The organism is Nonomuraea sp. NPDC050404, from assembly GCF_040655495.1.
Classification (GTDB): domain Bacteria; phylum Actinomycetota; class Actinomycetes; order Streptosporangiales; family Streptosporangiaceae; genus Nonomuraea.
Window position 1 is genome coordinate 114,907 of sequence record NZ_JBFAKB010000027.1, and the last position, 57,671, is coordinate 172,577.

28 protein-coding genes (2 of these 28 only partly in view) are annotated in these 57,671 nt (G+C 73.1%); 14 read left to right on the plus strand and 14 right to left on the minus strand.

The features are described from left to right. From AB0I81_RS49400 to AB0I81_RS49435, 8 genes are all read left to right on the plus strand, one after another. A protein-coding gene (locus tag AB0I81_RS49400; RefSeq protein WP_360673699.1) for an SDR family NAD(P)-dependent oxidoreductase crosses the window boundary here: on the plus strand, window positions 1-3,203 show its end. Its footprint begins 3,547 nt before the window's first position; 3,203 of the gene's 6,750 nt are visible here — the last part of the coding sequence; the start codon falls outside the window, past its left edge; the stop codon is at window positions 3,201-3,203. Continuing rightward, window positions 3,200-5,365, plus strand: a complete 2,166-nt coding sequence (locus tag AB0I81_RS49405) for a beta-ketoacyl synthase (protein ID WP_360673702.1) — start codon at window positions 3,200-3,202, stop codon at window positions 5,363-5,365. The genes AB0I81_RS49400 and AB0I81_RS49405 overlap by 4 nt, the downstream gene beginning before the upstream one ends. Then, on the plus strand, window positions 5,362-6,921 hold the full coding sequence (locus AB0I81_RS49410) for a PfaD family polyunsaturated fatty acid/polyketide biosynthesis protein (protein ID WP_360673705.1): 1,560 nt from the start codon (window positions 5,362-5,364) through the stop codon (window positions 6,919-6,921). Before AB0I81_RS49405 ends, AB0I81_RS49410 begins: the two co-directional genes overlap by 4 nt. A gap of 2 nt (window positions 6,922-6,923) precedes the next feature. Then, complete coding sequence (gene accD, locus AB0I81_RS49415) at window positions 6,924-8,663, plus strand: acetyl-CoA carboxylase, carboxyltransferase subunit beta (RefSeq protein ID WP_360673708.1); 1,740 nt, start codon at window positions 6,924-6,926, stop codon at window positions 8,661-8,663. Further along, window positions 8,660-9,244: a biotin/lipoyl-containing protein gene (locus tag AB0I81_RS49420; RefSeq protein ID WP_360673711.1), complete on the plus strand. Its 585-nt coding sequence runs from the start codon at window positions 8,660-8,662 to the stop codon at window positions 9,242-9,244. Before accD ends, AB0I81_RS49420 begins: the two co-directional genes overlap by 4 nt. Beyond that, window positions 9,244-10,590, plus strand: coding sequence for an acetyl-CoA carboxylase biotin carboxylase subunit (locus tag AB0I81_RS49425; protein ID WP_360673714.1), 1,347 nt, complete (start codon window positions 9,244-9,246; stop codon window positions 10,588-10,590). Before AB0I81_RS49420 ends, AB0I81_RS49425 begins: the two co-directional genes overlap by 1 nt. Next, window positions 10,587-11,588, plus strand: coding sequence for a PDR/VanB family oxidoreductase (locus AB0I81_RS49430; protein WP_360673717.1), 1,002 nt, complete (start codon window positions 10,587-10,589; stop codon window positions 11,586-11,588). Before AB0I81_RS49425 ends, AB0I81_RS49430 begins: the two co-directional genes overlap by 4 nt. 198 nt (window positions 11,589-11,786) lie before the next feature. Further along, window positions 11,787-12,689 (plus strand): LysR family transcriptional regulator, encoded by a 903-nt coding sequence (locus AB0I81_RS49435; protein WP_360673720.1) that lies wholly within the window; start codon window positions 11,787-11,789, stop codon window positions 12,687-12,689. Window positions 12,690-12,697: 8 nt separating this feature from the next. Here the strand turns inward: AB0I81_RS49435 and AB0I81_RS49440 are convergent, their stop codons facing one another. The 5 genes from AB0I81_RS49440 to AB0I81_RS49460 all read right to left on the minus strand — a co-directional run bounded on the left by AB0I81_RS49440 (window position 12,698) and on the right by AB0I81_RS49460 (window position 18,958). Continuing rightward, window positions 12,698-13,702, minus strand: coding sequence for a cation transporter (locus AB0I81_RS49440; protein WP_360673723.1), 1,005 nt, complete (start codon window positions 13,700-13,702; stop codon window positions 12,698-12,700). Between the two features lie 71 nt (window positions 13,703-13,773). Beyond that, on the minus strand, window positions 13,774-15,906 hold the full coding sequence (locus AB0I81_RS49445) for an alpha-galactosidase (RefSeq protein WP_360673725.1): 2,133 nt from the start codon (window positions 15,904-15,906) through the stop codon (window positions 13,774-13,776). After that, window positions 15,903-16,727 (minus strand): carbohydrate ABC transporter permease, encoded by an 825-nt coding sequence (locus tag AB0I81_RS49450; protein ID WP_360673728.1) that lies wholly within the window; start codon window positions 16,725-16,727, stop codon window positions 15,903-15,905. The genes AB0I81_RS49445 and AB0I81_RS49450 overlap by 4 nt, the downstream gene beginning before the upstream one ends. Next, complete coding sequence (locus AB0I81_RS49455) at window positions 16,724-17,665, minus strand: sugar ABC transporter permease (protein WP_360673731.1); 942 nt, start codon at window positions 17,663-17,665, stop codon at window positions 16,724-16,726. The genes AB0I81_RS49450 and AB0I81_RS49455 overlap by 4 nt, the downstream gene beginning before the upstream one ends. Next, window positions 17,666-18,958 (minus strand): extracellular solute-binding protein, encoded by a 1,293-nt coding sequence (locus AB0I81_RS49460; protein WP_360673734.1) that lies wholly within the window; start codon window positions 18,956-18,958, stop codon window positions 17,666-17,668. It lies immediately after the preceding gene. Between the two features lie 104 nt (window positions 18,959-19,062). Here AB0I81_RS49460 and AB0I81_RS49465 point away from each other — a divergent pair, with 104 nt between their 5' ends. Both AB0I81_RS49465 and AB0I81_RS49470 read left to right on the plus strand, forming a co-directional pair. Next, a complete protein-coding gene (locus AB0I81_RS49465) occupies window positions 19,063-20,280 on the plus strand; it encodes an ROK family protein (protein ID WP_360673737.1) in 1,218 nt (405 codons plus the stop codon). A 147-nt stretch (window positions 20,281-20,427) separates the two neighbouring features. Next, the gene (locus tag AB0I81_RS49470) at window positions 20,428-23,301 is read left to right on the plus strand and encodes a CBM35 domain-containing protein (RefSeq protein WP_360673740.1); all 2,874 of its coding nucleotides are present in this window, start codon (window positions 20,428-20,430) and stop codon (window positions 23,299-23,301) included. 37 nt (window positions 23,302-23,338) lie between these two features. On the opposite strand, the gene AB0I81_RS49475 is transcribed toward AB0I81_RS49470, so the two are convergent. From AB0I81_RS49475 to AB0I81_RS49490, 4 genes are read right to left on the minus strand one after another with little or no spacing between them, the layout of a single operon-like run. Then, window positions 23,339-24,271 carry a M56 family metallopeptidase gene (locus AB0I81_RS49475; protein WP_360673743.1) on the minus strand — a complete coding sequence of 311 codons (933 nt, stop codon included), beginning with the start codon at window positions 24,269-24,271 and terminating at the stop codon, window positions 23,339-23,341. Further along, complete coding sequence (locus tag AB0I81_RS49480) at window positions 24,268-24,615, minus strand: BlaI/MecI/CopY family transcriptional regulator (protein WP_360673746.1); 348 nt, start codon at window positions 24,613-24,615, stop codon at window positions 24,268-24,270. The genes AB0I81_RS49475 and AB0I81_RS49480 overlap by 4 nt, the downstream gene beginning before the upstream one ends. Before the next feature lies 1 nt (window position 24,616). Then, a complete protein-coding gene (locus AB0I81_RS49485; RefSeq protein WP_360673749.1) occupies window positions 24,617-25,201 on the minus strand; it encodes a vitamin K epoxide reductase family protein in 585 nt (194 codons plus the stop codon). Continuing rightward, window positions 25,182-25,904, minus strand: a complete 723-nt coding sequence (locus AB0I81_RS49490; protein WP_360673752.1) for a thioredoxin domain-containing protein — start codon at window positions 25,902-25,904, stop codon at window positions 25,182-25,184. The genes AB0I81_RS49485 and AB0I81_RS49490 overlap by 20 nt, the downstream gene beginning before the upstream one ends. 146 nt (window positions 25,905-26,050) lie before the next feature. Here AB0I81_RS49490 and AB0I81_RS49495 point away from each other — a divergent pair, with 146 nt between their 5' ends. Further along, window positions 26,051-27,541: a sodium:solute symporter family protein gene (locus AB0I81_RS49495; protein WP_360673755.1), complete on the plus strand. Its 1,491-nt coding sequence runs from the start codon at window positions 26,051-26,053 to the stop codon at window positions 27,539-27,541. Window positions 27,542-27,581: 40 nt separating this feature from the next. On the opposite strand, the gene AB0I81_RS49500 is transcribed toward AB0I81_RS49495, so the two are convergent. The 5 genes from AB0I81_RS49500 to AB0I81_RS49520 form a co-directional block, all read right to left on the minus strand. Further along, complete coding sequence (locus AB0I81_RS49500; RefSeq protein ID WP_360673758.1) at window positions 27,582-27,767, minus strand: tautomerase family protein; 186 nt, start codon at window positions 27,765-27,767, stop codon at window positions 27,582-27,584. A 57-nt stretch (window positions 27,768-27,824) separates the two neighbouring features. Beyond that, window positions 27,825-28,589 carry an IclR family transcriptional regulator gene (locus AB0I81_RS49505; protein ID WP_360673761.1) on the minus strand — a complete coding sequence of 255 codons (765 nt, stop codon included), beginning with the start codon at window positions 28,587-28,589 and terminating at the stop codon, window positions 27,825-27,827. Window positions 28,590-28,606: 17 nt separating this feature from the next. Further along, window positions 28,607-29,359 carry an SDR family oxidoreductase gene (locus AB0I81_RS49510; RefSeq protein WP_360673764.1) on the minus strand — a complete coding sequence of 251 codons (753 nt, stop codon included), beginning with the start codon at window positions 29,357-29,359 and terminating at the stop codon, window positions 28,607-28,609. Then, window positions 29,356-30,195 (minus strand): 5-dehydro-4-deoxy-D-glucuronate isomerase, encoded by an 840-nt coding sequence (gene kduI, locus AB0I81_RS49515; RefSeq protein ID WP_360673767.1) that lies wholly within the window; start codon window positions 30,193-30,195, stop codon window positions 29,356-29,358. The genes AB0I81_RS49510 and kduI overlap by 4 nt, the downstream gene beginning before the upstream one ends. Before the next feature lie 65 nt (window positions 30,196-30,260). Continuing rightward, complete coding sequence (locus AB0I81_RS49520; protein ID WP_360673771.1) at window positions 30,261-32,234, minus strand: multicopper oxidase domain-containing protein; 1,974 nt, start codon at window positions 32,232-32,234, stop codon at window positions 30,261-30,263. Between the two features lie 285 nt (window positions 32,235-32,519). On the opposite strand from AB0I81_RS49520, the gene AB0I81_RS49525 reads away from it, so the two are divergent. The 3 genes in view from AB0I81_RS49525 to AB0I81_RS49535 are tightly spaced (each overlapping or abutting the next) and all read left to right on the plus strand, a layout consistent with a single transcriptional unit that may run on beyond the window. Further along, a complete protein-coding gene (locus AB0I81_RS49525; RefSeq protein ID WP_360673773.1) occupies window positions 32,520-37,196 on the plus strand; it encodes an amino acid adenylation domain-containing protein in 4,677 nt (1,558 codons plus the stop codon). Then, window positions 37,193-41,704: an amino acid adenylation domain-containing protein gene (locus tag AB0I81_RS49530; RefSeq protein WP_360673776.1), complete on the plus strand. Its 4,512-nt coding sequence runs from the start codon at window positions 37,193-37,195 to the stop codon at window positions 41,702-41,704. The genes AB0I81_RS49525 and AB0I81_RS49530 overlap by 4 nt, the downstream gene beginning before the upstream one ends. After that, window positions 41,691-57,671 carry the 5' portion of an amino acid adenylation domain-containing protein gene (locus AB0I81_RS49535; protein WP_360673779.1) on the plus strand. It continues 195 nt past the right edge of the window, so the window shows 15,981 of its 16,176 coding nt (coding positions 1-15,981); it begins with the start codon at window positions 41,691-41,693; its stop codon lies beyond the right edge, outside the window. The genes AB0I81_RS49530 and AB0I81_RS49535 overlap by 14 nt, the downstream gene beginning before the upstream one ends.

Consider the following 57,671-nt stretch of genomic DNA (forward strand, 5'->3'; position numbering starts at 1 on the left):
TGCAGATTCTGGGTGTGTTGCGGGATGAGTTCCCGTCGTTGCCGGTGGTGGCTCCGGAGCAGCTTGGTGAGTTGCGTACGCTCGCCGATGTCACGGGTTTCCTCACCGGTGCGGATGAGGTGCCGGTGGAGTCGGCGGGGATGGACGTGATGCCGGCGCTGATTCGGATCGTGGCGGAGAAGACGGGTTACCCCACTGAGTTGATCGCTCCTTCGATGGATTTGGAGGCGGATCTTGGGGTGGATTCGATCAAGCGGGTGCAGATTCTGGGTGTGTTGCGGGATGAGTTCCCGTCGTTGCCGGTGGTGGCTCCGGAGCAGCTTGGTGAGTTGCGTACGCTCGCCGACGTCACCGGCTTCCTCACCGGCGCGGACGGCCCGGATCAGACGGACGCTCCCGCTCCGCCCGCCCCCGCCGCGGAACCGGCACAGATCCGTCGCAGTCTCCTGGAGATGCGCCCCCTGCCGCCCGTGGACGAACGACTCGGCGCATACGGCGACAAGCCGGTCGCCGTGCTCGACGGTGAGGGTGCCCAGAGGCTCGGGGACGAGCTGGAGTTGCGGGGCTGGGAAGTGATCCGGCTGTCCCGCCCGGCCCAGGAGAGCGACCCCGGCGACCTGGCCGGCTGGGACGGGGAGACGGCCGAGCAGGAGCTCGCCGCCCAGCTCGACGGCCTTGAGCGGATCGACCTGTGCGTCACCTCCCTGCCCGCCACCGGCCACTGGCACACGAACGTCCGCGCGCTCGCGGGCTCACTGCTCCTCGCCAAGCAGGTCGTCCCGCGTCTGGCCGACACGGCGGCGGCCGCCGGTAGGGCGGCGGACGGCGGCGCGGCGGCAGGCAGTGGTGCGGCGGCGGGCAGTGGTGCGGCGGCGGGCGGTACGGCGGTGGGTGGCGGCAGGGCGGCCTTCCTCGCCGTGACCCGCCTCGACGGGGCGCTCGGCCACGGCGGAACCGCGCGGCCCGAGGAGGCGCTGCTCGGCGGCGTGGCCGGGCTGGTCAAGACGGTACGCCGCGAGGAGCCCGGCATCTTCGCCCGCGCCGTGGACCTCGCCCCCGGCCTCCCGGACGACGCGGTCACCGGGCATCTGCTGCGCGAACTGGCGGACGCGGACATCCGCAGCGCCGAAGTCGGCATCACCCCGGACGGCCTGCGCCAGACCCCGGCCTTCACTCCGGACGGCCGGGCTCCCGGCTTCACCGGCTTCACCGGCTTCACCGGCTTCACCGGCTTCACCGGCTTCACCGGCTTCACCGGTGAGCCGCAGGACGCGGTGCGGGACGTGGAGGTGGCCGACGGTGACGTGATCGTGGTCACCGGCGGAGCGCGCGGGGTCACCGCGACCTGTGTGCGGCGGCTGGCGGCCGTCGCCGGGCGCGGGGAGTTCGTCCTGCTCGGCCGTACCGAGCTCGCCGACCCGCCCGCCTGGACGGAGGGACTGGACGCGGACGAGCTCAAGACCCGGCTCATCGAGACCATGCGCGCGGACGGCGTGTTGCCCGTGCCGCGCGAGGTGGCACGGCAACACCGCGAACTGCTGGCCCAGCGAGAGATCCGCGAGACCCTCGACGCGGTGACCGCGACCGGGGCCCGCGCGAGCTACCTGGCCGTGGACGTCACCGACGCCGCCGCCGTACGGACCGCCCTGGCCGGGCACGCCGCGCGCGTCACCCACCTGGTGCACGGCGCGGGCGCGCTCGCCGACGCGCGGCTCACCGACAAGACCGCGCAGGACGTACGGACCGTGCTGAGCGCCAAGCTGGACGGGCTGAGGGCCGTCATGGACGCCCTGGACGACGCCCCGCTGCGCCACCTGGTGTTGTTCGGGTCGGTCGCGGGCGTGTTCGGCAACCCGGGACAGTCCGACTACGCGCTGGCCAACCAGGCGTTCGGCCGGATCGCCGCGAGCTGGAAGCACGCCGCCCCCGAGCGGCGGGTCACGACCATCCAGTGGGGTGCGTGGGACGGCGGCATGGTCACCCCGGACCTGCGGGAGATGTTCCTGGCCCGGGGCGTCACGCTGCTCCCGCCGGAGGTCGGCGCGGAGATGTTCGCCGAGCAGTTCACCCCGGCCCGGCACGATGAGGTCGAGGTCCTGATCGGCCCGGACGGCCCCCTGACCGGCGACACCCCCGCCCGCCCCGCCATGTCCCCGGCCGGCCCCTCGATCGGCGGCGCGGCTGAGTCCTCGGCCGGAGGTGAGCCCGTGGGCCTGGTTGACCGGTTCGTGGCGGTGCGGGAACTCCTCGGCCTGGTGGAGGACCCGGTCATCCGCGACCACCGCGTCGGCGAGCACCCGGTGCTTCCCGCCTCGGCCGCGCTCGGCTGGATGGCCACCACGCTGGAGCGGGCCAACCCCGGGTTCAGCGTCGTCGACGTGCGCGACTTCGACGTCCAGCGCGGCATCGTCTTCGACGGCACAGGCGCCCCGGAGTCCGGCGCGAGCGCTCCGGCGTCCGGTGCGGGCGGTGCGGGGTTCGGCGCGGGTCGCGCTGAGCCCGGCTCGTCCGGTCCGACGTCCGGCCCGGCGTCCGGTACGGGGTTCCGTCTCGTCGCCGAGCCCGGCGAGCCCGACGCCCACAGCCGCTTGGTGGTCGCCGCCTCCGTCCGGTCCGGACCGGTCGAGGCGGAACGTTCGCACTACCGGGGCGTCTTCACCCTGGCCCCACATCCGGCTCCGGCTCCCACGACGCGGCCCCACCAGGTCGGCGAGGGACCGGAGGACGGGCTGCGGGCCTACGCCGACGCGGACCTCTTCCACGGGCCGCTCCTGCAGGGTGTGCGCAGGCTGCTGGAACGGCAGGAACGCAGCCTCGTCGCCGAGTGCCGCCTGGAGGACACGCCGATGGCGGCCGGCGCGTACGCCTCGGCGCTGCACAGCCCCGTACTGGGCGACGTCGTGTTGCAGGCGGCGGCCGTGCTGGGCGTGTGGTTCATGGACGCGGGCTGCCTGCCGCTGGCGATCGCCCGCTGGGAGTTCTTCGCGCCGCTGCCGGCCGGCACGCCGTACGTCGTGGCGGTCGGCAACCTCAGGGACGCCCCGATGACCGTCACGGTGGACGTCACCGTCTCCGACCCCGGCGGCAGCGTCCTGCAGCGGCTCACCGACGTCACGGTCGTGGCCACGCCCGGAATGCGCGCCAAGTTCCGCGAAGCGGTACGGCTGCGCGAGGGCGAGCACGGAACGGAAGAGAACCGATGACCCTCATTTCCGACCAGATCCCCACCGATGAGCTGATCTCCTTCGACGGGCAGGCGTTCGACGTCCTCGCCTACCCCGCACCCGCGCAGCCCCCGGCGACCGTGCCGGACAAGGATGTCGAGGAGCGCGGGGACGACAACCCGGTGGCCGCGGTGGTGCGCCGCATCCGCGCGGGCCTGATGGCCGCACACGCCTCGGCCCTGGCCACCCAGGAGGCGCTGCAACACCTGAGCCTGGCCACGGCAGGCGCCCCCACCGGCACCAACGCCGAAATCACCGACCACCACGAGACCGATCCCGCCGCCACCCTGTACGACGCGACCGTGTACGACGCGACCGTCTACGCCGTCACCGTGGCGCGCACCGAGAACCATGGGCTGGACGTCCTGGCGACGCCGCTCACCGCCCCGGCGCCCCGTACGTACCCGGAACCCGAGACCACCGAGGGCGCGTTCAAGCCGCTGGCCGCCACCCCCGTCACCCGCCTCGGCGCCGACGACCTGCGCAGGCTGCGCGACGGCGACGTGCCCGGCGTCTTCGGCACCGCCTACGACCAGGACGGCTGCAACCCGGAAGTGCGCCTGTCCACCGCCCGCCACGGCCTGCTCACGGAGGTCAAGGAGATCGTCAGGCGGGCGGGCACGTGGAACAACGGCAGCCTGCGGGCGTCCTGCGCGCTGCCGGGCGCGCAGGACGCCCCGGTGGCCGCCGTCACCGAGGCCGTCGTGCAGGCGGCCCAGGTGTTCGCGCTCGGCGTGGGCCTGCACCTGTGCCTGGCCGGGGTCGCGTTCGAGCCCGGCGGCGCGGAGGTCGAGCTGGCCGCCGCGCCCACTTCCGGCGAGCACGAGTTGCTGCTGGAGGTGTCCGGGATCGACCTGATCCCCCGTCCCTGGCTCACGGTGGAGGCCGAACTGCTCGCGGGCGGCGCGGTCGTGGCCCGCGTACGGGGGCTGAAGCTTGAGCTGCGGGAACGGCCCGGCACGCCCGTCGGGCCCGAGGAGGGCGGCGTCGTACCGGCCTTCCTCGGCCGCAAGAACGCCACCGGCGAGCGGGCCCTGCTCGGCGAGTTCCACATGATCCACAGCTCGCGCGGCGACCTGACCGTCCCCCTCGGCCCGGAGTTCGCCCGCAGCGCGGGCCGCCGCGCCACCCGCATGCCCAGCGGCGGGCTGCGGCTGTGCGACCGGCTCATGAGCATCGACGGCGTACGGCACGACCTGACGCGCGGCGTGAGCGAGAGCGAGTACGACTCCCACGCCGACTCCTGGTACTACCTCGAATCCGCCGGCGCCGATATGCCGAACGTCATCCTCATGGAGACGTCCCTGCAGTCGGCCCTGCTGATGGGCTACCACCTGGGCGCCACCCTCACCGACCCCGAGGAGGACTTCGTCCTGCGCAACCTCGACGGCACCGCCACCCTCCTGCGGCACGTGGACCTGCGCGGCAGGACGATCAGGCAGCGCTCGGAACTGCTGAACACCAGCGTGCTCAAGGGCGCGGTGCTGCAGAACTTCAGCTACGAGCTGAGCGTGGACGGCGAGCCGTTCTACCGGGGCGAGTCGTTGTTCGGCTTCTTCTCGCAGCAGGCGCTGGCCAACCAGACCGGCCTGGACGGCGGCCGGTACGTCCCCACCTGGCTGGACCGGCAGCAGGAGCCGCCGCGAATGCGCCGGATCGAGGTGGGCATGCGCGAGCCGGGAGGCCCGCCCGCCTCCATCGGTCACCTGCGCCTGCTCGACGACGTGTGGGCCGCCGACGAGGCCGGCGAGCACGGCAAGGGTTACCTGCGGGCGGTCCGCCCGGTGGGCGATCACGACTGGTTCTTCCGCCGCCACTTCCACCTCGACCCGGTCATGCCCGGCTCGCTCGGGGTGGAGGCGGTGCTGGAGGCGATGCGGGAGTGGCTGGTGGACTCCGGGCTGGCCGCCCACCTGCGGGCGCCCGAATTCGTCCAGCCTGCCGGGCTCGCCCTGTCCTGGCGCTACCGGGGGCAGATCCTGGCCACCGACGGCGAGATGACGCTGGAGGTGCACATCAAGGACGTGCTGCGCGACGACCGGCGGGTCCGCGTGGTCGGCGACGCCAGCGTGTGGAAGCCGGGCCTGCGGATCTACGCCCTGCAGGACGTGGCGATCGAGCTGCGGGAGGCCGGCTCATGACGATCACCGCGACCGGGCGCCTGGCCAGGACCTCCGCCGAGGTGTACGAGGTGCTGGCCGACCTGGAACGCCCCTGCTTCGTCGTGGCCCTCACAACCGGATCGTCAACGGGCCTGGCGCTCACCGGCGACGAGTCGCTGGCCCGCTCGGCCGGGGCCCGCGTGCTGGCCGTCGCGCCGCCCGTGTCCCCCGACCGGCTCGGCTCGGCGGGCTTCCGCCGCGACCATGGCGTGCGGCACGCGTACATGGCCGGCGCCATGGCCAACGGCATCGCCTCCGAGCAGTTGGTGACGGCCATGGCGCGGGCCGGATACCTGGCCTCCTACGGGGCCGCGTCCACGGTGCCCGACCGGGTGGACGCGGCGCTGGCCGCCATCGCCCGCCAGGCCGGCGGCGCGCCGTTCGCGTGCAACCTCATCCACAGCCCCAGCGAGCCCGCGCTGGAGAGGTCCACCGTGGACCTGTGCCTGCGCCACCGGGTGCCGGTCGTGGAGGCGTCGGCGTTCCTGGACCTGACGCCGCAGATCGTCCGGTACCGGGTGCGCGGGTTGTCGCGCGGCCCGGACGGGGCGGTGCGGATCGGCCACCGGGTGATCGCCAAGCTGTCGCGGGCCGAGGTCGCCGAGCGTTTCCTGCGGCCCGCGCCCGAGCCGATCCTGCGCGACCTGCTGGCGGCCGGCGAGATCAGCGCCGAACAGGCCGAGCTGGCCGGAACGGTGCCGATGGCCGACGACCTCACCGCCGAGGCCGACTCCGGCGGGCACACCGACCGCCGCCCGCTGGCCGTGCTGCTGCCCGAACTGCTGCGGCTGCGCGACTCCCTCAGGAGCCAGGTACGCATCGGCGCGGCCGGCGGCATCGGCACCCCCGAGGCCGCCTACGCCGCCTTCGCCATGGGCGCGGCGTACGTGGTCACCGGCTCCATCAACCAGGCGGCCGTCGAGTCCGGCCAGTCCACGGCGGTCAAGGAACTGCTGGCGGCGGCCGGGGTGGCCGAGTGCGAGATGGCGCCGTCGTCGGACATGTTCGAGCTCGGCGTGGACGTGCAGGTGCTCAAGCGCGGCACGATGTTCGCCGCACGGGCCAAGAAGTTGTACGAGCTCTACCGCACCTGCGACGGCCTCGACGACATCCCGGCGGCACAGCGGGCCGACCTGGAGGCCAAGGTGTTCCGCCGCCCGCTGGCCGACGTCTGGCACGACACCGTCGCCTACTTCGCAGAACGCGACCCCGCCCAGATCGCCAGGGCCGAGAACGACCCCAAGCGGCGCATGGCGCTGGTCTTCCGCTGGTACCTGGGCCTGTCCTCCCGCTGGGGCATCACGGGCGACCGGCAGCGCGCGGCCGACTACCAGATCTGGTGCGGCCCGGCGATGGGCGCCTTCAACGCCTGGGCGGCCGGCACGCACCTGGCCCCGGTCGGCAACCGGCACGTCGCCGGCCTGGCGGCGCAGATCATGCGCGGCGCCGCGTTCACCGGCCGGGTGGCCGCGCTGCGGCTGGCCGGGGCCACGCTGCCGGCCGGCAGCACCTCCTACCGTCCCAGCGAGGGTTGATCGTGAACAAAACCGCCACCCGATCGACGTGGCTGCTCTGTCCCGGCTGCCGAGAAATGCTCTACGGCCGCAGCTTCGAGCGCGCCGCCAAGGTGTGCCCGCACTGCGGCCACCACGCCAGGCTCAGCGCTCCCGAACGGCTCGCGCACCTGCTCGACCCGGAGTCGATGCGCGTACTGGACTTCGAGATCCCCGACGCCGACCCGCTGAGCTTCACCGACACCGTCCCCTACCCCGAGCGGCTGCGCGCCGCCCGCGACCGTACCGGTCTGGAGGAGGCCGTGATCTGCGCGCGCGGCACGATCGGCGGCCACCCGGTCGTCGTGGCCGCGATGGACTTCCGCTTCTTCGGCGGCAGCCTGGGCAGCGCGGTCGGCGAGGCCATCACGCTCGCCGCCGAGGCCGCGCTGCGCGAGCGCACCCCGCTCGTCATGGTCACCGCCTCGGGCGGGGCGCGCATGCAGGAGGGTGTGTTGTCGCTGATGCAGATGGCCAAGACCAGCCAGGCCATCGCGCAGCTCGACGAGGCGGGCATCCTCACCGTCACCGTCGTCACCGACCCCACCTTCGGCGGCGTGGCCGCCTCCTTCGCCACGCTCGCCGACGTGATCGTGGCCGAGCCGGGGGCGCGGCTCGGGTTCGCCGGGCCCCGCGTGATCGAGCGCACCATCCGGCAGTCGCTGCCCGAGGGCTTCCAGACGGCCGAGTTCCTGCTGGAGCACGGCATCGTGGACGTCATCCGGCCACGCGAGGAACTGCCCGGCACACTGGCCGACCTGCTGGCCGTGGCCGCCAGGCAGGCCCGGCAGGGCGAACAGGGCGGGCAGGATCAGGGCCCCGCGCCCGTGACCGACCCGGCGGACCTGCCCGAGCGAAACTCATGGGAGGCGGTACGCGCCGCCAGAGACCTGGGCAGGCCGTCAACCCTCGACTACATCGCGCTGCTCACCACGGGTTTCGTGGAACTGCACGGCGACCGGCGCGGCGCCGACTGCCCCGCGCTCGTGGGCGGGCTCGGGTACCTCGACGACATCCCGGTCGTGCTGATCGGCACCCAGAAGGGGCACACGGCAGCCGAGCTGAACGCGCGCAACTACGGCATGCCCACGCCCGCCGGATACCGCAAGGCCGCCCGGCTGATGCGGCTGGCCGCCAAGCTGGGCCTGCCGGTGGTGACGCTCATCGACACGGCGGGCGCGTACCCGGGACTGGAGGCCGAGCGGGACGGCGCGGCCGTCGCCATCGCCGAGAACCTCCGGCTCATGGCCGGCCTTCCCGTGCCCACCGTTGCGGTGGTCACCGGGGAGGGCGGCAGCGGGGGAGCGCTGGCGCTCGCGGTCGCCAACCGGGTGCTGATCTGCGCCAACGCGGTCTATTCGGTGATCAGCCCCGAGGGCTGCGCGGCGATCCTCTGGGACGACCCGTCGGCGGCGCCCAGGGCCGCGGAGGCGCTGCGCGTGGACGCGCGGCGGCTGCTGGAGCTGGGCGCGATCGACGCGGTCGTGCCCGAGCCCGGCACGGGGGCGCAGACGGACCACCGGGCCGCAGCCGCGGCCCTGCGCGGGGCGCTCACCGGCACGCTGCGCGGGCTGATGCCGATGGACGCGATGAATCTGGTGCTGGACCGGCACGCCCGCTTCCGCCGCTTCGGCGCCGCGCCGGCCGGGATCGCAGAGGGACAGGAGTCGGCCGCCGAACGGCGGTACGCCGAACGAGGCAGGGGCGAATGGAACAGGGCTTGACGAGCATCCACTCCGGCGAGAGCGCCACGACGGCTGAGCGGGTGTTGCTGGCGGTGCGCGAGACCGCGGCCGCGATGCCGCTTCCGCCCACGCACATCAAGGTCACGGCGGGTGACACGACGGTCGAGCTGTCCTGGGGCCACGCCGGACCCGCGCCACGGACCGAAGCCATGTCGCAGGCGGGCGAGCCCGCGCCGCGGGCGGCGCTGCCCGAAGCCACGCAGGCTGCCCCGAACGGAGCCGCGCAAGTCCCGAACGGAACCGCGCAGGTCTCGAACGGGGCTGCGCAGGCTGCTTCGGGGGAGGTCACGGCGGGAGGGACGGCCGGGGTCGTCAGGCACGTGGGATCGCCGACCGTCGGCGTGTTCTACCACGCGCCCGAGCCCGGCGCCCCGCCCTTCGTCACCCCCGGCGACACCATCACGGCCGGCCAGCAGGTCGGCATCGTGGAGGCGATGAAACTGATGGTCCCCGTCAACGCGACCGAGGCGGGCACGGTCGACAAGCTGCTCGTGCAGGACGGCTCCCAGGTCGAGTACGACGAGCCGCTGCTGTCCTACGTGCCGGCCGGGAGCGCCTGATGATCGGCACCGTACTGATCGCCAACCGTGGCGAGATCGCGCTGCGCGTGGCCCGTACCTGCCGCAGGCTCGGGCTGCGCACGATCGCGGTGCACTCGACCGCGGACCGCGGCGCGGCGGTCGCCGAGCTGGCCGACGAGACGGTGTGCATCGGCCCGCCGCCCGCCAAGGCCAGCTACCTCAACATCCCCGCGATCATCGAGGCCGCGCATCGCACCGGCGCCGACGCCATCCATCCCGGCTACGGCTTCCTGTCGGAGAACGCGGAGTTCGCCGAGGTGTGCGAGGAGGAGGGCATCGTGTTCGTCGGCCCGCCGGCCGGCCTGATGCGCAGCCTGGGTGACAAGGCGACGGCCAGGGAGCTGATGTCCGCGCAGGGGCTGCCGCTGCTGCCCGGCAGCACCAGCGCCGTCGAGACCGTCGCCGGGGCCACGGAGCTGGCCGGCCGGATCGGGTACCCGCTGATCGTGAAGGCGGTGGCCGGTGGTGGCGGGCGCGGCATGCGGATCGTACGCGAGGCCGCCGACCTGGAGACCGCCTACCGGGAGACCAGGGCGGCGGCGCAGGCGGTGTTCGGCGACGGCCGCGTCTACATCGAGCGTTACCTGGACTCGGCCCGGCACGTCGAGATCCAGGTGCTGGCCGACGGGCACGGCGACGCGGTGCATCTGGGCGCCCGCGACTGCTCCGTGCAGCGCCGCCACCAGAAGCTGATCGAGGAGACGCCCGTGCCGGGCGTGGACCCCGCGGTGGTGTCCGCGATGGGCGAGGCGGCCGTACGGGCGGCGCTCGGCGTCGGCTACGTCGGCGCCGGCACGTTCGAGTTCCTGCTGGACGCGGCGACCGGCGGCTACTACTTCATGGAGGTCAACTGCCGGTTGCAGGTCGAGCACCCGGTGACGGAGATGGTGACCGGCCTCGACCTGGTGGCCGAGCAGCTGAGGATCGCGGCGGGGGAGCGGCTCGGCTACGGCCAGGCGGACGTGGCCCCGCGGGGCTGCGCGATCGAGTGCCGGATCAACGCCGAGGACCCCGAACGCGGGTTCACGCCCACCCCCGGGCGGATCGTCGAGTTCAGCGCGCCCGGCGGGCCGTTCGTGCGGGTGGACACGCACGTGCACAGCGAGTACCGGGTGCCCGCGGCCTACGACTCGCTGCTGGCCAAGGTGGTCGTCTGGGCCGAGGACCGGCCCGCCGCCATCGGCCGCATGGGCACCGCACTGGCGGAGACCGTGGTCCGCGGCCCCGGCATGGCCACCACGGCCGCCTTCCTGGGCCGGGTGCTGGACGAGCCCGCCTTCGCGACCGCCACCCACGACACGTCACTGGTGGGGAGGCTGGTGTGAGCGCGCCTGAGCTGGTGGCGCGGGGCGACGCCTCGCCTGGGCCGATGGGGCGCGGCGGCGCGTCGTACGAACTGGTCGTGCGTGGCAAGAAGGAGATCGCCGACGGGGTGGTGCGGCTCGACCTGCGCGACCCCGACGGCGGGCCGCTGCCGGAATGGGAGCCGGGCGCCCACGTGGACCTGGTGCTGGACGACGGCCTCGTACGCCAGTACTCCTTGTGCGGCGATCCGGCCGACCGCTCCCGCTACCTGCTCGCGGTGCTGCGCGAGCAGGACGGCCGCGGGGGCTCCCGGCACGTCCACGACCGGCTCACGCCCGGTGACACGGTCGGCGTGCGCGGGCCGCGCAACCACTTCCCGCTGGTGCCGGCCGCCCGTTACCTGTTCCTGGCGGGCGGCATCGGCATCACCCCGCTGCTGCCCATGCTCGCCACCGCCACGGCCCGCCAGGTGCCCTGGCGGCTGGTGTACGGCGGGCGCACCCGCGCCTCGATGGCGTTCCTCGACGACCTGGCCGCCGCCTACGGTGGCCGGGTCGCGGTGTGCCCGCAGGACGAGATGGGCCTGCTTGACCTGGCCGCCGAGCTGGGCAGGCCCGCCCCCGGCACGGCGGTCTACTGCTGCGGCCCGGAACCGCTGCTTCGGGCGGTCGAGACCGCCTGCGCGGCGTGGCCCGCGGGCTCGCTGCACACGGAGCACTTCGCGCCCAGGACGGACCTGGGCGGGCCGGATGAGGAGTTCGAGGTGACCCTCGCCGCCACCGGCCGCACGCTGCCCGTACCGGCCGATCGGTCCCTGCTGGAGGTCCTGGAGGAGGCCGGGATCGCGATCATGACCTCCTGTACGGAGGGCACCTGCGGCACCTGCGAGACCCCGGTGCTGGACGGCGTGCCCGAACACCGCGACACCGTGCTCACCGAGACCGAACGTGCCGCCGGCCGCTCCATACTGGTGTGCGTCTCCCGCTCCAGAACCCCGCGCCTGGTGCTGGACCTCTAACCCGGCCCCACGACCGCGACCGGCATCGCAGCCCGCGACCGGGCCGAAGGTTCGGTCCGGCGGATGGGGCCGGGGGATTGGGCTGGGGATCGGGCCGGGGGATCGGGTCCTGTGATTCGGGCAGGCGTCCTGGCCCGGTCGGCCGGTGTTCACCGGACGCTTCCCCGCCCTGACTAGCCTCGGCACGGAGGTGGGGCCGTGGAACTGCGTCATCTGATCTCATTCCTCGCGATCGCCGAGGAACTCCACTTCGGGCGGGCCGCCGCCCGCCTGCACCTGGCGCAGCCGTCGCTGAGCCAGCACCTGCAACGGCTCGAACGCTCGGTCGGCGCCGAGCTGGTCCACCGCAACTCCCACGAGGTGCGCCTCACCCCGGCGGGCGAGGCCTTCCGTGAGATGGCGGCCGACATCGTCAACCGGGTGCAACGAGCCGGACAGGCCGCCCGCGCCGCGGCGGCCGGCCGCGCCGGGACCATCCGCGTCGGCTACAACTTCCCGGCCGGGCAGCGCGTCCTGCCCGCCACGCTGGCCGCCATCAACGCCCGGCACGCCGGGATAGACGTCGAGATGTTCGAGATGCGCACCGGCCCGCAGCTCGCCGCGCTGGAGGACAACCGGCTGGACGTCGCCATGGTGTACGGCCGGCCCACGGCGGCGGGCCTGCGCAGCCGTTCCCTGCTCCGGGTCCCCCTGGTGGCGGTGATCGGCCAGCGCCACCCGTGGGCGGGACGCGAGCAGGTGGCGTTCGGCGAGCTGGCGAACGAGCCGTGCATCCTGTTCCGCCGCGACCAGTCCTCCGCCATGTACGACGCCATCTTCTCCGCCGCCAAGGCCAGCGGCATCAGGCTGAACGTGGCCGAGGAGGTGGACGACCCCGGCGCGACCGCCATCATCGCGGCCGTCAAGCCGGTGGTCGGGTTCGCCTCCGCGGTACGCGGCCGGCAGGCGGGCGGCGCGCCGGGCGGCCCGCGGACCACGACGGTGCGCCTGTACGACCCGGTGCCCATGCTCGACCTGCACGTCGTCTGGCACGCCGAGCACGAGCCCGTGGTGGACGCGTTCCTGGCCTGCCTGCCACCCAACCCGCAGGACGCCCTCTGAGGGGCGCGCTAGAACGCCAGGACGACGACGGTGCCCACGTACACCAGCGTGAGCAGCACGCCCTCGAACCCGAGCCGCCCCCAGCCGCGCTGCTGCCGGACCAGCATGCCGCCGAGCAGCACGGTGGTCATCAGCAGCGAGGCGGAGGTCAGGAAGAGCTGGTCGGCGCCCGCCGCGTGATACAGGGACCCGCCGGTGAAGGCGACGTCCCCGACGGCCAGGGTCAGGACGTCGAGGCTGTTGCCGCCGATGATCGCGGCGATGGCCAGCGTCATCGCCCCGCGCCGGACCGCGGCCACGGCGGTGACCGACTCCGGCAGGGCGTTGACCACGCCCATGAGCACGGCGCCGACGAAGCCCGACTGCAGCCCGGTGGCGACCATGATGCTCTCCGCGGCCTTGGCCACGGCCCAGCCCGCCACGGCGGTGATCGCCGCGATGGCGATGAACTCCGCCCACAGGTTCGACAGCCGGCGGCGGCCGAGCCGGCCGTGCGGCTCCGGCTCGTCGGGCTGGCTCTCGTCGGTCTGCACCGCGCGCCACATCGTCGGCTGGGCGTGGATGAGCCGCAGGCCGCCGACATACACCAGGATCATCGCCAGCGAGGCGGGATGCAGCCCGAGCAGGGTCACGTCCGGGCTGAAACTGGCCATCAGCGCGACGCCGAGCAGCATGATGAGCAGCCAGCCGAACAGCAGGTTCTGCGCCGAGGCGGCCGCGTGCTCCAGGTTGGCCCGCCGGTAGGCGAGGTCGGCGAGCACGATCGCCAGCGTCTGCGCCGCGATGCCGCCGACGGCGCTGCTGTAGGCCAGCTCCGGATGCCCGTCCGCGGCGCTCACCGCCGTCATGATGATTCCCGCCACGGAGGTGGCGGCGCCGAACAACACCGCGCCGAACAGCGCCTCACCCCAGCCCGTACGATCCGCCAGCACGTCGCCCAGGGCCACCAGCCGTACCCCGCACACCAGCGTCACCAGCGCCGTCCCCAAGAAGACGGCGATAGCCGACCCCACCTATGACACCTGCCTCTCTCACCGGGAGCACCAACCGTTCCCCCTTACCCAGGAGAAGGCCGTCGATCCGGTCAGGTGAGGAGTTCGAGGTGGACCAGCGTGCTGGCGTAGTCGCCGGTGAGCCTCGGGGTGATTCCGTGGCCCATGAGCAGTGCTCCGGACAGCACCGCGCCGCCGTCCACCCGGTACCTCCCCTCGGGTACGAGGCCGCGCAGCCGGATCGGCGCCGGGTCGGCGTCGTACTGCTGGGCCTCCTGGTAGACGAGGACGACGGACTCCGCGCGGTCGGCGGTCACGTACTGCACCGCCGACGCCGACCGGCCCGGCTCGCCCAGCCGGTGCAGGCGGCCGTGCTGGACGATGTGGCGGATCTCCTTGTACCGCGCGATGTGCCGCCTGGCCTCCTCGGTCTCCTCGGCGGTCCAGGCGTTCAGGTCGCCGCCGATGCCGAGCACCCCGGCCATCGCGACGTGGAAACGGTAGGTCAGCGGCACCCGGCGCTTGTTGATGAAGGTCGGCAGGTCGGTGACCCAGCACGACATCGTGCGCGCCGGGTAGAGGTGGCCGAAACCGTGCTGGATGTGGCGCCGGTCCAGCGCGTCGGTGTTGTCCGACGGCCAGAACTGGTCCGTCCTGGCCATGATGCCGAAGTCGACGCGTCCGCCGCCGCCCGAGCACGCCTCGAACCGCACGCCGGGATGCTCGCGGCGCAATTCGTCGAGCACGCCGTAGACGCCCGTCACATGGTCGAGCCACAACCTGCCCTGCCGGTCCGGCCGCTCCGGCCAGCCCGCGTCGGTGAAGGGCCGGTTCATGTCCCACTTGACGAACTGGATGTCGTTGGCCGACAGCAGCGCGTCCAGCTCGCCGAAGACCCACTCGGCCACGTCCGGCCTGGCCAGGTTCAGCACGAGCTGGTGCCGCATGGCGTGCGGCTCCCGGCCGGCGTAGTGGTAGGTCCACTCGGGACGGGCGCGGTACAGGTCGGAGTCGGGGTTGACCATCTCCGGCTCGATCCACAACCCGAAGTCCATGCCGAGCGCGTGCACCTCGTCGATGAGCGGCTTCAGGCCGTCGGGGAAGCGGTCGGGGTTGACCCACCAGTCGCCGAGCCCGGCCCGGTCGCCGGAGCGCCGGCCGAACCAGCCGTCGTCGAGGACGAACAGCTCGCAGCCGAGGTCGGCCGCCTGCCTGGCCAGCGCGCGCTGCCCCGCCTCGTCCACGTCGAAGCCGGTGGCCTCCCAGGAGTTGAACAACACCGGGCGCAGCTCGCCGGCGGACGGCAGGACGTGGCGCAGCGCGTACTCGTGCCAGGCGTGGCTCATCCCGCCGAAACCGCCCGTCGTGAACAGGCCGGAGCTGACCGGGGTACGCAGCGTCTCGCCCGGGTCGAGGCGGCGCGGGCCGAAGCCCTCGTGACCCCAGCCGAGCAGCACCTGGGCGGGCTCGTCCAGCTCCCGCTGGGCGAGCAGCCGCCACGAACCGCTCCAGTGCAGCGTGGCGCTGTGAACGCGGCCGTGCTCCTCCGTCGCGGTCCCGTCGTCGATCGCGAACCAGGGGTTGGCGTGGTGGCCGGTGATGCCGCGGCGGCTCTCCAGGACGAGGTGGCCGTCGGTGAGGTCGCTCCTGCGCACCCGCGTCTCCGCCGCCCAGCGGCCGGTGAGGTGGGTCATCCGGTGCCGTGGCTGCTCGGGCGTGACCCAGGCGGCGGAGTCCAGCCGGTGTACGTCGACGGTCTCGGCGGCGGAGTCGTTGCGCACGACCACCCAGCGGTCGATGACGTCGCTGTCGTCGTGCACGCGGTAGTGCAGGGCCACGGTCAGCTCGTGGTGCCGCTCCTCGAACCACAGCGCCAGCTCCTGCCGGCCGGGCCCGGTGGTGATCTCGTGCCTGGCCAGCCGCCACTCGACACTGCGCACGGCGCCGGGGAACTCCACCGACAGCGCGGCCCGGCCGAACTGCAGGCCGCCGTCGAGCGGGTACTCCTCGTGCCGGTTGGCCGCCGAGCGGAAGCACACCCACTCCGAGGCCAGCCGCTCGGCGGTGGTGGCCGCCAGGTGGGCGGCGTCCCCGGCGGTGATGGGCGGGCCCCAGTAGGTGTGGACGGGGATGTCGTCGTCCCGTCCGACATACGCCGAGTAGGAGGTGCGCGGGGTGTGGAGCAGCAGCACTCGCGTGGCGGGGTCGTACGTCACCGCGCTCATTTGCCCGCTCCCGCCGTCAGACCGGCCACGAACTGCTTCTGCAGCGCCACGAAGAACAGCAGCACCGGCAGCGAGGCCAGGAACGAGAACGCGTACAGGGTGCCGAAGTTGGTCGAGTACTCGCCCACCGAGCGGTAGACGCCGACGGTGACCGTGGTGCCGGTCTCGGGGCCGAGGATCACCAGCGGGCTGAGGAAGTCGTTCCAGACCCACACCCCGAGGAAGATCATCACGCTGGCGGCGGCGGGCCGCAGCGCGGGGAAGACCACCTGCCAGAACATCCGCAGCCGGGTCGCGCCGTCGAGGCCGGCCGCCTCCTCGATGTCCACCGGCACCGTGCCGAGGAACCCGGCGAAGACGAACACGCCGAACGGCAGGTAGTAGGCGACGTTGGCGAGCACCACGCCGGGCAGCGTGTTCATCAGGCCGATGGTGTCCAGGACCTGGGTGACCGGCTGCAGGATCACCGCCGGCGGGATCATCAGGCCCGACAGCAGCAACAACATCACCGGCCCGGTCCAGCGCGCCTTCGAGCGCACCAGGTAGTGCGCCAGCATGGCCGAGGACAGGGTGAGCAGCAACACCGACAGCACGGTGATCTGCACGCTGTTCAGCAGCGAGGACCAGAACAGGCCGTCCTCGCGCCCGAGCACGGCCGCGAGGTTCTCCCCGGTGAGCGGCGCGGGCAGCCCCAGCGGCGAGGACTGGATCTCGTCGGCGGGCTTGAGCAGGCCCGTGACGACGATGTAGATGGGGAAGAAGAACAACGCGGTCAGCGCGACGGCGAACACCGGCCGCACGACCCGGAACCCGGATGTCACAGGTGAACCTCTCGACGTTTCAGCAGCCGCAGGACGACGCCGGTGACCGCGACCACGATGGCGAGCATGATCGTCGCCTCGGCCGCCGCGAACCCGATCCGGTCGCCCCGCACGCCCTTCTCGATGACGTCGAAGGCGATGGAGGCGGTGGCGTTGCGCCCGGGGCCGCCGTTGGTCAGCACCAGGATGTGCTCGTAGATCTTGAAGCCGCTGATCAGCAGCATGACGGTGTTGATGGTGACCGAGGCCGCGATCATCGGCCAGGTGACCGACAGGAAGCGCCGCAGCCGGCCGGCCCCGTCCATGAGCGCCGCCTCGTGCAACTCCTTCGGTACGGAGTTCAGCCCGGCGATGTAGACCACCACGCAGAAGCCCAGCATCTGCCAGCAGAGGATGCCGGCGATGGAGTACAGCGCCAGGCCGGGATCGGACAACCAGCGCGGGGCGTCGTCCACGCCGAGGTCGGCCAGGATCGTGTTCAGCACGCCGTCGGGCCGCAGCAGGCTCTGCCAGATGACGCTGACGACGATGCCGCTCAGGATGACGGGCGTGAAGAACACCGAGCGCAGCAGCCGGTAGAGCAGGCTCTCCCGGTTCAGCAGCAGGGCGATTCCGAGGCCGAGCACGTTCGGCACGATCACCACGATCAGCGTGACGACCACGGTGTTCTTCAGCACCAGCCAGAACTGCCCGTCCTGGAACAACCGGCCGAACTGCCCGAACCCGATCCAGCCGGTCTGCGGGCCGAACCGGGTCTGGTCGGTGAAGCCGAGGACGACGGTCCACAGGATCGGCACCAGGACCAGCACGCCGTACAGGAAGAGTCCGGGCAGGGCGAAGCCGGAGAACTCACGCGCTCTGCGCAGCCGGCCACCCTGGCGGTAGCGGTGGCGGGGCGAGCCGGGCATGGGGGAGGACCTCTCGATCAAAGGGAGCATCTACTGGACGGCGGCGTACTCGTCGTTGAGCTTCTTCGCCACGGTGGCGGCGTCGGAGGTGCCGTCGAGCAGTTCGACCGCGAGTTGCTGGATGGGCACGGTGACCTCGGCGGGCAGGCCGTTGTCGCCCTGCTCGATGGTGAAGGCGGGCGTCACCGTGCCGTCCTTGACCGCCTTCTCGTAGATGGCCAGCGTCTGCTTGAACAGCGGGCCCATGTCCGCCGGCGGCCGGTAACCTGCGACCGTGTTGAAGGTGCCGTCGGCCTTGGTGAAGGCGTCGGCGGTCTCCTTGTCCCTGGTCCACTCCAGCGCGAACTTCTTCGCCAGCTCGACGTTCTCGGCCTTCGCGCTGACGCTGATGCCGCCGCCCGTCAGGTTCGGCACCACGGCCTTGCCGTCGTCGCCGGGCCAGGCGAAGACGCCCACCTCGAACGGAGGCTTGTCGTTGTCCACCGAGGTGGCGAACCACGAACCCATCGGGTACATCGCGGCCGACCCGGCACGGAAGGCCTTCTCGTGGTCGGCGTAGGAGCGGCTGGTGCCCTCCTTGTCGAGGTGGCCGAGCTTGGCGAGCTGGGCGATCTTCCCGGTCGCCTTGACGAAGGCCGGGTCGGTGAAGTCCTTGGCCTTGGACTTGATCTCCTTGTTGAAGCCCGGGGATCGGAGGAAGACGTCGGTGCCGAGGACGCCGACCCACGCGTACACGCTGGCGAAGGTGTCCTGGCCGCCGCCGCCGACCGCGATCGGGGTGATGCCGGCCTTCTTCAGCCTGGCGCAGACGTCCAGGAACTCGGCCCAGGTGGCGGGCGGCTTGTCGATCCCCGCCTTGGCGAAGTCGTCCTTGTTGTAATAGAGCAGCGACTGGGGCTGGGCGTTGGTGGGCAGCTGGTAGGTCTTGCCGTTGATCGCGCCGGACTGCGGCGAGGCGTACTCCTTCAGCTCTTCCGGTGTGAACTCGGCGAGCTGGCCGCCTTCGGCGAATCCCTGCGGGTTGACCGCCATCATGATGTCGGGGAGCTGGCCGGAACCGGCGAGCTGCTTGGCGAAGGTGGTGCGGTCCACGTTCGGGGTGACCAGCTTCTTGATCTTGATGCCGGGGACCTTGGCGGAGACGCGCGCGATCGCCGAGTCCCACAGGGTGGCCGGCAGGTTGGGGGTCTCGAACGTGAGCATCGTCATCTCGGCGGTGCCGCCGGATGAGGGCTGGGCGGTCGTGCCGCCGGCGGCACAGCCGGTGAGAGCCAGCGTGGTGAGCGTCGCGAGAACGAGCGCCCCTCTCCAACGTGCTGCCATGGGGGTCCCTCCGGGTCTGCCGTTCGGCAATCGTTGATCGCTTGACTGTAATATGCAGACGAGTTTGCATTATTGTCGCCGTGAGCATAAGGATCCCTGATCGGATGAGTCAAGACAGGAAAGCAGCCGCCAGGCTCGGAGACTCGTCGTTGTTGCGACGGCTGAACATCGCCGCCGCCCTCGACGCCTTCATCAAGGCCCCCTCGCTCACGCTGCGCGAACTGCGCGACGTCATCGGCGTCTCACGCCCGACCGCCGAGGACCTCCTCGCCGAACTCCTCGAAGAGGGCCGGGTGGAGGAGACCGCGCCGCCGCGCCAGGCCAACGGCAGGGGAGCGGGCCGGCCGGCCCGCTACTTCCGCTTCCGCGCCGAGTCCGGGTACGTCGCCGGGATCGACATCGGCGCGCACAAGACGCTCGCGGTGGTGACCGATCTGCGCGGCAATCCGCTGGCCTCGCACCGCAGGGAGCTGGACCCGGGCCTTGACGCGCCGGAGCGGTTGCGGGCGGCGGTGGAGACGGCGCAGGAGTGCTGGCGCGCGGCGGGTCTCGGGGCGGGCGAGATCACCGGCGCGGCCTGCGGGGTGACGGGGATGTTGCGGGCGCCGGAGGGCCTGTTCGACGTGGCCGCCGGGCAGGCCGGGTCGGGGTTGCGGCCGTACTCGCTGCCCGGGTTCACCGAGGTGGACGTGGCCGGCACACTGTCGGACGGGCTGGGACTGCCGGTGGCGGTGGCCAACGACGTCAAGCTGGCCGCGCTGGCCGAGCAGTGGAAGGGCGCGGCCCGGGACCACCGCGACATCGTCTACATGTTCGCGGGTCACCGGGCCGGCGCCGGGGTCCTGCTGGACGGCCAGGTGCACGAGGGGCGGCACGGCGCGGCGGGCGAGATAGGGGTCCTGCCGATGCTCGGCTGGGAGTCCGCGGTGGCCCGCCTGCACGCCCGAGGCGCGGAACTCGCGGCGGGAGGTGCCGCACCGGCGGGGCGGGAGGGTGAGCTGGTCATCGCCTCGGCGGCGCGGCAGGACCCGGAGAGCCTGGCGGTGCTGATCGAGTTCGCCGAGGTGCTCGCGCGCGGCGCCGCCGCCCTGGCCCTGGCGGTGGACCCGGAGATCGTGGTGCTCGGCGGCGGGATGTCACGCGGCGGGGCGATCATCGCCGAGCCGTTCCGCCGCGAGCTGGCCAAGTTCACCATGTTCCCGATCGAGGTGGTCACCTCCACGATGGGCGCCGACTCGGTGGCGCTCGGGGCCGCCCGGATGGCCCTCGACACGGTCGTCGGCTCGTTGCTGGAAGTGCCCGGGATTGATCCGAGGTCTTGACCGCCGGTCACCGTCGTTGGATCATCGGGATTCCGATTAGGCAGAGTTGTTTGCATTATTTGCCCGATCGTCCCGACGAGAAAGCCGGTGGCCATGAAACTCCCCCCACCCTCCAGAAGCGCGTCCCGGACAGGGGCGGCCCTGGCGTTGGCCCTCGCGCTCGTGGCGGCGCTGCTGAGTGCGCCGCCCGCCGCCGCCGAGGTCGAGCACCCGCGCCAGCAGTGGATGCGTGACTCCACGGCAGGGCTGTTCCTGCACTGGGGCATGTTCACCGCTCCCCGCCACACCGACTGCGCCGCCTGGGAGCGCAGCGTGACCGACGGCGGCTGGACCCCCGACTACTGGGTGGACGAGGCCAGGAAGCTGCGCGCCTCCTACATCGTGCTCGCCACCTTCCACAGCCGGCTCGGCTACGCCCGGCCATGGCCGTCGAAGATCCCGGGAAGCTGCTCGACCAAGCGCGACATCCTCGGCGAGCTCATCGCGGCGGGCAAGGCCAAGGGCGTGCGCGTGCTGCTCTACATGACCGACGACCCGCAGTGGCACAACGAGGTCCCCGGCGTGCGGACCCTGGACTCCGCCGCCTACTCCGCCCACAAGGGGCAGCAGGTGGACCTCACCACCCGCGACGGCTTCGGCATGTACAGCTACGACCTGTTCCAGGAGGTCATGGACGGCTATCCCGACCTGTCCGGCTTCTGGATCGACAACGACAACGCGTACTGGGAGAAGAACAAGCTGTACGAGCAGATCCGGGAGAAGCGTCCGGCCTGGTTGTTGTCCAACAACAACGAGGACACGCCGATCATGGACACCGTCAGCAACGAGCAGAAGACCGGCATGACCCCGGCCTACGACTACCCGCAGGCCGTCTACACGCCGATGCCGCGCCTCACCGAGGCCGACTACAAGCTGCCGACCGAGGGCGCGTGGTGGTACGACGGCAAGGACAACGCCGTCGACTTCCCGCTCAGCATCGGCCGCTACATCGCCAACGCCGGCTCCTCGATCAAGTCGCTGATGGCGGAGACCCCGATGGTGAACGGCAAGTTCCCGCCGAGCCAGGAGAAGTTCAACGACTTCATGGACACCTGGCTGCCGCCCGTCTGGTCCGCCATCGAGGGCACCAAGGGCGGCGGCTACATGTACGGCGGCATGCAGCCCGGCTTCTGGAACGACGGCGCCCACGGCGTCATCACCGTCGCCGACGAGGCCAGGACCCAGTACGTGCACGTGCTGACCAAGCCGCGAAGCCAGGACCTGGTCCGGCTGCGGGACAACGGCTACCGGGTGACCCAGGTGAGCAACGTCCGCACCGGCGCGCCCCTGCGGTTCACCCAGTCCGGCGGTTACCTCTCGATCCTCGGCGTCACCGACTGGGACACCTACGACACCGTCTTCAAGGTCCGCACCTCGGGGCAGCAGCACTTCCTCAAGCCCTCCGCGGTCAAGGCCACCGCCTCGGCCGAGAAGCAGGGCTCACCCGCCTCGAACCTCGTGGACGGCGACTACACCACCTACTGGGACAGCGACGGCAACCAGCCGGTGTCGGTGACCCTGGACCTCGGCAAGCGCCGCAAGGTCGCCTACCTGGCCGTCAACCAGACCGAGTGGTCGCCCACCCACGCCCGCGAGTCGTTCGGCCGGCCCGAGGACTCCGCCCGGATCATGAACTACCGGGTCTACGCCGGCAAGGACGGAAGGTCCTGGGGTGAGCCGGTGCGTACCGGCGCGATGCGCAGCGCCCGTGGCGTGCAGTTCATCGACCTGGGCGGGCTGGACGCCCGTCACGTCAAGCTGGAGGTGCTGGACACCTGGAGCGGCGCGCCGGCCAAGCCGTTCCACAGGCAGCTCAGGATCGATGAGATCCGGGTGGCGACGGACTACCCGTCCCGCGACGCCGGCGGCCTGCCGCTGGAGGCGGAGGCCAGGCAGAACGACCGGGACGGCAGGGCCCGCGTGACTGGCTGCGACTCCTGCTCCGGCGGCGCGCAGGTCACCCGGCTGGGCGGCGGCGCCCGCAACGCCGTCACCTACCGCGACGTCAAGGTCGCCGGGGCGGGCACGTACCGGCTCGATCTGCACCACACCGCGGCCGAGGCGGGCTCCCTGTCGGTGAGCGTCAACGGCGGCGCGCCGATCAGCAAGAACGTGGCCGCCACCGGCGTGGACGTGCCCGCCGACACCTCGATCGCCGTGCCGCTGGCCGCCGGATCCAACTCCGTCAAGGTGTTCAGCGACGACAGGCAGGGCCCCGGGCTGGACCGGATCGTGGTCGGGCCGATGCCGCCCGCCTCGTCCGCGCCCAGGACCACGATGACGGTGAACCCGTCCGGCGTGGTCTGGGTGGGCCCCGGGCGGCAGTCCGTCAAGATCTCCGCGAAGCTCCGCCTGGATGAGGACCAGGTGGACAACGTGCGGATGGCGCCTGTGACGCCGGAGGGCTGGACCCTCGAAGGCGCCCCGGTGACCGCCGCCGGCCTGCGCCTCGGCCAGTCGATCGAGGGCACCTGGACGGTCACCGGGCCGGCCGGTGGCCAGGAGAGTCCCGTACAGGTGCCGGTCAAGGCGGACTTCGAGACGGTCGGCCTGCCGCACAGCGTGTCCAGGACGGTGCCGATCCAGGCCCGGCCCGCTGACCGCGTCTTCGTGCGCGAGGCGGAGAGCTCGCTGAACGACATCGGCAGCGCCGGCGTCACGAACTGCTCGCGCTGCTCGGGCGGGCAGAAGGTACGCAACATCGGCGGCTCCGCCGGCGCGTCCGTCAGGTTCGACGACGTCACGGTGGATCAGGCGGGCGACTACAAGCTGTACATCGACTTCACCGTCAACGGGAACCGCTCGTACTTCGTCACCGTCAACGGCGCGGCCCCGATCGAGGTGCCGACCAGCGGTATGGGCAACGCCACCGTCTACACGGAGGTGGTGACCGTGCCCCTGAAGGCGGGCGGCAACACGATCACCATCGGCAACGACGGCGACTCCGCCCCCGACCTCGACAGGATCTCGCTGGGCTCGTGAAACCCCGGCGGCCAGGCCGGCGCCGGCCTGGCCGCCCTCAGAAGGTGGCGCACAACACCGGGGCCACCAGCACCGCGAAGGGGCCGCTGAGCAGCAGGGTCGCGGTGGAGTACGCCGCCGCCGGCACCCAGCGGGGACGTTCGGCACGTCGAAGCAGCCGCTCGACCCGCTGGGCCACGGCGGCATCGGCCAGCGCGAACGTCAGCGCCCCGCCGTCCGATCGCGGGGCGGCCATCAGGACCAGGGTCCGGGCGAGCACGAACTCGCCATGGGCCCGGCGGGCATGGTCGTCCGCGATCATCTCCAGCAGCAGCGGCACGGTCTCCCGCGCCGCCCTGGCGGCGGGAAGCCATGGGAACGCCCTGGCCAGCGCGATGAACGGCAGCAGCACCAGATCGTGCCGGCCCCGGGCATGGGCGCGCTCGTGCCCGAGCACCGCCTCCAGTTCCTGTGCGCTGAGCAGGTCGAGGGTGCCCTGGCTCAGCACGACCCGGCCCCGCCTGCCGGGCAGGCAGTAGGCGATGCGCTCCCGGCTCGGCAGCACGTAGGCGTCCCGGTCGGGGCAGTGGTCGGCCACCATGTCGATGAGCAGGCGCTGGCGTCGTTGCCGGCCGGCCGTCCGCACCGTGACCTTGGTGGTGTGCACGAGCAGCCACACGATCAGCCCGGCCGACCAGGCGAGGGCCACGAGGTGCGGGCCGCCCAGCCCGGCCAGCCCATGGCCGTTGACGAGCTGACCCGCCAGGGTGTGCATGCCGTGCGGGAAGACGGCCGCCAGCGGGGCGACTGCCGCGACCAGCCCGATGCCCACCGCGCCCAGGCCGCCGGCCAGGCAGATGGCTTGCCACAGCACGAGGGCGGCCCGGGGGTGGCGGTGCGTCCACGAAGCCGTGGCCAGCCGTCGCGCGAGCCGGCCGCCGAGCGCGATCGGCGTCAGGGCGATGCCGGTCGCGACCAGCCAAATGATCACGTTGCCGGCCCGTTCAGCGCCTCCCGCAGGGCCTTGGCCATCTCGGGCGTCACCGTGCCTGCGAAGTGTTGCGCGGTCGCCTCCAGGTCGCCGGCCTCTTCGAGCGCGGCCCGCATGACCTCGGCGACGAAGGCGTCCCTGCCCGCGGTCGCCTTGTACAGGTGCGCCCGCCCCACCCGCTCGCGCGAGACCAGGCCCTTCTGCGACAGCCGGAGCAGCACGGTGAGCACCGTGGTGACGGCCGGCCCGGACGGCAGGCCGAGCGCGATGTCCTGCGCGAACATGCCCTCGGGCCGGCTCCACAGAGCCTCCATGATCGACCGCTCCAGGTTGCCGAGTCGCATCCTAGAAGGTTACCGGCAGCAGGGTGCTCCAGAAGGACCAGAAGCGGACCCCGATCATGGCGATGAGCGTGAGGAACCAGACGGTCACCGGCACGCCGTGGTACGCCGCGAGGCGCCCCGCGGCGAAGTTGCGCAGGGTGACGTACCAGAAGAGAGGGACGGTCACCGCCCACACGACCATGCAGTACGGGCACAGCGCGCCGATGACGTACAGGCTCTGGAAGATCAGCCAGTGCACGAAGAGCACGCCGCCGGTGACGCCGGCCTGCAGCCCCAGCCAGAACCGGCGCGGCAGCTCCGCCCCGGCCAGGAGCACGGCCCCGACCGTGGTGACGACGGCGAAACAGGCGATGCCCAGCAGCGGGTTGGGGAAGCCGAAGAGCTCCGCCTGCGGCGTGCTCATGATCGATCCGCAGGACAACACCGGGTTGATGCTGCAACTGGGCACGTACGCCGGATCCGTCAGCAGCGCGATCTTCTCGACGGCCAGGACGAACGCGGCGACCAGCCCGATCCCGCCACCGATCAGCAGCAGCCACGGCAGCAGACGAGGAAAGGGGGCGGGGTTACTCGGCGAGGGCCGCATCGAGGGCCGCCTTGAACTCGTCGGGGGTACGGGGCTCGATCCTCTCGCCGTTGAGGAAGAACGTCGGGGTGCCCTGCACGCCCAGCGCCTCGCCGTCCGCGGCGTCCTTGCGCACCCTGGCCAGGGTGGCCGGATCCTCATATGCCTTGTCCCAGGCCGCCAGGTCCAGCCCCAGCCCCTCGGCCATCTTGCGGAAGAAGGCGTCGGCCGGCACCTGCTTCTCGCCCCACTGGCTCTGGGTCTCATACATCCGCCGGTACATCGCGTCGAACTTGCCCTGCTTCGCGGCGGCCTCCACGGCGCGGGCGGCGCGCTCGGCGTTGAAGTGGCCGCCGATCGGGAAGTAGCGGGCCACGAAGGTGACCCTGCCCGCGTAGTCCTTGCGGAGCTGCTCGACCGTGGGGAAGTACGCCCTGCACGCCTCGCACTCGAAGTCGAGGAACTCCACCAGCGTCACCTTGCCGTCCGCGGCGGTCCCGAGCCGGTGGCTGTCCTCGCGCACCACCTGCGCCGCGCCCGCCGCGCCGGAATCGGAACCCAGGCTGGCCATCGCCAGCCACACGGCCGCGACCACGGCGAACACGCCGATCGCGGAGACCGACACGGCCACGTTCCTCCTGCGCGCGGAGCGTTGCCGCTCCTCCGCGCGCAGGGCCTCGACCTTGGCGCGCCGGGCCTCGGTCCCGTCGTGTTGCTGGGGCACGTGCGTACTCCTCACCGCCGACCAATGTTTCTACGGAGTGTAGAAGATGGCGGAGGCGGTCCGGCACTCAGCACTGGCGTTCCATGTATTGACATCACGTTTCGTGTAGCAGAACATCTGATCAGTCGGGTCCCTGGAGGTCGCGGATGTCGCCACTCGATTGGTCGGTTCTGGGCGCTTACTTCCTCGTCATGGTCGGCATCGGAGTGTGGTCCAAGGGCCGCGTCCGGAACATCGTCGACTTCTTCACCGCCGGCGGGAAGATCCCCTGGTGGTTGTCGGGCATCTCCCATCACATGTCCGGCTACAGCGCCATCATGTTCGTCGCGTTCGCGGCCGTGGCCTACAACTACGGCCTGGCCATGTACGTCTGGTGGGCGTTGACCATCGGGCTGGGCGTCGGGATCGGCGCGTTCCTGTTCGCCCCCCGCTGGAACCGGTTGCGTGCCAAGCACGGCGTGGTCTCCCCGCTGGAGTACCTCGCCCGGCGCTACAACCTGCCCACCCAGCAGGTGCTCGCCTACAGCGGGGCGTTGCTGAAGGTGGTGGACATCGCGGCCAAGTGGGTCGCGATCGCGGTGCTCCTGCGCGGCTTCACCGGCCTGCCGATCATCTGGGGCATCGGGATCACCGGCGTGGTGACGCTGGTCTACATCACCGCGGGCGGCCTCTGGGCCGACGTGCTGACCGACTTCGGGCAGTTCGTCATCCAGGGCGTGGCCGGCATCGCGATGTTCTTCGCGTTCATGGCGCACCTCGGCGGCGTCTCGGCCCTGTGGACCATGTGGGACCGGCTGCCCGAGGGGCGCGGTGATCCGTTCAGCGGGCCGTACACGGTGACGTTCTTCCTGGCCCTGCTGTTCATCAAGACCTTCGAGTACAACGGCGGCATGTGGAACCTGGCCCAGCGCTACATGGCCGCGCCGAACGGCTCGGCGGCGAAGCGCAGCGCGCTGCTGTCCAGCTTCCTGTGGCTGGTCTGGCCGCTGATCCTGTTCCTGCCCATGTTCGCCGCGCCGCTGATCGTGCCGGACCTGGCCAACGCCGAGGAGGCGTACGTACGGCTGTCGCAGGCGCTGCTGCCGCAGGGCGTCATCGGGCTCGTGCTGGCCGGCTTCTTCTCGCACACGATGGCCATGGTCGCCTCCGACGCCAACGTGATCTCCTCCGTCATCACCCGGGACATCGCGCCGGTCATCGTGCGCAAGGTGCGCGACCTCACCTCGGCCGCGCAACTCACCTTCGCCCGCGCCACCACGATCGTGTTCGTGCTCGTCAGCATGGTGATCGCGATCACCACCGAGGGACAGGGCGTGGTGCTGAAGATCGTGGTGGACCTGGTCGCGGCCACCATGGGGCCGATCTCGATCCCGCTGATGCTGGGCCTGCTGCCCTGGTTCCGGCGCAGCGGGCCGCTGGCCGCGATCGTCTCCTGGGCGGCCGGCCTGAGCGTCTGGGCCTACGTCAAGTGGATCATGGCGGCCACCGACACCGCCATGGTGGTGGGCGTGCCGCTGGTCACCTCGCTGGTGTTGTACGTGGTGATCGGCCTGCTGCGCCGCGAGGACACGCCGCAGCGCGACGAACTCGTGGACTCCCTGAACACCGACCCCGCGGTGGAGCAGGTCAAGGCATGAAGCCGTGGGCGGTTCCCCCGGGGGCCGCCCATAGCCTTGATCACTTGTCGCATTCCAGGACGCCGCCGTTGGCGACGTCGGACTTCTCGATCTCCAGGAAGAGGATCCTGACCTTCTCCCTGTCGGCCTTCAGGATGGCGGCCGCCGCCTCGGTGACCGCGGCGGCGAACTCCCTGCGCTGGTCGAGCGTGCGGCCGGAGACCAGTTCGACGGTGATGTTGGGCATGCCGTCCTCCCGTGTCGTCTCACAACACGGTAACCCATCCCGCTACATAAAACAGGCTTACGGGGTGGGCTGGATCAGCGGCGCGCCCATCGCCATCGACACCTCGCGGGCCGCGCTCATCACCTCCTGCGCGTGCTGCTCCAGCTCGGCCCTGGTCATGTCCATGACCAGGGCGGAGATCGAGATGCCGCCGAGCACCTGGCCGGTGTGGTCGAGCACCGGGGCGCCGACGCAGATGATGTCGGAGACGTTCTCGCCGTCGTCCACGGCGTAGCCGCGCTCGCGCACCTCCCGCAGGCCCGCCAGCAGCGACTCGGCGTCGGTCAGCGTGCCGGCGGTCAGTCCCGGCAGGCCGGTGCGCGCGGCGATCGCGCGTACCTCCTCGTCGTCGAGCTGGGCCAGGATGGCCTTGCCGATCGCGGTGCTGTGCAGCCGCAGGCTCATGCCGATCCGCGAGGGCATCTGGTACGGCCTGCGCCCCTCCAGCTTCTCCACGTAGACGGCCTCGTCGCCGTTGCGCACCGCCATGTGCGTGGTGTAGCCGGTGCGCTCGTGCAGCGCGCGCAGCGCGCCGGCGGCCTGCCTGGCCGGGTCGAAGCGGGCCATGACCCGCCCGGCCAGGGTGAGGATGCGCGGCCCCGGCTCGTAGCCCCCCGTGCCGTCGGCCCTGGCGAACCCCCACTCGACGAGCGACTGCAGAATCCGGTGCACGGTCGACTTGGAGATGCCCGTCGCGGCGGCGATGTCGGTCACCCGATGATGCTCGGCGATCGCCTCCAGCACGGAGAGGGCCTTGTCGATGGAGCTGCCTTCCCTGACCACGCCTCCGAGCCTAATGGTCAGCGCGCCATCCAACCGCCGTCCACGGCCAGCACGTGACCGTTGACGTAGTCGGAGGCCGCCGAGGCCAGGAACACCGCCGCGCCCACCAGATCGCCCGGCTCGCCCCAGTGCCCGGCCGGGATGCGGCCCCGGATCTCGGCCTCGCGCGCGGGGTCGCGCCGCAGCGAGGCGGTGTTGCCGGTGGCGATGTAGCCGGGCGCGATCGCGTTGACCTGGACGCCGTGCGCCGCCCACTCGCAGGCCAGCGCCTTGGTCAGCCCCGCCACGCCGTGCTTGGCCACCGCGTAGCCCGTGACGTTCACCCCGCCCTGGAACGACAACATGGACGCGATCATGATGATCTTCCCCGTCCTCCTGGCGACCATCCGGCGGCCGGCGGCCTGGCTGAGCTGGAAGACGGCGTCCAGGTCCACCTTCAGCACCGCGCGCCAGTCGTCGTAGGAGTGCTCGGCCGCGGGGGCGCGCCGGATGATTCCGGCGTTGTTGACCAGGATGTCCACCTGATGCTGGTCGAGCACCTGCTCCAGCCGGCCACCCAGCACGGCCGGCTCCGACAACTCCTGCACCCACCGGTACGCCTTGCGCCCCGCCCCCAGCACCTCGGCCTCGACCTCGTCCAGGTCGTCGCGGTGGCCGTGCAGGATCACGTCGGCCCCCGCCTCGGCCAGCCCGCGCGCGATGGCCCGGCCGATGCCGGTGCGCGAGCCGGTCACCAGCGCGGTACGCCCCTCCAGCGAGAACTGCCTCACCGCAGCGAGCCGATCGCCACGGACTCCATGTCGTCGTAGGCCTGGTTCTCGCCTCCCATGGCCCAGACGAAGGAGTAGCTGCGCGTGCCGAACCCGCAGTGCACCGACCAGTACGGCGAGATGACCGCCTGCCGGTCGGCCACGACGAGGTTGCGCGTCTCGTCGGGCCGGCCCATCAGGTGGATCACCCGCTCCTGCGGCGGCAGGTCGAAGTAGAGGTAGACCTCGCTCCTGCGCTCGTGGGTGTGGCACGGCATGGTGTTCCACATGCTGCCGGGCTCCAGCACGGTCACTCCGAGCACGAGCTGGCAGCTCTGGATGCCCTTGGCGTGCACGTACTTGTAGATGGTGCGCTCGTTGGCGCCCTCCCGGCCGCCCAGCCTTACCGGCTCGGCGCCCTCCCGGCCGCCCAGCCTTACCGGCTCGGCGTCCTCCAGGGTGGCGCGCGTGGTCGGCAGGTCGGCGTGCGCGCAGGTGGAGACCAGGTAGAAGGCGCCCTCGCCGAACGACACGTCGGCCACGCCGCGCCCCACGTACAGGCACTCCCTGGGCTCCAGGCGGTGGGCCCGGCCGTCCGCGCGCACCGTGCCGGGGGTGGCGCCGACGTTGACCACGCCGAGTTCGCGGCGCTCCAGGAAGAAGCCGGCGCCGAGCCACGGCGGGGCGGGCAGGGTGGCGGGGCCGAGCACGCCGCCCACCACGATCCGGTCCTCGTGCGAGTGGACCAGCCGCGCCGCGCCGGGGGAGAACAGGTCCTCCACCAGGAAGCGGGCGCGCAACTGCGCGGTGGTCATGCCGGGAAGCTGGTCGGGGGCGGTGGCCGGGCGAACGTCCATACGATCCCTCCTATTCCACTACACAGAATGTAACACTGCTACATGGAACGGGAGGGATGGCGGCGTCAGTGGCCGTGCGGGTCGAGGGCCATGACCTCCTTGGGCAGCACGACGAACGGGCGCATCATCTTGTGGTCCTCGTGCTCGTAGACGTGGCAGTGGTGCACGAACCGCCCGAGCGAGCCCTCGAAGCGGCCCATCGTCGTGATCATCTCGCGGAAGCCGAGCGCGATCACGTCCTTCCAGCCGCGCTCCTCGGGGCGCAGCGGGTCCACGTCCAGGATCTTGATGGGGGTGGCGGTGCCGCCGCCCAGGCGTCCGGACGGGGTGGTGAAGTAGCGGAAGCCGGAGGTGTCCAGCATGCGCTTCTCCAGCGCCTGGAAGGAGAAGCCGTGGGCGTGCATGGGATGCGGCACCCCGCTGCCCTCCAGCGAGACGAACTGCCACTTCTCCCAGTCGCCGTCGGCCACGTGGAAGGCCACCGGGTCGGGGAAGTCGCGCGAGAGCCTGCGGTACGTGCTCACCTTGCCCGACTGGTCCTGGAACTGCACGATCCCGTCGGCGGGCAACGACTCCGGCGGCGTGTCGATGCGCTCCATCTCCCACATCTCGGCGTTGATGGGGAAGGCGGGGGTGATGAGCACGAGCCGTTCCTTGTGCTCGGGCAGGGCGGCGGGGTCGATGGGCTTGAAGCTCTTGCTGACCGTCTTCGGCAGCGTGAAGCGCGGCGGGCGCTTCTCCTCGCCCACCCTGAAGTTGATCACCTCTGGTACGGGCGACTTGACGAACGAGGCGTCCACCCAGCGCAGCGACCTGCCCTCCAGGCCGGTGAAGTCCACCAGCACGTCGGCGCGCTCGGCCGGCGTCACCAGCACCCAGTCCTCGATCGGCACGGGCGCGGGCAGCAGGCCGGCGTCGGAGCCGATCTGGAAGACCCGCCCGGTGACCGGCTGCCCGTTCTCGTCCACGAGTTGCAGCAGGTACGGGCGGATGCTGGCGGCGTTGAGCACCCGGAAGCGGTACCACGCGGGCTTGACCTCGGCATACGGCCAGACCGTGCCGTTGACCAGCGTGTAGGGGCCGGTGAACGAGCGCACCACGGTCTCGGCCTGCTGCGGGTAGACGGCGATCTTGTGCAGCAGTCGCCCGTTCGGCTTGCCGTCGGCGCCGGTGTCGAAGTTGCGGTCGCACAACACCAGCGGGATCTCGTACTGGCCCGAGGGCAGGCCGAGGGCGCGTTCCTCGTCGTCGCGGATGAGGTACATGCCCGCCGTCAGCCCCGTCATGGTGTTGAAGCGGGTGATGTGCATGGCGTGGTCGTGGTACCAGAGCGTGCCCGAGCGCTGGTCGTTGGCGTACTGGGCGATCTGGGCGAGCCCGCTCGGCACGGCGTTCTCCGGCCAGCCGTCGTTCCCGGCGCCGGTGAGCGCGCCGTGCAGGTGCACCACCGCCCACGGGGGCAGCGCGGCGACGGCGGCGTCGGGCGTGGCGCCCCCTCTGCCCGGCAGGTCCCACACGGGGGTGGGGCCCGGCGCGTTGGGAAGTTGCACGGCGGTGACCGGGTAGTCGCCGGTCAGGGCGTTGGCCCAGGTGACTCTCAGCGGCTCGCCGCTCCGCACCTCGATGGTGGGGCCGGGGAAGTGGCCGTCGTAGGCCCACAGGGTGGTGGGCGGCAGGTCGGCGTGCAGGCGCCTGGTGATCGTCCGCATCGTGATCGTGACCTGCGAGAGCCCGCGTTCGCGGGTCAGACGGGCCTGCGGGGGGATGCGCAGGCGGTCGCGGTAGGGGCGCAGGTGCAGGACGTCGTCCGCCGCTGCGGCGGCTTGGACGAACGCCTCCGCCGCCCTCGCGTCGCGGGCCACGGTCTGCCCGGCGGGCGCGCCGGTCGTGGTCGCAGGGTGGGCGGGCAGGTGGGCGGGCAGGTGGTCGGCTCCGGCGGCGGGGCTGAGCGCGGCGTGCAGGGCGTAGCCGCCGGCCAGGCCGGTGGTCGCGGCGCCGGCCAGCAGCGCTCGTCTGGAGATCGAGGGCTGATCCGACATCGAGGGTGCTCCCATCGGGGGATGAAGATCCGGGACAGCCTGAAGTTAGGCTAGGCAAACCTAATAAAGCAAGCCTTCGCCTCCCTTGCAATGTCGGAAATGTCGCCTATGATCCGGCCACCCACCGGTTTGCATGGGATGTCTTGACACTCTTGTCAGGAAGATTAGGTTTGCCTAACCTAAGTTCTTGTTCGCCCGCCGGAAGCGGGCCATCGACACGCGCGCTCAAGCACAGTTCGTTCTGACGACCGAGCCAGGCACGGCTCAAAAGGCGGACAACCCCGTATGGCACCAGATCCCGCGCCGGCGTCCTACGCGCAGCGAGCCCTGTGGTTCCTGCACCGATGGAACGGCCCCTCACCCACCTACAACATGCCCTTCGCGCTGCGCCTGTCCGGCCCGCCCGACGAGGCCGCCCTGCGCCTGGCCGTCGCCGACGTGGCCGCCAGGCACGACATCCTGCGCACCGTGCTCGAACCCCGCGACGACCTGCCCTACCAGCGGGTCCTGCCCGAGTGGCGGGGCGGGCTCACCGTCGTGGACGGCCCGCCGGGCCCGATGGAGCAGGCCGGGCTGACCTTCGACCTGGAGAAGGAGCCGGCCTGGGGCGTGTGGCTGTTCCGTGGCGGGTCGCCGCTGCTGCTGTTCGTGGTGCATCACGCGCTGGCCGACCAGTGGTCCTTCGGCGTGCTCGCACGGGACCTGCACACCGCCTACACCGCCCGCCGGGCCGGCCGCGCGCCGGTCTGGAACGCGCCCGCCCCGCAGTACGCCGACTACACACGATGGCAGAACGGCCTGCTCGGCGACCGGCACGAGCCCGGGTCGGTGATGGCGCGGCAGATCGAGCACTGGCGAGCGGAACTGGCCGGGCTGCCCGAGCGCGTCCCCCTGCCCGCCGACCTCACCGGCCCGGCCCAGGGTGGCGGCGCGGACGTGGAGTTCGCGTTCGGCTCCGGCACGGTCCGGGCGCTGGAGTCCCTGGCCAGGCAGAGCAGGGCCAGCGTGTTCATGGTGGCCCAGGCGTGCGTGGCCGGGCTGCTGCACCGGCTCGGGGGCGGCGCGGACATCCCGCTGGGCGTCGCCGTGTCCGGGCGCGGCGAGCCGGCCTGGGACGACCTGATCGGGCTCGTGGTCGGCTCCGTGGTGGTGCGGGCCGACGTCAGCGGCGGGCCCAGCCTTCGTGAGCTGGTACGGCGGGTGCGGGAGAGCGGGCTGCGCGCCTACGGGCGGCCGGTGATCCCGTTCGACCGGCTGGTCGAAGGGCTGAATCCGGCCCGGTCCGCGGGCCACAATCCGTTGTTCCAGGTCATGACGTTGTTCGAGCGGGCCGGCGAGTCGCACGTGCCGCTGGGCGACCTGAGCGGACAGATCGTGCCCGTTCCCGCCACCACGGCCAAGTTCGATCTCACCTTCGCCTTCGTACACGGGAGCGAGGGGCGGCTTCATGGCGTGCTGAACTACGCGACCGGGATGTTCAGCGCCGGCGCCGCGCGGTCCGTCGCCGAGCGGCTGGTGCGGCTGGCCGACGTGGCGGCGGCCGATCCTGACGTTCCCCTGCACCGCCTCGACCTGCTGGAGCCGGGGGAGCGCCGCCGGCTGGTCACGCTTGCCCATGGCCCTTCCCGGCAGGTGCGCGGGCCTGAGACGTGGGTGACCCGCCGGGTGTCCGAACTCGCCGCGGCCGACGCCGGGCGGGTGGCCGTGGTCGATGAGGGCGGTTCGCTGACGTACGGGGAACTCGACCGCCGGTCGGATCGGCTGGCGCGGCACCTCGTGGCCAAGGGGGCGGGCGCTGAGAGCGTGGTCGGGCTCGTGCTGCCGCGTGGGCGGTGGCTGCTGGTCGCCGTCCTGGCCACACTCAAGGCGGGGGCGACCTTCCTGCCGATCGACCCTGACCATCCACCGGCGCGCAACGCCCACATGTTGCGGGACGCGGGCGCCCGCCTCGCCCTGACCCTCGCCAACACGCCGCCCCTGCCCGACGGCATCGAGGCGGTGACGCTGGACCAACTCCGCGACACCGACACCGACGTTGGCACCTCCACCGGCACCTCCACCGACGCCGACACCAGCACCGGCTCAGCCTTTGGCCCAGCAATCGACCGATCCGTCGGCGTCGCGTCCCTCCCGCTGCCCGGTGCCTTCCACCCCGACCAGGCCGCCTACGTCATCTACACCTCGGGCTCAACCGGGCAGCCGAAGGGCGTGGTGATCAGCAGGCGCGCGCTCGCCACGTACCTGGAGTGGGCGGTGGCGCACTACACCGGTCTGGCCGGGCCCACGCTGCTGTCCGGGCCGCTCACCTCGGACCTCAACATCACCAGCGCGCTCGGACCGCTCATGGCGGGCGGGCACGTGATCGCGGGCGAGTTCACCGACCTGGCGGAGCGGCCCTTCGCGTTCGCCAAGGGCACTCCCAGCCACCTGGCGCTCCTGGACGGGTCGCGTGCCGAGCCGCGCACGCTGGTCGTCGGCGGCGAGGCCCTGACCGGCGCGCACCTGCGAGACTGGCACGGAGTCACGGTCGTCAACGAGTACGGCCCCACCGAGGCGACCGTCGGCTGCGTCATCCACACGCTGATCCCCGCACCCGGCGGCCCGCCCGGAGCCGTGCCCATCGGCACGCCGGCCCCCAACTGCTCCGCCCACCTCCTGGACGACGCCCTGCGCCCCGTGCCGCCCGGCGTGGTCGGCGAGCTCTACCTCGGCGGCGACCAGGTGGCCCGCGGATACCTGGGGCAGCCCGGTCTGTCCGCCTCCAGGTTCGTGGCCAGCCCGTTCGAGCCGGGCCACCGCCTCTACCGCACCGGCGACCTGGCCAGGCGCGCCGGGGACGGCCTCATCGAGTACATGGGCCGGTCCGACGGCCAGCTCAAGATCCTCGGCAACCGCATCGAGCCCGGCGAGGTGGAGGCCGCCCTGGCCACCCACGGGAACGTCGCGCACGCCGCCGTCGCCGCCCACCCGCTCGGCTCCGATCACTCACGTCAGCGGCTCATCGGGTACGCGGTGCCGCGTTCCGGCGGCCTGGACCCCGCCGAACTGCGCGCACACCTGTCCGGTCTCCTGCCCCAGGCCATGGTGCCCGCCGTGGTCGTGGTGCTGGACGCGCTCCCGCGTACCCCGTCGGGCAAGATCGACCGGGCCGCGCTGCCCGCGCCCGAGCAGGCTCCCCGGAGTGTCGCGGCGGCTCGGAACGAGTCGGAGCGGCAGTTGTGCGGGTTGTTCTCCGAGGTGCTCGGGCTGCCCGAGGTCGGCGTGGACGAGGGGTTCTTCCAGCTCGGCGGCGACAGCATCATGGCCATCAGGCTCGTCGGCCGGGCCAGGGCGGCGGGACTGCGCTTCACGGCACGCGACGTCTTTGAACGCCAGAGCGTCCGGTCGCTGGTGAACGTCCTCCCCGGCGGACCCCACGCCCGTTCCGGCGCGTCTGGTCGTGGCGGTTTGGGCGACGCGGCGCGAGGCGGTTTGGGCGACGTAGCGCCAGGCGGTTCGGGTGACGTGGCGCGGGGCGGTTCGGGTGACGTGGCGCGGGGCGGTTCGGGCGACGTGGCGCGGGGCGGTTCGGGCGACGTGGCGCGAGGCGGTTCGGGTGACGTGGCGTGGGGCGGTTCGGGTGAAGGGCCGAGGGCCGATCCGGGTGAGGTGCCGCTCATCCCCATCCTCGCCGAACTGCTCGAACGGGGCGGCGGCTCCCTGCGGGGCTACGCGCAGACCCGGGTGGTGAGCCTCCCGCCCGGCCTCGCACCCGCCCACCTGCCGGCCGGCGTGCAGGCGGTGCTCGACACGCACGACGCCCTCCGCTCCCGCCTGCTGCGGTCCGGCGGATGGCGGCACGAGGTACGGCCACCCGGGCAGGTACGTGCCGCCGACGTCCTGCGCACCGGCCACGACGCCCCGGAGGAGGAGGAACGGCGCGCCGCCGAGAACCTCGACCCCGAGAAGGGCGAGGTGATCGCCTTCGTCCGCCTCACCGGCGACGGACGGGACCTGCTGATCGTGGCCGTGCACCACCTCGCCGTGGACGCCGTCTCCTGGTCCATCCTCCTGAGCGACCTCGCCACCGCCTGCACCCAGGCCGCCCAAGGCGAGCCCCCCTGGCTCCCCGACACCGGCACCTCCCTACGCACCTGGGCCCGCCACCTGCACCAACTGGCCACGGACCACGCGGCGGAGTTGGCTACGGACGCCGCTCACTGGGAGGTCGTCGCCGCGGACGCGGGCGCGCCTCTCGGTGGACGTCCGCTCGACCCCGCCCGCGACACGATCGCCGCCACCAGATCCCTCATCACCACCCTGCCATCGGACACGGTTCCCGCCGGACCGGGGGCGGAGGTGCAGGCGTGGCTGCTCGCCGCGCTCGCGCTGGCCGTGCCACGGTGGCACGGCGGAGCCGCCCCGCCGCTCCTGGTCGAGGTGGAGGGACACGGCCGCGAGGAGGCGCTGCTGCCGGGCAGCGACCTGTCCCGTACGGTCGGCTGGCTGACCAGCCAGTATCCGGTCAGCCTCAGGCTCGGCACCGCCGACCCGGTCGCCGTGATCGCCGAACGGCTGAGCGCCGGCTTCGAGTACGGCCTGCTGCGCCACCTCCACCCCCGCACCGCCCCGCTCCTCGCCCGCAGCCCCCGCGCCCAGATCGGCTTCAACTACTGGGGCCGGATCGCGGCGGGACCCGGCGGCGACTGGTTGCCACTCGGCCAGGACGCCGTGGTCAGGGGCCACGCCGACCCGGCGCTGCCCGTACCGCACTGCCTGGAGGTGAACGCCGCGCTGCACGACACGGAACTACGCGTCCAGTGGACGTGGGTGGACGGCCTGCTGACCGAACGGGAGGTGAGCGAGCTGGCCACCACCTGGGCCCAGGCCCTGCGCACCCTGCGGGACGAGCCCGCGCCCCTCATCGACGATCTCGGCCAGGACGAGCTGGAGCTGCTGCAAGGGCAATGGAGGCCGGCATGAGCGACAAGAACACCCTGCGGGACGTGCTCCCGCTCAGCCCACTCCAGGAAGGCATCCTCTTCCACACCCGCACCGGCCACGACCCGTACACCGTCCAGCTCGACCTCGACCTCGAAGGACCCCTCGATCTCGAACGCCTGCGCGCGGCCGGCGAGGCCCTGCTCACCCGGCACCCCAACCTGCGCGCCGCCTTCCTGACCCGCGCCTCCGGCCAGGCCGTGCAGGCCATCCCGGCCGCCGTGCACCTCCCACTGCGCCACCACGTGCTGGGCGGCGCGGAAGAGGACGGGCTGACGCGGATCAAGGAGGCCGACGCGGCCGAGCGCTTCGACCTCACCGCCTCACCCTCCCTGCGCCTGACCGCCGTCACCACCGGCCCCGGACGCCACCGGCTCCTGCTCACCTACCACCACGTGCTGCTCGACGGCTGGTCGAACTCCCTCCTGGTCGGCGATCTGCTCCGCCTCTACGAACGCGGCGGCGACCCGGCCGGCCTGCCGGGCGCGCCCCCGTACCGGGACTTCCTGGCCTGGCTGCGCGAGCAGGACCGCGACGGCGGCCACGAGCGGGCACTGCAGGTGTGGCGCGAACGGCTGTCCGGCCTGGACGAACCGACCCTCGCCGGCGCGCCGTGGCCGACAGGCAGGGACGAGAGCGGCCCCGACGGTGGATTGCGGCCGGTGGGTTCGGACGGGACCGTCTCCGCCGGCGGGCCGCACAACCGGGTGACGGGGCCGCCCGTGCGGTCGCGGGTCGAGCTGCCGGAGGAGGCGAGCGCCGCGCTGGGCGCGTTGTGCCGGCGGGCCGGCGTCACGGTCGGGGTCGCCGTGCAGGCGGCGTGGGCGCTGCTGCTGCGCGGGCTGACCGGGCGGAGCGACGTGGTCTTCGGGCTGACGGTGTCCGGCCGGGACGCCGACGTGCCGGGCATCGAGTCGATGGTCGGGCTGTTCGTCAACACCGTGCCCGTGCGGGTGAGGCTGGATCCCGCCGAATCCGTCGAGGGCCTGCTGCGGCGGGTGCGCGACGGGCACGCCCGTACGCTCGGCGCGCAGCACGTGGGGCTCGCCGCCGTGCAGCGGGCGGTGGGGATGCGGGAGTTGTTCGACAGCCTGGTGGTGATCGAGAGCCATCCGGTGGACGCGACGCTGCTGGACGGGCGGTCGTTCGGCGGGCTCCGGCTGCGCGGGGTGGGTGGCAGCGACGCCACCGGCTACCCGCTCGCGCTGATCGCCGTGCCCGGCCGCCGGCTCACCCTCACCGTCCACCACCGGCCCGGGGGGGTGGACCGGCTCCCCGAACGGCTGGCGGCGATCCTCACCGCGATGGCCGCGGGACCAGCCCGCGAGGTCGCCTCCCTGCCCGTCACGCTGCCCGCCGAACACCGGGCGCGGGCGCGCTGGAACGCCACCTCCCGGAGCGTCCCCGAGATCGACGTCGTACGGATGTTCAGGGAACGCGTGGCCGAACACCCCGACCGCGTCGCGGTGTCGGCACCGGAAACCACGCTCACGTACGCCGAACTGGACCGGCGCTCCGACCGGCTGGCCGCCCTACTGCGCACGCACGGGGCCGGGCCGGAGCGGGCCGTGGGGGTGGCGTGCGCGCGGTCGGCGGACCTGGTGGCGGCGCTGCTGGCCGTGCTCAAGACGGGCGCCGCCTACGTGCCGCTGGACCCCGACCATCCTGCGGAACGGCTGCGCGCCGTCCTCTCCGACACCTCACCCGTGTGCGTCCTGGCCGACGCCACCTGGCCCGACGATCTCCCCGCCGCCCCGCCGGACGGGTCCGCCTCCTGCCCGGTCCTGCGGATCGGCTCCGTGGCCCTGCCCCCGGAAGCGGAGCCGGAAGCGGATGAGCACCACCACCTGGACCGGCTGGCCTACATCCTGCACACCTCGGGCTCCACGGGCAGGCCCAAGGGGGCGGCCATCACCCATCGGGCGCTGGCCAACCGCCTGCGGTGGATGCAGCACGCCTACCCGCTGCGCGCGGACGACAAGGTCCTGCAGAAGACGCCCGTCACCTTCGACGTGTCGGGCTGGGAGTTCTTCTGGCCGATCACCCAAGGGGCCGAGCTGGTGATGGCCAGGCCGGGCGGTCATCTCGATCCCGCGTACCTGGCCGAGGTCATCGTGCGGCGGCGCGTCACCGTGCTGCACTTCGTACCCACGCTGCTGCGCGAGTTCCTGGCGGGAGCGGGCGACCTCCCCGATCACCACCTGCGGCGCATCGTCTGCAGCGGCGAGGGGCTGCCCGCCGAACTGGTGGCGGCGGCCCGCGCCAAGCTCGGGGACGTCCCCATCGAGAACCTGTACGGACCGACGGAGGCGACCATCGACGTCACCTCCATGCCCTGCGCTCCCCGCTCGGACACCGCCGTCGTGCCCATCGGGCATCCGGTCTGGAACACCGCCACGCACGTGCTCGACTCGTGGCTGCGGCCGGTGCCCGTGGGGGTGGCGGGGGAGCTGTACCTCGCCGGGGTGCAACTCGCCCGCGCCTATCACGCGCGGCCGGGGCTGACCGCCGGACATTTCGTGGCCTGTCCGTTCGCGGCGGGGGAGCGGATGTACCGGACGGGCGACCTGGTGCGCAGGCGGTCCGACGGGGTACTGGAGTACCTCGGCAGGATCGACCACCAGGTCAAGATCAACGGCGTGCGGGTCGAGCTCGGTGAGGTGGAGTCCGCGCTGCACCGGCATCCGCTGGTACGCGAGTGCGCCGTACGCGCGCTGACCCGGCCGGAAGGCGGCGGCTACCTGGCCGCGTACGTGGTGGCGCGGAACGACGGGATCGGCACCGACGAACTGCGGTCCCACCTGCGGGCCCTGCTGCCCGCCGCGATGGTGCCCTCCGCCTACGTGACGGTCGAGTCGCTGCCCCGCAACGCCAGCGGCAAAGTGGACCGCAAGGCCCTTCCCGCCCCGGCCGTCACGGCCTCCCGGACGCGGCGCGCACCGGCCGGGCCCGTGGAGGAGCGGCTGTGCGCGCTGTTCGGCGAGGTGCTCGGGCTGGGCGAGCCGGCCGGGGCCGAGGACGACTTCTTCGAGCTCGGCGGCGACAGCATCCTGGCGATGCGGCTGGCCGCCCGCTCCGGCCCGCCCATGTCGGTCGCCGACATCTTCGACCACCGCACCCCCACCGCCCTCGCCCACCTCGCCACCGCACCCGTCAGCCCACCCGGCAGCCCGGCCAATGGCGTGGCTGGCCGTCCGACCAGCGGCCCGACCAGCGGTCCGGGCGGCGGTTCGACCGGCGGTGCGGTGGACGGCTCGGCGGGTGCCGGGGCGGTGGCGCTTCCGCTGGCCGCGCATCGGTTGCGGCAGTCCGGCCTGCCCGTGGCCACCTACACGATCACGGGCGTCCGCACGGTGAAGTCGCGCGTTACCCCGGAGGCCCTGCGCGTGGCGATCGAGGCCGTGACCGACCGCCACCCGGCGCTGCGACTGACGATCAGCATGCCGCCACGCAGGCCATGGCGCGCCAGAACGAGCCCCTCAGCATCGGCCGGGATGGGCCCCTCCGGATCAGCCGGGATGGGCCCCTCCGGATCAGCCGGGACAGGCTTCTCCACATCGGCCGTCGCGGGCCAGAGCGACGGTCAGGGCGGCGGTCCGGACGACATCGCCGCCGAACTCAGCACCGCCCGGGGCGGCGTCGATCTGGCGGCCGGACGGCCCTTCCACCTGGTCGCCGCACCCGTGACGGAGGGGACCAGGCTGGTCGCCGCCGCACACGCCGCGGCCCTCGACGAGCCGTCCCTGTACCGCGTGATGAACGAGGTGGCCGCGCACCTGGAAGGTGTCCCGCCCGAGGAGGCGGAAGACACGGCACTGGGAGCCGCGACGTCGCCCGGCCTGGCTGTGGCGCCGTCTGGCCCGGCCACAACGTCGCCCGGCTCACCAGCCACGCTGCCGGTCGCGGCCGAGGAACTGGCCGAGGGGTGGCTGGAGGTTCTCGCGACGGGAACCGCCGAGGTGTTCGGCGCGTGGACCCCCGGCGCGGGCGGCAGAGCGCGGCGGCACGTTCCCGCGCACAGGCCGTTCACGCAGGACGAGATCCTGACCGCAGTGGTCCGCTGGTTGAGAGAGACCGGCAGGCTGGGCTCGGCCCCGCTGCTCGTGGACGCCGAGATCACCCGCCCCGACGGCATCGGCGCGTACACCCAGACCTTCCCGCTCCTGGCCCCGACCGGCGGCGCCGACGCGTGCGACCCCTGGTCGTACGAGACGCTGCGGCTCCTGCACCCCCAGGCCGGGACAGCCCTGCGCGCCCGCCCCGCCCGGCAGATCCTCCTGCGCCGCGGCCACTTCGAGCCGGCCGAGCAGGACGGTCCCGCCGAGGCGTCCGAGCAGCACCACCCCTTGATCATTACGCACGCCGAGCACTCGGGACGGCTCTGGCTGACCCACGACCCCACAGCGATCGACGATGTGGCCCCCCTGCTGCGCCACCTGGCCGACCAGCACGCCTCTAGCGACGGAGAGACCTACGGTGACGACCGCTGACACAGCCCTCCTGCCCCTTTCCCGCGCGCAGAGCGGCCTGTGGTTCGCCCAGCAGCTCGACCCGGGCAACCCCATCTACAACGCCGCCGAGTACGTCGAGATCCGCGGGACCCTCGACCCCGCCCGCCTGGCGGACGCGATCAACCGCACCATGGACGAGACCGACGTGCTCCGGGTGCGCTTCGAGAGCGACGGCGACAACAACGGCGGCACGCAGGTCCGCCAGCGGCTGCTGGACGCCTCGCCGTACCGGGCCGAGATCGTCGATCTGTCGGGCGAGGACGACCCGCACGCCGCGGCGCTGGCGCGGATGCGCGCCGACCTGGCCACCCCGATCGACCTGACCGGCCCCGGCCTGGTGGCCCAGGTGATCTACCGGCTGGAGCCCGAGCTGCACTACTGGTACCAGCGGGCGCACCACATCCTGCTCGACGGCTACGCCCACGGCCAGATCCAGCGCCGGGCCGCCGCCCTCTACACCGCCCGGCCGGAGCCGCGGTCAACCGCGTTCCTGCCGCTGCGTGACGCGCTCGACCAGGAGGCCGCCTACCGCGCCTCCCCGCGTTTCGAGGAGGACCGCGCCTACTGGCTGGACCGGCACGAGCGGCTGCCCGCCGCCTCCGGGCTGGCCCGCAAGGCCGGGGAACCGGCCAGGAGCTTCCTGCGCGAGACGGCAGTGCTCGACGCGGAAGGCAGGGGACGGCTGGCGGAGGCCGCGGCCGGGGACCGGGCGAACTGGGTGGAGGTCGTGATGGCCGCGGTGGCGGCCTACCTGCACCGGATGACCGGGGACCGCGTGGTGGTGCTCGGGATGCCGTTCATGGGCAAGCCCGGCTCGGTGTTCCTGCGGGTGCCCGGCACCTGGGTCAACGTCGTGCCGCTGGACGTCGAGCTGAACCCCGGCATGGGACGCGCCGACGTGCTGGACGCCATGCGGCGGCGGCTCACCGAGGTGCGCAGGCGGCAGGACTACCGCTTCGAGGACCTGCGCGGCGACCTGCGCGGCGCGGGCCTGGACCGGCCGCCGTCGCGCGTGTGGCTGAACGTCAAGCCGTTCGACTCGGAGCTGACCTTCGACGGCACGCCGGGCATCACGCACTACCTGGCGGCCGGGCCGGTCGAGGAGCTGACCATCTCCATCTATCCGCGCCACGGCGGGGACGGGCTCTGCTTCGACTTCGACGCCAACTCCTCGCTCTACTCCCATGCGGAACTGCGCGCGCACAAGGAACAGTTCCTGGCCTTCCTCGAACGGTTCGCACAGGCGCCCGCCGACCAGCCGATCGGCCGGATCGACACCATGACCCCCGCGCAGCGGCACACCGTCCTGCACGAATGGGGCGGAGTGGCCGCCGGGGAGGCTTCGGTCTCGGTGACGGAGGCGTTCGCCGCCGCCGTGCGCCGCGCCCCCGACGCAGTCGCGGTCCGGCACCAGGGGACGACCCTGACCTACGCCGAGCTGGACCGCCGCTCCGACGCGCTGGCCGCGTTGTTGCGCGAGCGCGGGGCGGGGCCGGAGACGCTGGTGGCCGTGTGCCTGCCCCGTACCGCCGAGATGGTGAGCGCGGTGCTGGCGGTGCTCAAGAGCGGCGCCGGGTACCTGCCGCTCGACCCGCGCTACCCGCTCCAGCGGGCGGCCCTCGTCATCGGGGACGCCGCTCCCGTGCTGCTGCTGCGCGCCCCCGAGTCGCCGCTGCGCGGCGACGGCCTGAACCTGCCCGAACTCGTGCTGAACGACGGCCTGAACCTGCCCGAGCCCGTGCTGAACGACGGCCCGCTGCCGGAACCCGCCACCGGCTGGTCTCAGCCCGCGCCGGGGCACACCGCGTACGTGATCTACACCTCCGGCTCCACCGGCACCCCCAAGGGCGTCGTCGTGACGCACGCCGGAATCGTCGGGCTGGCGGGATGGGCCCGCGAGATCCTGGGCGAGCGGAACCTCGCACACGTGCTGTTCTCGACGTCGCTCAGCTTCGACGTGTCGGTGCTGGAGATGTTCGCGCCGCTGCTCAACGGCGGCTGCGTCGAGGTGGTGGAGGACGCGCTGGCGCTGCTCGACGAGGAGCGGCTGGACTGGCGCGGCAGCCTGGTCAGCGGCGTGCCGTCGGTGCTGGCCACCGTGCTGGCCGACCCGTCCTTCCGCGCCCGCGCCGGAGTGCTGGTCGCCGCGGGCGAGGCGCTGCCCGCCGACCTGGTCGAGGCGGTGGCCGAGCGCATGCCCGGGTGTTCGGTGCTCAACATGTACGGGCCGACGGAGACCACCGTGATCGCCACCGTGGGCGACGCCGTGCCGGGACAGGGCGCGCCGCCCATCGGGCGTCCGGTGCCGGGGACGCGTGCGTACGCGCTGGACCGGGCGCTGCGGCCGGTCCCGCCCGGCGAGGTGGGCGAGCTGTACGTGGGCGGCGCCGCCGTGGCGCGCGGCTACCTGAACCGGCCGGGCCTGAGCGCGGACCGGTTCCTGGCCGACCCGCACGGCGGTCCCGGCGGCCGCATGTACCGGACGGGCGACCTCGTACGGTGGCGGGCGGACGGGCAGCTCGAATACCTGGGCAGGGCCGACGCGCAGGTCAAGGTGCGCGGCTTCAGGATCGAGCCGGGCGAGATCGAGCACGCGCTGCGGAGCGTGCCCGGCGTGGCGCAGGCGGCGGTGGACGTCCGGGGCGCGTCGCGGCGGCTCGTGGCCTACGCCGTCCCCGCCGACGGTACGCGGCCGGACGCCGGACACGTGCTCGCCGCCGTACGGGATACGCTGCCCGAGTACATGGTCCCCGCCCACCTGGTGTGGCTGGACGCGCTGCCGCTGAACGCCAACGGCAAGCTGGACCGGGCCGCGCTGCCCGACCCCGCGCCCGTCTCCGGACAGCAGGCGGCCGCCCCGGCCACCGGGCTGCAGCGGAAGGTGCGCGCGATCTTCTCGCAGGTGCTGGGCCTGCCGGAGATCGGGTTGCACGAGGACTTCTTCCGGCTGGGCGGGGACTCGCTGAGCGCGGCCAGGGTGACGGGCATCGTACGGGCCGACCTGGCCGCCAGGATCACGATGCGGGCCGTGTTCGACCACCCCACGGTCGCCGCGCTCGCCGCCCACCTGGAGCGCGACGCCGGCCTGGGCCTGGACACCGGCCTGGACGGGCGAACAGAGCACAAGCCGGCGCGACCGGTGATCCCCCGGCCCGCGCGGGTCCCGTTGTCCCCGGCGCAGCGGCGGCTGTGGGTGCTCTACCGGACCGACGGTCCCAGACCCACCTACAACATCCCGCTCGCGGCCGACCTCGACGGCCCCGTGAACGCCGAAGCACTGCGCGCGGCGCTCGCCGACCTGGCGGACCGGCACGAGAGCCTGCGTACCGTCTTCCCCGAGGAACTCGGCCTGCCCGTCCAGCGGATACTTCAGGGCCAGGAGGCGGCGCCGCCCCTGGAGGTCGTGCACGTCACCGAGCAGGACCTCGGCGACGCGCTGGCCGCCGCCGCCCGCCACCCCTTCGACCTGGCCACCGAGCCGCCGATCCGGGCCCGGCTGTGCGTGCTCGGCCCCCGCCGTCACGTGCTGCTGCTCGTCGTGCACCACATCGCCGCCGACGAGTGGTCCACCGTCGTCCTGCTCGACGACCTGACCCGCGCCTACGAGTCCAGGCTCGGGGGCGTGGCCCCCGACTGGGCGGCCCTGCCGCTGCAGTACGCCGACTACGCGCTCCGGCAGGAGGACGCGCCGGCCGACCTGGCGGGCGTCAAGCACTGGGCGGCCCGGCTGGCCGGCGCGCCCGGCGAGATCGAGCTGCCCACCGACCGGCCCCGGCCCTCCCGCGCCGGGCACCAGGGCGGCGTGCAGACCTTCGAGCTCGCCCCCGAGCTGCGCGAACGCATGGAACGCCTGGCCACCGAGCACGGCGCCACCCCGTTCATGGTGCTGCACGCCGCCGTCGCCGCCCTGCTGCACCGGATGGGCGCGGGAGACGACATCTGCGTCGGCGCCCCCGTCTCCGGGCGCGGCGAACCCGCGCTGGACGGGCTGGTCGGGTTCTTCGTCAACCTGCTGGCCCTGCGCGTGGACGTCTCCGGCGACCCGGCGTTCAGCGAGCTGCTGGCGCGGGCGCGCGAGGCCGACCTGGACGCGTACGCGCACCGCGACGTGCCGTTCGAACGCGTCGTGGAGGCCGTCAACCCGGTCCGCTCCCTGGCCAGGCACCCGATCTTCCAGGTCCTGGTCAGCTACCACGCGCTGCCCACCGGCACGGCCGGCGGCACGTGGGGCGCGCGCGAGCCCCGCCTCCTGGACACCGGGACCGCCAAGTACGACCTGACGTTCCGGGTCAGCGAGCGCGGCGCGGGCACGCCGCTGCGCGGCGAGATCGAGTACGCCGCCGACCTGTTCGACCCGGCCACCGCCGCGCTGCTGGCCCGGCGGCTGACGATGCTGCTCGACGCGGTCACCCGCGACCCGGACGCGCCCATCGCCAGGGCCGGCCTGGTCACCGACTGCGAGCTGGCCCGCATGACGACCGATTGGCAGGGGCCCGTACGGGACGTGCCGCCGGGCGCCGTGGACCAGCTCGTACGCAGCCGCGCCCGCAGAACCCCCACCCTCGTGGCCGTAGAGAGCGGCGACGACCGGCTCACCTACGGCGAACTGGAGGAACGCGTCGCCCGGCTGGCAGGCGAGCTGAGAGAGAAGCTGCGGACGCCGGAGCCCGTCGTGGCGGTGGCGTTGCCCAGGGGCGTCGAGCTGGTGGTGGCGTTGCTGGCCGTGTGGCGGGCGGGGGCCGCGTACCTGCCGCTCGACCTCGACTACCCGCCCGCGCGCCTGTCGTACATGTTGCGCGACGCCGCCCCAGAGCTGCTCCTGACCCGCACGGACATGACCGGCCTGCCGACGCTCGGCGACGTTCCCAGGATGGACCTCGACACCGCGGGCCGGGACCGGCCGCCCGTCGCCGACACCCACTACCTGCCCGGCCGCGCCGCCTACGTCATCTACACCTCGGGCTCGACCGGCCGCCCCAAGGGCGTCGTCGTGCCGATGGGCGCCGTCGTCAACTTCCTGCAGGCGATGACGGACCGCGACGGCGTCGGACCCGACGACACGCTGCTGGCCCTGACCACGGTCGGCTTCGACATCTCGGTGCTGGAGCTGTTCGGGCCGTTGATCGCCGGCGGGCGCGTGGTGGTGGCCAGGGAGCACGAGGCCCGCGACCCGGCCAGGCTGCTGGCCGCCGTGCGCGCCGCCCGCGCCACCGTCGTCCAGGCCACCCCCACCCTGTGGCGGCTGCTGGCCGAGGCCGACAACGGCGGCACGCTGGCCGGGGTACGGGCGCTGACCGGCGGCGAGGCCCTCGACCGGGCGCTGGCCGTCAGGCTGCGGGCGCTCGGCGCCGAGGTGGTCAACCTGTACGGCCCCACGGAGACCACCGTCTGGTCCACCCGCGCCCTGCTGACCGCCGACCCCGCCGCCGACCCGTCCATCGGCGTGCCGATCGCGAACACCGTCGTGCACATCCTGGACGACCGGCTGCGCCCCGTGCCCGTCGGCGTGCCGGGCGACCTCTACCTGGGCGGGGCCGGCCTGGCCCGCGGCTACCACGGGCTGCCGGGGCTGACCGCCGGCCGTTTCGTGGCGGACCCGTACGGCGAGGGCAGGCTCTACCGCACCGGCGACCGGGCCCGCTGGACCCACCAGGGCCGGCTGGACTTCCTCGGCCGCCAGGACGAGCAGGTCAAGCTGCGCGGCTTCCGCATCGAGCTCGGCGAGATCGCCGCCACCCTGACCGCCCACCCGCAGGTCGCCCAGGCCACCGCCGTCGTGCACCGGGACGACGCCGGTCACGGCAGGCTGGCCGCCTACTACGTGCCCGCCATCGGCGCCACCCCCGACCAGGCGGAGCTGCGCGCCCACCTGGCCGGCTCGCTGCCCGCCCACATGCTGCCCGCCCACCTGCTGGCCCTGCCCGCGCTGCCCACCACCCCGAACGGCAAGGTGGACAGGCGCGCGCTCCCGGCCCCGCAGGAGGCCCCCGCCGAGGGCCGCACGCCCGCGAACCCCGTCGAGGAACGGCTCTGCGCCCTGTTCAGCCAGGTGCTCGGACGGACCGCGACGGGCGTGGACGACGGCTTCTTCGAGCTCGGCGGCGACAGCGTGCTCGTCGTCCGCCTGGCCGGGCTGGCCAGGGAGCAGGGCATCGTGTTCACGCCCGCCGACGTGTTCGCCAGGCCCACCGTCGCCGCGCTGGCGGCGGCGGCCCGCCACGACACCGGGCCCGCCACGAGCTCCTGGACGCCGCCCGCCCTCGCCGAGGACGACCTGGCGGCCCTGCGCGAACGGCACGGCCCGATCGAGGAGGTCTGGCCGCTGCCCGCGCCCGCCGAAGGTCTCCTCTACCAGACGGAGACGCGGGACGGGCCCGACCCGTACGCGCTCCGCTGGACCCTCGACCTGACCGGACCGCTCTCACCGGGAAGAATGCGCCGGGCCGCGGAAGCGCTCCTGCGCCGCCACCCCGGCCTGCGCAGCTCCGTCACCCGCACCCCGTCCGGCCTGGCCGTCCAGGTCGTGCACCGCACCGCGCCGGTGCGCTGGTACGACCGGCCGCACGAGGAGCCCTTCGACCTGGCCGACCCCTCCCTGATCCGCTTCGAGCTGGTGGCCACCGGCCTGGACCGATGGCGGCTGACCCTGCGCACCCACCACGCCGTGCTCGACGGCTGGTCGCTGTCGGTGCTGGTGGAAGAGCTGCTGACGCTGTACGGGGCGGCCGGCGACGAAGGCGTCCTGCCGCCGGCCGCCGACCCCCGCGAGCACCTGGCCTGGCTGGCCCGCCAGGACCGGGAGGCCGCCCGCCGGGCCTGGTCCGAGCACTTCGCCGACCTCGCCGCGCCCACCATCGTCGCGGACGGCCACTCTGAGGCCCTGCCCGAGCGGCTCGACATCGACCTGCCCGCCGCCCTGACCGCCGAGCTCACCACCCTGGCCAGGCGCAACGGCCTCACGCTGAACACCGTCGTGCAATGGGCGTGGGGCATGTTGCTGGCCCACTGGACGGGACGCGACGACGTCGTGATGCTCGGCATGACCGCCGGCCGCTCGCCCGAGGTGCCCGGCGCCGACCGGATCGTCGGCATGCTGGTCAACACCGTGCCCGCCCGCGTACGGCTGCGCCCCGCCGACACCGCCCTGCACAGCCTGCGCCGCATCCAGCAGGAGCAGGCCGCCCTCATCGAACACCACCACCTCGGCCTGGCCGACATCCAGCGCGCGGCCGGGCAGGCGGAGGTGTGCGACACCTTCGCCGTGTTCGACAACTTCCCCTTCGACCAGCGCCGCCTGAACGCGCTCGCCACCACCGCCGGCCTGCGCGTGGAGGAGGTGGACGGCTTCGACGCCACGCACTTCCCGATCGGCGTCACCGCGCTGCCCGGCGAGAGCCTGCGCCTCGTGCTGCGCCACCGGCCCGGCGCGCTGCCGGACGAGCGCGTGCACGCCGTGGGCCCCGCGCTCACCCGGCTGCTGGCCGGCCTCGTGGCCGACCCCGAGCGCCGCGTCGGCCGCTTCGACCTGCTCACCGACGCCGGACGCCGCCGCGCCCTGCTGGAGGGCAACGCCACCGGCGCCGGCGTCGAGCCCGCGACCTGGGCCCGGCTGTTCGCCCGGCAGGTCGCCCGCGACCCCGGGGCGATGGCCGTCGAGGACGGGCGGAACCGCATGACGTACGCCGAACTCGACCGCGCCTCCGACGCCGTGGCGGGGGCCCTGACCGCGCGCGGCATCGGCGGCGGGGACTTCGTGGCGGTGCTGCTGCCCCGCTGCGCCGACGCCCTGGTGGCCATGCTCGGCGTGCAGAAGGCGGGCGCGGCCCACGTGCCCGTCGATCCCGCCTATCCGGCCGAGCGCATCGCCCTCATGCTGGGCGACACCGCGCCCGCCGCGCTGCTCACCACCCGCGAGACGGGGCCGGACCTGCCCGGAGCCCTCCTGCTGGAGGACCTGATCTCGGAAGGCGGCGCGGGCGTGGGCCCGGCGTCCGGTACAGACGTGGGTGACGCCGCGTACATGATCTTCACGTCCGGCTCGACCGGACGGCCCAAGGGCGTCGTCGTCACCCACGCCGGCCTGGCCGACCTGGCCGAGACCATGATCGACGCGTTCGGCGTGGGTCCGGGCAGCCGGGTCCTGCAGTTCGCCACGCTCAGCTTCGACACCTCCGTCTGGGAGGTCGTCATGGCGCTCATGACGGGCGCGACGCTCGTGTTCGTGCCCGACGCGCGCAGGCTCGGCGCGCCGCTCGGCGGCTTCATCGCCGAGAGCGGCATCACCCATCTCACGCTGCCGCCGTCCGCGCTGGCCGAGCTCGCCGAGGAGGAACTGCCGCGCGACCGCGTGGTGATCGTGGCGGGCGAGGCATGCCCGGCCCCGCTGGCCGCCCGCTGGGCCGTGCGGCACCGGGTGTTCAACTCCTACGGGCCCACGGAGACGACCGTGGACGCCACCCTCTGGCGGTGCCGTCCCGACGATGCCGCCGGGCCGCTGCCGATCGGCGGGCCGGTGCTGAACACGCAGGTGTTCGTGCTGGACGGGGCACTGCGGCCGGTGCCGGACGACGTGCCGGGAGAGCTGTACGTGGCCGGGGACGCCCTGGCCCGTGGCTATCACGGACGCCCCGGGCTGACCGCGAGCCGCTTCGTCGCCCACCCCTTCGCCCTCGGGCGGCGGGTCTACCGGACCGGCGACCTGGTACGGCGGCGTGCCGACGGCTCTCTGGTGTACCTGGGACGCACCGACGACCAGGTCAAGATCCGCGGGTTCCGGGTCGAGCCGGGCGAGGTGGAGTCGCTGCTGGCCGGGCATCCCGCCGTCCGCCAGGTGGCCGCCGTCGTGCGGGCGGACCCGCGCGGCGAGCCCAGGCTCGTGGCCTACCTGGTCACCGATCCCGAGGCGCTCGGGTCCGTACGGGAGCTGGCCGCCGACCGGCTGCCCGAGTACCTGCGGCCGTCGGCGTACGTGCTGCTCGACCGGCTGCCCACCACCCCGCACGGCAAGCTCGACCGGGCGGCGCTGCCCGCACCCGAGCAGGCCGCCGCCCCGGACGGCGCGGAGGAGATGGACGAGCGGCTGCGCCTGGTGGCCGAGGCGTTCACCGAGGTGCTCGGGGTGGAGCAGGTGGGGCCGGACACCGACTTCTTCGAGCTGGGCGGGCACTCGCTGCTGGCGATGCGGCTGGTCACCCGGCTGTCGGCGGCGACCGGCGGCGAGCTGGAGGTCCGGCACGTCTTCGACCGGCCCACCGTCGCCGAACTGGCCGAGTTCGTGACCTCCGCCGCGGCCGGCCGGCCGCCGGAGGAGACGACCTCGCGCGCCGGGACGCGCGACGCGCGTGCCAACGGGGCGGCAGAGGGGCCGCTGTCCGAGGCGCGGCTTTCTGAGGGGCCGCTGCCTGAGGGGTCACTGCCCGAGTCACCGCTGTCTGAGGCGCCGCTTTCGCCCGCTCAGCAGCGGCTGTGGTTCCTGGACCGGCTGGAGGGCTCGTCCAGCGCCTACAACACCGGCGTCATGCTGCGGCTGACCGGCGGGCTCGTCGATCCGGAGCCGTTCCGGCTGGCCCTGCTCGACGTGGCGGCCCGGCACGACGTGCTGCGCACCGTCTACCCGATGCGCGGGCACGGCCCGGTGCAGCGCGTACTCGACGTCGCCGACCTGGCCGGACGGCTGCGCGCCGACGTGGTGGACCTGCGCGGACGCCAGGACCGTGACGAGGTCATGCGGGCCGCGCTCAACCGGCCCCACCACCTGGAGTCCGAGCCACCGCTGCGGCTGACGTTCTTCAGGACCGCCGACGACGAGCACCTCATGCACATCGGCACCCACCACATCGCCTTCGACGGCACCTCGGCCCAGATCCTCCTGCGGGACCTGACCGCCGCCCACGCCGCACGCGTACGCGGACTCGCCCCCGACCTGCCGGCCCCCCGCACGCGCTACGCCGACTACGCCCGCCATCTCGACGACACCATGGGCGACCCAGCGGATCCCGGCTCGCGCGCCGCCGCCGAGCTGGCGTTCTGGACCGGACGGCTGGCCGGCGCGCCCAGACGGCTGAACCTGCCCCTCGACCGGCCGCGACCGGCGGGCGGGGCGCAGGAGGGCCGCGTGCTGGACCACGCGCTGGACGCCGGGCTCTCCCAGAGGTTGCGCGGGCTCGCCGCCTCCCGCCGGATGAGCGTGCTGACCGTCTTCCAGGCCGCCGTGGCCGTGCAGCTCGCGCGGGCCGGCGCGGGCGAGGTCATCCCGCTCGGCTCACCCGTGGACGTACGCACGGACGAGAGCCTGGCCGAGGTCGTCGGCTTCTTCGTCAACACGCTCGTCTTCACCGCGGACCTGTCGGGCGACCCGCGCCTCGGTGACCTGCTCGACCGCATGCGTGCCGGCAACCTGACCGCGATGGAGCACGCGCGGGTGCCGTTCGAGCAGGTCGTCGAGCACCTCAACCCGCCGCGCGAGGCCGCGGTCAACCCGCTCTTCCAGGTCCTCGTCTCGTACGGGACCGCGCCCGGCGTCTCCCTCGCCTTCGACGGGCTGCGCGCCGAACCGCACTACCTGGAGACCCGCACCACCAAGTTCGACCTCGTCTTCCACGTCTTCGACGGGGGAGCGGGGGAGCCGCTGGAGTTGTCCGTGGTGTACGCGACGGCCCTGTTCGACGAGGACACCGCGCGGCAGCTGCTGTCCGGGGCGGCCGACGTGCTCGCCCAGGTCGCCTCGCACGCCGAGGTCCGCCTGTCGGACCTGGCCGGATCCGTCCCGCCGGCCGCCGCACCGCCGCTCACCCCGGCGCAGCGGTGGTGGCTGGGCGGCGGGCTGCCCGACATCACCGTCCGCCGGCTCGCCCTTCCGCCGGGGACCGACGACTCGGCGATCGTCGGGGCGTTGCGGGGATGCGTGTCCCGGCACGACGCGCTGCGCACCCGGATCTGGCGCGACCGGGCGTCCGGCCTGTGGCGGACCGCCGTGCTCGACGGGCCCGAGGTGCTGGCGCTGCGGCTGCTCGGGCACGCCGACGGTCTCGCGGAGGCCGAGGAGATGCTCGCCGGGATGCTCGATCTCGCTGCCGGGCACGTGTTCGCGGCGGTCCGGGCCGGTGACGGCGACCTGGTGGTCGGCGCGCACCCGGCGCTGGTGGACGAGCAGTCCTGGGATGTCCTGGCCACCGAACTGCCCGGCGACCGGATCGCCGAGCCTTCAGGCGGCCGGGGCGCCGGGCTGCCAGGCGGCGGGGGCGCTGGTGGCTCCTCCTTCGCGTCCTATGCGGCGGCGCTCGCCGCGTCGGACGGCACTCTGGAAGACGACGCGGAACCGTGGCTCGACCTGGCCGACCGCATCGCCGCCACCGGCCCCATGTGGCCGCACGCCGGCTCTGAGGACGGGCGGGTGCCGGGCGCGGGTTCCGAGCGGGCGCAGGTGCCGGGCGAGCCGGGTCGAGCGCTGGCGCTGGCCGCGCTGGCCGGTGCCCTGGCCGGTGCGGGCGTCACCGAGCCGGTGCTGGTGGACGTGTGCGAGCCCGACCGCGAGCACGACCACACCACGGTCGGCCCCCTGCGCCGGATCTTCCCGGTCCTGCTCGACGCCGACCTGCTGGCCATCGCACGAGCGGCCGGTGACGACCCCGCACCGCTGCTGGCCGCGCTGGCGGAGGTGCTGCCCCGCGACCGGCAGGCGGCCATCGCCTACGGGATCGCCCGCCACGACCGGCCCGACACGGCCGAGTTCCTGGAGGAGATCCCCCAGGCCGGGATCCTCCTCACGCTCGGCGGCACCCCGGACGCGAGCCCGCCGCCCGGCTACGCGCTGACCTTCACCACGCATCGCCAGGTGGAAGCCGCGTGGTCCGACGGCACCGACCGCGAGACCGCCCGGACCATCCTGCGCGGGTGGGCCGACCGGCTGACGGCCTGGGCTTCCGCGGAAACCGCCGCCACGACCCCGCCGGTCGCGACCGCGGCCTCGGCGGCCGCTGTCCCGTCGGCCTCCGGTCCCGCCTCCCAGGCGATCGGCGTCAGACCCCTGGTGGAGCTGAGCCCGTTCAGGCGGCAGTGGCTGGAGAACAGGACCGGTCCGCTGCGGGACGTCCTGCCGCTGTCGCCGCTGCAGGAGGGCCTGCTGTTCCACCTCATGCTCGCCGACACCACCGGCGAGGTGTACCTCACCGAGAACACCCTGCACCTGCGGGGCCCCCTCGACCCCGCCCGCCTGGCCGGGGCGGTCGCGGCGGCGCTGGCGAAGTTCCCCAACCTGACCGCGGGCTTCTTCAACGTCGGCGACACCACCGTCCAGGCCGTCCCCGAGCGGACGGACCTGCACTGGACGGAGCGGGACCTGCGCGGCGAGCCGGACACGGAGGAGGCGTTCGAGGAGTTCCGCACGCGCGAGGCGGCCAGGCCGTTCGACATCGCCCGGCCACCGCTCATCAGGTTCGGCCTGGCGCGACTGGACGAGGACGAGCACCGGTTCGTGGTGTGGGCGCAGCACATCCTCATGGACGGCTGGTCGATCTCGCTGTTCCTGCTGTCCGTGCTCTCCTTCTACACCGATCCCGAGTCGGAGGCCCGGCGGCGCGTCTGCGACTTCCGTACCTACCTGGAATGGCTCGCCGCGCAGGACCTGAGCGTCGCCGAGGACGCCTGGCGCGAGGCACTGAGAGGGGTGGGCGCCGCGGGCCTGATCGCGCCGCACGCCCAGGACACCGGGGCCGATGCCGGACGGATGGACGAGCTGGAGCGGGAGCTGCCCGCCGAGTTGTCGGCCCGACTCGACCGGCGCGCCAGGGAGCTCGGGCTGACCGCGAGCGCGCTGTTCGAGCTGGCCTGGGCCGTGCTGCTGCACCAGCACACCGGCGCGGACGAGGCGGTGTTCGGGCTGCTCAGCTACGGCCGGCCGCCCGAGATCGACGGCATCGAGAGCACGGTCGGGCTGCTGTTCAACACCGTGCCCCTGCGGGTGCGCACCGCCCCCGGCGACAGCCTGCGCGCCCTGGCCGCACGTTCCAGGGACGCGCGCATGACCGTCGTACGCCACCCGTACGTCGGCCTGGCCCGCATCCAGGAGCTGGCCGGCCGGCGCAACCTGTTCGACACGCTGTTCGTCTTCCAGAACCAGCCCAAGGTCACCCCCGACCAGCGCTGGGGCGCGGACGGCGAGCTGCGGGTCGAGGGCAGGGACCTGCGTGACGCCACCCACTACCCGCTGACCATGGTGGTCAGCCCGCCCGACGGCACGGCCAGGCTGCGCATGTTGTTCCGCACGGACGTCTTCCAGGGCCCGGACGCCACCGAGATCCTGGCCGGGTACGTGCGGATCCTGTCCGCGTTCGCCGACGACCCCGACCGGCCGATCGCCCGCATCGAGGCGGTGTCGGAGCGGGAGCGGGCGCACCTGCTGGACGAGCTGAACCCCGTGCCCAAGCTGGTCCCCGACCTGTCGATCGCCGACCTGCTGCACCAGCGGGCGCGGCTCGTGCCCGACGACCGGGCACTGGTCAGCGGCGACGTCCAGCTCAGCTTCGCCGAGCTGGAAGCGGCGTCGTCGCGGCTGGCCCGGCTGCTGATCGGCAGGGGAGTGGGCGCGGAGAGCGCGGTGGCGCTGGTGCTGCCCCGGTCCGAGCTCATGGTGGTGGCGCTGTTCGCGGTGTTCTCGGCCGGAGCCGCGTACGTGCCCATCGACCCCGAATACCCGGCCGACCGGATCGCGTACATGATCGGCGAGGCCGACCCCGTCGTGGTCCTCACCACGAGCGGCCTGGCCCACCTGGTCGAGCCGGGGGACCGCGTGGTGGTGCTGGACGGGCCCGAGGCGGTGGCAGAACTGGCGGCCACCTCGCCCGAACCCATCCCCGCCGGGGAACGGCACGCCCCCGCCGGGCTCGCCCACCCCGCGTACCTGATCTTCACGTCGGGCTCCACCGGCCGCCCCAAGGCCGTCACCGTGCCCTACAAGGGCCTGACCACCATGTACTTCAACCATCTGGAGAACATCTTCGACCACGTCACCGCCCGCCAGGACGGCCGGCGGCTGCGCATCGCGCACACCACCTCCTTCTCCTTCGACGCCTCGTGGGAGCAGCTGTTCTGGCTGCTGGCCGGGCACGAGGTGCACGTCATCGACGAGGACACCCGGCGCGACCCGGCGCTGCTGCTCGGCTACTTCGACCGCGAACGCATCGACGGCTTCGACGTCACGCCCTCCTACGGCACGTTCCTCGTCGAGGCGGGCCTGCTGGACCGGCCCAGGTGCGGCGGCCAGGCCCCGCCGGACGCGCCCGGCCTGGTGTTCTTCTCCCTCGGCGGCGAGGCCGTGCCCGCCGGGCTCTGGAACAGGATCCGCGAGGCGAAGGGCGTCGAGGGTTACAACCTGTACGGGCCCACCGAGTACACCATCAACGCGCTCGGCGCGGACCTGGCCGAGAGCGCGACCTCGACCGTCGGGCGGCCCATCTGGAACACCCGCGCCTACATCCTCGGCCCCGGGCTGCGGCCGGTGCCCACGGGTGGCGTCGGTGAGCTCTACCTGGCGGGCGACGGGCTGGCCAGGGGCTACCACCGGCGGCCGGGCCTCACCTCGGGGCGGTTCGTCGCCGATCCCTTCGGCGAGCCGGGCGGGCGCATGTACCGGACCGGCGACCTGGCCCGCTGGCGGCCCGACGGGATGATCGACTTCCTGGGGAGGTCGGACGGACAGGTCAAGATCCGCGGCTACCGGATCGAGCCGGGCGAGGTCGAGGACGTGGTCACCGCCCTGGACGGGGTGGGGCAGGCCGCGGTCGTGCCCCGCACCGACCCCCAGGGGGCGGTGCACCTCGTCGCGTACGTGGTGCCCGCCAAGGAACGGGCCGGAGTGGACGCCGAGCGGGTCCGGGCGGAGGTCGCGGCGGTGCTGCCCGCGTACATGGTGCCCGCCGCCGTCGTCACGCTGGACCGGCTGCCGCTCACCGTGAACGGCAAGCTCGACGCCGACGCGCTGCCCGAGCCGGTCATCGCCGCGCCGGGCGCGGGTGAGCAGCCGCGCGGACCGGAGGAGAACGCGGTCGCGGCGGCGTTCTGCGAGGTGCTCGGGCTGGCCGAGGTGGGCAGGGACGACGACTTCTTCGCTCTGGGCGGGCACTCGCTGCTCGTGGTACGGCTGGTCGGACGGCTGCGGGACGCGATCGGCGCCGTCTCCGTCCGCGACGTGTACGACGCCCCGACCCCGGCGGCCCTCGCGGCGCGGGCAGGCGGGCAGGGTGGCGCGAGCGGGCTGCAACCACTCCTGGAGATCCGCGGCCCGGGACGTTCCGCCACACGTGGCCTCCCGCGTGCGGAGGAGGGCTCCTGCGGAGGTTCGCGCACGGAGGAAGGCGCGCCGGTCTTCTGCTTCCATCCGGCGGGCGGTCTGGGCTGGTCCTACACGGGGCTGCTGCCGTACCTGCCGGGTGAGCAGGCGATCTACGCCCTTCAGGAGCCGCTGCTGTCCGACCCGTCCGCCCCGGCGCGGAGCTTCGAGGCCGCCGTGGCCGGCTACCTGGCCAGGATCAGGGAGGTCGCGCCGTACGGGCCGTACCACCTGGTCGGCTGGTCCTACGGCGGGCTGGTCGCGCACCGCGTCGCCACCACGTTGCAGCGCGAAGGGGAGCGGGTCGCGTCGCTGACGGTTCTCGACGCCTACATCACCGAGACCGGTGACGGCGGCGCGGGCGGGGACCTGCACGCCGAGGCCATGGCGTACGTCGCCGCCTCGGCCGGGCTCGACCCCGCCGCGCTCGACCTGTCCGACCGGGCGGAGGTCTACGCGCGGGTGCGGGCGGGGGAGAGCGTGATGAGCTCGTTCGACGAGGCGGCGCTCGACCGGATCGTACGGTCCTACCTGCGGCACAGCGAGCAGATGGGACACGCCGCCTTCGAGGTGTTCGACGGCGACATGTTGTTCGTCGGCGCCTCGGTGGGCGCGCGCCCG

Excerpts from the sequence above, each read along its gene's own strand:
- AB0I81_RS49500 (WP_360673758.1), bottom strand. The coding sequence starts at position 27,767 with ATGCCCAACATCACCGTCGAACTGGTCTCCGGCCGCACGCTCGACCAG.
- AB0I81_RS49495 (WP_360673755.1), top strand. The coding sequence starts at position 26,051 with ATGTCGCCACTCGATTGGTCGGTTCTGGGCGCTTACTTCCTCGTCATG.
- kduI (WP_360673767.1), bottom strand. The coding sequence starts at position 30,195 with ATGGACGTTCGCCCGGCCACCGCCCCCGACCAGCTTCCCGGCATGACC.
- AB0I81_RS49525 (WP_360673773.1), top strand. The coding sequence starts at position 32,520 with ATGGCACCAGATCCCGCGCCGGCGTCCTACGCGCAGCGAGCCCTGTGG.
- AB0I81_RS49410 (WP_360673705.1), top strand. The coding sequence starts at position 5,362 with ATGACGATCACCGCGACCGGGCGCCTGGCCAGGACCTCCGCCGAGGTG.
- AB0I81_RS49465 (WP_360673737.1), top strand. The coding sequence starts at position 19,063 with ATGAGTCAAGACAGGAAAGCAGCCGCCAGGCTCGGAGACTCGTCGTTG.
- AB0I81_RS49460 (WP_360673734.1), bottom strand. The coding sequence starts at position 18,958 with ATGGCAGCACGTTGGAGAGGGGCGCTCGTTCTCGCGACGCTCACCACG.
- AB0I81_RS49480 (WP_360673746.1), bottom strand. The coding sequence starts at position 24,615 with ATGCGACTCGGCAACCTGGAGCGGTCGATCATGGAGGCTCTGTGGAGC.
- AB0I81_RS49530 (WP_360673776.1), top strand. The coding sequence starts at position 37,193 with ATGAGCGACAAGAACACCCTGCGGGACGTGCTCCCGCTCAGCCCACTC.
- AB0I81_RS49445 (WP_360673725.1), bottom strand. The coding sequence starts at position 15,906 with ATGAGCGCGGTGACGTACGACCCCGCCACGCGAGTGCTGCTGCTCCAC.
- AB0I81_RS49455 (WP_360673731.1), bottom strand. The coding sequence starts at position 17,665 with ATGCTCCCTTTGATCGAGAGGTCCTCCCCCATGCCCGGCTCGCCCCGC.
- AB0I81_RS49405 (WP_360673702.1), top strand. The coding sequence starts at position 3,200 with ATGACCCTCATTTCCGACCAGATCCCCACCGATGAGCTGATCTCCTTC.
- AB0I81_RS49485 (WP_360673749.1), bottom strand. The coding sequence starts at position 25,201 with ATGCGGCCCTCGCCGAGTAACCCCGCCCCCTTTCCTCGTCTGCTGCCG.
- AB0I81_RS49425 (WP_360673714.1), top strand. The coding sequence starts at position 9,244 with ATGATCGGCACCGTACTGATCGCCAACCGTGGCGAGATCGCGCTGCGC.
- AB0I81_RS49520 (WP_360673771.1), bottom strand. The coding sequence starts at position 32,234 with ATGTCGGATCAGCCCTCGATCTCCAGACGAGCGCTGCTGGCCGGCGCC.